This window comes from Limnohabitans sp. TEGF004 (assembly GCF_027924965.1).
Lineage (GTDB): Bacteria > Pseudomonadota > Gammaproteobacteria > Burkholderiales > Burkholderiaceae_C > Limnohabitans.
This window is the reverse complement of sequence record NZ_AP027056.1, coordinates 1-57,671: the sequence shown is the minus strand read 5'-3', so window position 1 is coordinate 57,671 and position 57,671 is coordinate 1. Positions and strand designations below refer to the sequence as shown.

Here is a 57,671-nt window from a genome sequence, read left to right as displayed (position 1 = left end):
TGTACACGCCGGCTTGCTTGTCCACATCGCCCAAAGTTTGTTGACTGGCAGCACTGGTGCGGAACAAGGTGGCGTGGCCACCTGCCTTCACCGCCGCTTCGCGCACTTGAGTCGCCGCCGAGGCGGGGGCCCACAGCCAGCGCTGTGCGCCGTGCCATTCAACGTATTGCGCGCACGCAGCGCCATTGACGCGCACGTCCAACTCGGGCGCGGTTTGCGGCACGCTGAGGCGCCACAAGCAATCTTGCTCGGTGGGCGCTTTGAAGAAATCTAGAGTTTGTTCGCCACTGGCTTGCCAGTCGGCTGCAGCTTGCGCTTGGTCCAAGATGCTCACGTGTGCGCCAAGTGCTTTCACCTCCGCACTCATCTTGACGATGGCTGCGTCTACCGCGGCCACTGCGCCGCGCAGGCGGACAAAGAAATAGTCTTGCGCGGGCGATGCCGTGGTGTCGTGCACCCATGCGCTCGCGTTCAAGGGCAGCGGCTGGCCGCCCCATTGGTTGATGAGTTTCAAAGCTTGTGCTTGCGACACACCCGCACACACCAACGTGGCTTCGCCTGGGGCGACAGGCAAGACTTTCAAAGACACTTCAGTGATCAGGCCCAGCTGACCCCAGCTACCGGCCAACAAACGTGACACGTCGTAGCCGGCCACGTTCTTCATCACTTGGCCGCCAAAGGTCAGGTGCTCGCCTTTACCGTTGATGACGCGTGCGCCCAGCACAAAGTCACGGACTGTGCCCACACTGGCTCGGGCGGGGCCGCTCAAACCTGCGGCCACCATGCCGCCAATCGTCGCGCCCGCGCCGAAGTGCGGCGGCTCAAAAGGAAAGCACTGTCCTTTTTGCGCCAAGGCGGCTTCTACGTCGGCCAACGGTGTACCGCAGCGCACGGTGATGACCAGCTCGCTCGGCTCATAGCTCAAGATGCCGCTGTAGGCCGTGGTGTCCAGCACCTCGCCTTGCAAGGATTGACCTAAAAAGTCTTTGGTGCCGCCGCCACGCAAGCGCAAAGGCTGGCCAGTTTTGGTCGCCTCAAGAATGCGGTCGGTGAAATGCTGAAGGGTGTGTTGCAAGGTATCTGGCATGGCTGTCATGGTAGCCGCTGGGCCTGACAGGGGTTTTGAATTTTTTGCACAGCCCCGTTTAAAAATAAAAAAGCCCGCCCTGATTTCTCAGGTGCGGGCTGTGAAGTCCAAGGAAAACTTGAAGTACTTGAAAAATTAACGGTGGTAGGCAGTTTCGCCGTGTGAGCTGATGTCGAGGCCTTCGCGCTCTTCTTCTTCCGTCACACGCAGACCCAGAACCATGTCAACCAGTTTGAAGGCGATGAATGAAACCACGCCAGACCAAACAATGGTGGTCACCACAGCTTCGAGCTGGATCAACACTTGACCGCCGATTGAGTAGTCAGCGCTTGCAGCGTTGGCCACGTAATCAAAGATGCCTGTGCCGCCCAATGAAGGAGCTGCAAACACGCCGGTCAACAACGCACCCACAATACCGCCCACGCCGTGCACACCAAACACATCGAGTGAGTCGTCAGCGCCCAACAGGCGTTTCAGACCGTTCACACCCCACAAGCAGAGGAAGCCGCCTGCAGCACCGATCACGATGGCACCCATAGGGCCCACGAAACCGCACGCTGGGGTAATCGCCACCAAGCCAGCCACTGCACCAGAGGCTGCGCCCAACATCGAGGCCTTGCCTTTGGCCAATGCTTCACCAGCAATCCAAGCCAGAGTCGCAGCAGCAGTCGCCACCAAAGTGTTCACGAAAGCGAGTGCAGCCACACCGTTGGCTTCGAGGTTAGAGCCGGCGTTGAAACCGAACCAACCCACCCACAACAAAGATGCGCCAACCATGGTCAATGTCAAGCTGTGAGGCGCCATTGACTCTTTGCCGTAGCCCGTACGCTTGCCGATCACATATGCGCCAACCAAACCAGCCACCGCAGCGTTGATGTGCACCACAGTACCACCAGCGAAGTCCAGAGCACCCTTGGCCCACAACCAGCCAGCAGCGGCAGTCACAGTTTCCAAAGTTGCAGCGTCGGTGATCGCGTCAGGGCCGTCCCAGTACCAAACCATGTGGGCCACTGGCAAGTAGCTGAACGTGAACCAAATGGCAGAGAACAACAACACGGCAGAGAAGCGCACACGCTCAGCAAACGCACCCACGATCAAGGCGCAAGTGATGGCCGCGAAGGTGGCTTGGAAAGCAGCGAAAGTGAACTCAGGAATCACAACGCCTTTGCTGAAGGTCGCGCCCACAGAGTCAGGTGTGATGCCTTGGAAGAACAACTTATCGAAGCCACCAAAGAATGGAGAGCCACCTGTGAATGCCACCGAGTAACCGTAGATGACCCACAACACATAAATGAGTGAGCTGACCACGAAGACTTGCATCAACACAGACAACATGTTTTTGCTACGCACCAAACCGCCGTAGAACAAAGCCAAACCTGGAATGGTCATCAAGATAACCAACACAGTCGCAATCGTCATAAAGGCGGTATCGCCTTTGTTAGGAACTGGCACAACCGCATCAGCGGCCATTGCCACAGCACCGCAGAGCAAAAGCCCCAACCCGAGTGTGAGAGAACTTAGGAATTTTTTCATGATGGTCTTCTTTCTTAAAGCGCTTCTGGACCGGTCTCGCCGGTGCGGATGCGGACGACTTGTTCGAGGTCGTAAACAAAAATCTTGCCGTCGCCGATTTTTCCGGTGCGTGCAGAACCTTCGATGGCTTCGATCGCGCGCTCGACGTGTTCAGCGTCAACCGCAGCTTCGATCTTGACCTTTGGCAAGAAGTCAACCACGTACTCAGCACCGCGATACAACTCGGTATGGCCTTTTTGACGGCCGAAGCCTTTGACTTCAGTGACAGTGATACCTTGCACCCCGATTTGGGAAAGGGCCTCGCGGACCTCGTCCAACTTAAAGGGTTTGATGATGGCGGTGATGAGTTTCATGGTTGCTCCTAGAGAAGACAGTGCGTTGGGTTAGAACGCGTACTTGACGCCAACAACGACAGCATCTTTGGCTACGTCGTAGCCAGAACCGTACGAGGCGAAGTCGTTTTTACCTTTGACGTTTGTGCTGATCGCTGAAAGACTAGCGGTGAGGCCATCACCCAAATCTTTGTTCAAAGTCAAAGAAACATCTGAGTAGCTAGTTGTGTTGTTCACAACTTTCTGATGTCCAGCATGGGGCACGAGTGAATAGCCGTTACCCAAATCAAAAGCAGCGCTCAGATCCCAATATGTGCTGCCCTTTGAGTTGTTAAAACCAAACAAATCTGAAAGTGCGTATGAGTATTTCAATGTTGCTACGCCGTAGGTTGCAGCACCATAAACTTCATCTGTATTGGCATTAACAAAGGTTGCGGCCGTGCTGTTCTTCAGTGTGTTGCCTTGGTACTGGTAACGCAAGTAACCAACATCAAACCCAACGCCCGCTGCTTCGAACTTGTAGCCACCATAGATGTCCAACTCAACTGGACCCTTTGTTTCGTTAGCGCCTGCAGTTGTCGAGTCTTTGATCCACTTGATGGTCGAACCCCAAGCACCCAAATAAAAGCCATTTGCATTGGCGTAATCCACACCACCTTGTAGGGCGGGATCACCCTTGGTTTGCGCAAGGCCGCGGTAACGGTATTCGCTCACCACGCCCACGTTGTAAGTCACTTCAGGCGCTACAGGTGCAGTTTGTGCAAACGCTGCAGAAGATGTGGCCAAGAGGGCCAACACGATTTTGGACTTGAGGTTCATAGTTTTCTCCGTTGAAAAATAAAGAGGGATACACCTACTTAGCAGGGTCCGTGCCAGCGTTGAAATCCACAAAAGTGATCCCTTTACTAGAACTAAGACCCAAAGTGATGCAGTAGTCTGGCTACCGAACCATTTTCACGCACACAGTTGGTGCATCACTTTGCCTTACACGCCCTGCAATGGGGCTAATCACTCAAAAAGAGAAGATTTATGACGCTTTCGTTAATTCACAGCCGCGCACTTTTGGGTTTGCAAGCACCCGCGGTGACCGTTGAGGTGCATTTAGCAAACGGTTTACCCAGTTTCACCTTGGTGGGCTTGGCAGATACCGAAGTCAAAGAAGCGCGCGAACGTGTGCGATGCGCCATTCAAAACGCAGGCCTAGACTTCCCTAGCAATAAGAGGATCACGGTCAACCTCGCGCCTGCCGATTTACCCAAAGACTCGGGCCGCTTTGATTTGCCCATTGCGCTGGGCATCTTGGCAGCCCATGGGCAATTGGATGAAGCAGCATTGGCGTCATACGAATTTGCAGGTGAGTTGTCGCTGTCTGGCGAGCTACGCCCCGTGCGTGGTGCGTTGGCCATGGGGCTGGCTTTGCGTGGTGCAGGGGTGCGCACACGTTTGGTGTTGCCGCCGGGCAGTGCCGAAGAAGCTGCGCTTGTCCCCACAGCCGAGGTCTACCGCGCCCAACACCTGAGCGATGTGGTCGCGCACTTTGCCAAACCCGAGTTGAAAGGCTCGCTGCCCGTACACACCACCGACGGCTGGTGTCGCATTGAAGCACCGGTGCTGAGTGCACCAGCCATCCCACACGGCCCTGACTTGGTCGATGTCAAAGGTCAAGCCGGCCCACGTCGGGCCCTAGAGATTGCAGCTGCTGGCGGACACTCTCTCTTATTAGTCGGCCCACCCGGCACAGGCAAGTCCATGTTGGCGCAACGCTTTGCGGCCTTGCTGCCCGACATGACACTGGACGACGCACTGGAGAGCGCCGCCGTCGCTAGCTTGGCGGGGCGCTTTGAATTGAACCAATGGATGCAGCGGCCCACGCGCAGCCCGCATCACACAGCAACGTCTGTGGCATTGGTGGGCGGTGGCACGCCACCGCGTCCAGGTGAGATTTCTTTGGCGCACAACGGTGTTCTGTTTCTGGACGAGCTTGCTGAAGTCAAGCGCAGCGCGCTGGAAGCTTTACGCGAGCCTTTGGAGAACGGTCACATCACCATCTCGCGTGCGGCTACTCAGGCCAAGTTTCCTGCGCGTTTTCAATTGATTGCAGCGATGAACCCCTGCCCCTGCGGCTACTTGGGTTTCAGCATGAAAGCTTGTCGTTGCACACCCGACCAAGTGTCGCGTTACCAAGGCAAGCTCAGCGGCCCTTTACTAGACCGCATCGACTTGCAAGTGGAAGTGCCCACACTGGCTACCGAGGTGTTGATGCACAGCGTGTCGGGTGAATCCACCGCCACCGTGCGTGCACGCTGCTTGGCGGCGTATGCCAAAGCACTCGCGCGACAAGGCACACCCAACCAAGGTTTGCAGGGCCAAGCTTTGGAAGCTCACCTGCAGCTCGATGCAGCAGCGGCCACGTTTTTACAAAACGCAGCGACCAAGCTGGGTTGGTCAAGCCGCAGCACACACCGCGCGCTGCGCGTGGCACGCACCATTGCAGACTTGGCCGACAGCACCTCGGTGCAAGTGGCGCATGTGGCCGAAGCGTTGCAATACCGGCGTGTGTTGGTCAGTCACTGACCACGCCTCACACGCGAGCACCCAACACAATGCCTTCGCGTTGCAGCTGCGCCATCACTTCTGCACCTTCACGCACAAAGGCTTCAGGTTCGGGGTGCGACAACCACATGGCCAACACCATGAAGGCTTGTTCACCGCTTTGCCCATCACGCAATAAGTCAATCAGCTGACCACGAAAGACGCTGCTTTCCAACACGTGCAGCGTGTCGTCCTTGTCGCGCAACATGGACACGTAGGTGCTTTGCATGTCATCTGGCTGGTGATCGGTGTCAATGCTGTGAACAGGCCACTCATACGCCGCCTCCACATGGGTGGGATTGAGCACCACGGCGTGGTGCATCACATTCGCATCGACGTCACACGCGGGCCAGCTTACTGGCGTGGTGTTGACGGCGTTTTGTAACCATTCGAAGTGTGCCAAGTCTTGCAGCCACGCGGGCAAGCGTTGCATGTCTGGGCTTTCACACACGTGGTCCACAAAAGCCCGCTGAGTGGTGCTAGCCCAAGGCGTATGCGGTTGTGCGTCTTTGAGGAAGAGGCGCACGGCATGCTCCCACATCTCATCACCCAACAACGCGCACGTCACGGGAAACGCAGGCGCCAAGACCTCGCTCACATGCGTCACCATGTCTTGCGTGCAGGCCGCTGCATCGGCAAAAGACACACCAGCAGGAGCCGATACGCCTAGGGGGTCGCGCAAATGGCGCGCCAGTGCGAATTGAAATTGTCGGAAATCGTTCAACATGTCAGGGCCTCTAAGTTCAGTTGCATCACATCGTCTACACAGCGCGCCACGCGCCGGTGGGTGCGCGCCAGCACATCACCCAGCAAGGGGTATTCGCGGCCCACACGCACATAGTCGATGTGGCTCAGTGGCAGGGCTTGCAAAAACGCATGCGGGTCAAAGCCAAAGTGCAACGCATTTGCAGCAAGCGCATGCAAGTCCAAATGCAAGCTGCAACCCGACGCTGACACCACAGCCGAAATGAACTCAGCCTCGTTCATGTCCACGTGTGCCGGCGTCATGCGATGCACCACGTTGCGAATGCCAATGCGCAAACCGAGTGCGTCTTGCACTTGGGCAATGCGCGCGGCCGTCCAAGCCACAGCAGCACGTGTGCTGGGAATGGGCAGGTTGATGAACAAGGGCGCATCGTCTGCGCTCCAAGCCAAGGCTTCGGAAAAAACCTGAACGCCGTGCTCGGCAATGAAGCTGCGCAAATCGCGCAACACATGTTTGTCTAACGCGCCGGGCCCGCCCAATGACAAGCTTTGGCTCAAACACACGCAAGGGTAGTGCTGGGTGAGTTGCTGCAAGTCTTTACAGATACGCGCCGACACGCCGATCCAATCGGGTGGGGTGAGTTCTAAAAATTGCAAATTGTCTGGCGCACGATTTTTCAGCGGCGCTAACAATGCGGGGCGCAGGGCCAAGCCCGTCCCATGCAAGGTGTGATGTTTCATAAAGTAAGCGTCCTATCAACGGGCCAACGCTTGGCCCTAGGCGACTACTTCGACACCTGCGCACAGAACATGATGAAACGAATTTGCAAATTAAAGTCTTTTTGATAGTTACCCCAAGACCTCACAAATCACGTAGGCGTCTCTCGATAAATTTCAGTCTTCGCATCATTGGCCACTGCTGTGTCTGCCAGCCTTGGTGTGCTGCAAGTGGTGGGCAACAGCATGCTCAGCTGACACAACGGCGACGCAACACGTCGTCCAGCGACAGTCGACCGGGGCCCATCCACAGCAGGGTCCACAACATGCCCATCAGCACCACGGGATACTTGAAGTTGCCAAAGCCTTTGTCGGTGAACACATAGCCTTGGGCCAACTCGCCCCATGTGTGCCACGCCTCTGGCCAGTGCACGCTGGCAATGGCGACCACACTCAGCACCAACAATGACACCGAGAAAAAGCGCGTGCCAAGCCCGATGACCAAAGCGATACCGCCGAGCAGCTCAAACCACGTGGCCATTTGCCAGCTGATGTTGGGAGGCACGAGGATGAAAGGAAACGGGAACTGGTCTTGAATATCTGCAAACCAGTTTTCGCCGTTGAATTTTTCTAATCCTGATTCAAAGAAATCCCAACCCAGAATCAAGCGCAGGCTGAACAGACCTACCCACAAACCCAACGCGTCGAACGTGCCTAGGCATTGATTGAGGCGTGTTTTCATGCACACGTGATGGATGTTTTGGCTCATGGTTGTGTTCCCAAAATAATGTCTTGTTCTTGTAGTTGCTTGAGCAAGGTGACCCCAAATGCCATCAGCAGTTCGGGCTGCGGATGTCGCATTTGTTCAGCGATGTGTTGCATCGCTTGCGTACCGCTCATGGGCTGCGCGTCTAGCAGCGCCAGCACATGTGCGGTGGCGGCATTCACCTCGGTGAAGTGCACCGCATCGTCTGCATCGCGGTACACCACCAGATGCGTCTCCAAAGATTTGCGTGGTTTGTGTTGCTCACCAATCCGATGCACGGCCCAGTCGTAGTGCAAGTCCATGCGTGCGGGGTTGAGCACCACGATCTCTGCCATCAGGTCGCCTTGTGCGTTGACCACTGGACGCATCACGTCCATCACATCTACCGCCAGCTCGGCCCATTCGTAATGCGTCAAGTCAGGTAGCCACCGTGGCAAAGGCTGCTTAGGTTGGCCCTCTTGGAGATAGCGCACAAACTCGCGCGGAATGTCGCGAAACCAAGGCGTGTGCAAAGGCCAGTCACGGTAGAAAGTGCGGCACAAACGTCGCCATGCGGTGTCACCCAGCAATTTACGGCTTAGCGGCATGCAGGTGTCGATGAAGCCGCACACGTTGTTAAACAGCATCTCGTTGTACACCGCCATGCGCCGTGCGGGCACGCCTGCGGGGCGCATGGTGTGATGCGGGTCGCGCAAGTGGCACGCCATGTCTTGCTGAAAGCTTCTGCGCAAAGTCGTCATCACGCCACTTTCTTCATGCGTGGCGCTTGCGCCTGCAACCGTGCAATTTGCATGACTTCAACCGTCAGCTCGCTCAAGCTGGGCAAATTGAAATCGCGCTCTAAGCAGGTGGGCACATCGCCACCCATGCGCTCATACGCGGCCAGCAACAAATGCCATACAGGATCGATCACCTCAGCGCCGTGTGTGTCGATCAGCAGGCCATCGGGCTCTACATAATGACCGGCCACATGCACATAGCACGTGCGCTCTAGCGGCAAGGTGTTGAGATAGTCCAAGGCGTCAAAGCCGAAGTTTTTGCTGTTGACGTAAATATTGTTCACATCCAAATGCAACAGGCAATCTGCCTCTTTGACCACCGCCGCCACAAATTCGGCTTCGCTCATTTCTGCGCCAGGTGGGGCAATGTAGGTGGATGCGTTTTCAATGCCAATGCGCATTTCCAAAATGTCTTGCGCTTGCTTGATGCGCTTGGCTGTCCACATCACCGCCTCTTGGGTACAGGGGATGGGCAGCAAGTCGTACAGGTGCGATTCATCAGAACACCAAGACAAATGCTCGGTGAACAGCTGCATGCCATGCGCCTTCATGAAGGCTTTGGTTTTGTGTAGCAGTTGTGTGTCCAACGGTGCAGGCCCACCCAATGAGAGGGACAAGCCGTGGCACACAAACGGGTAGCGTTCGGTGAAGTGACGCAAGTCTTTGGCCGACCGGCCTCCCAAGCCAGCCCAGTTTTCGGGCGCAACTTCAAAGAAGTCGATGACGTTTGGCACGCTGTGTTTCAGCGGCTCTATCAATTCGCGGCGAAAGCCAAGGCCTGCGCCTGAGAGGGGTCGGTTCATGATGGCGTCACTCCACGCAAGGTTGCTGAATTACTTCTTACCGCCGCAAGACGCATCTTTCTTTTTGTCGCCACCGCATGAGGCCTCTTTTTTCTTGTCAGCACCGCACTTGGCTTCGCCGCATTTGCCGTCTTTTTGCTTCATGTCGGCTTGGGCCAATTGGTAGCCGCTATCGAGCTTGCTTGCTTCAAATGGGTTGGCTGCGATAGCGGGGCTGATAGCGGCCACAGCGAATGCAGAGCCCAAAGCCAAAGAGAGAAGTTGTTGTTTTTTCATGATGAGAGTCCTTTGAAAGGTGAGTTGATAATCATGACCAGCGGTCTTTGGGTAATTCGCCGCCGCAAACAAATTGGTTACAAACATTTATAAAAAGTTTTCTGTAACTTTTTCTCCCCCGCCGACGAACTGATGTGACCGTGGATTTACAAACCTTAGAAACCTCACTGCACGCCACCTGGATGCAAGCGTTAGCCGGACACGCGCCCAGCTACGAAAAAGCGCTGTCAGCCATCAGTGGGCATTTGCGAGCGTTTTTGAAACGACGTTTGTATTCACGACCCCAAGACGTCGAGGACCTCGTGCAAGAAACCTTGTTTGCCATTCATCAAAAGCGACACACCTACCAAAGCGATCAACCGCTAACGGCTTGGGTGTATGCGATTGCACGCTACAAATTGATTGACCACTTGCGCGCCCATTCGCGCCGCGAAAGCAAGCACGACGACATCGACGACTGGGCAGAACAACTGTGGGTCGACAACGACAACGAGGCTCGCGATGCCTCGCGCGATGTGCACCAGCTGTTGTCTGAACTGCCCGACAAACAACGCCTGCCCATCGAGCACACCAAGCTGCAAGGCCTGTCGATTACTGAGTCTGCTCAGCTCACGGGGCAGAGCGAAGCCGCAGTCAAAGTCAACATCCACCGTGGGCTCAAAGCCTTGGCCCAAAAGTTTGGAGTCACACCATGAAAACCAACGATCTCATTGCCATGCTGGCGACTGAAGCTAGCGCCACACCCACTGTCTCGCCCTTGCGCCGCTGCGCAAAAGCCACCGCTGCTGGCGTAGCCATCAGCTTGGCACTGGTGCTGACACTGTGGGGCTTGAACCCCGAGCTGAATGCCCTCGCCCACACCCAAGCGTTTTGGGTGAAGGTGATGTGGCTGCTGCTCACCTGCACATTCGCAGTGCCTGTGGTGATGCACTTGGCTCGACCAGGCATTGCCGCTGGCCTAGGCGTGTGGGGCGTCGCTGCCGCACTGGTGGGCATGGCCCTGCTGGCCTTGATGCAAGTGGCGTCTGTGGATGCAGACACGGGTATGCAACTCATGCTGGGCAGCTCTTGGCAAGTGTGCAGCGCCAGCATTGCAGCGCTGTCCGTGCCGTTATTGGCGGCTTTGTTGTGGATGCTGCGCGGCATGGCCCCTACGCGCCCAGCATTGGCGGGCGCAAGTGCTGGCTTGATGGCGGGCGCGATCGCGGGCTTGGTGTACTCACTGCACTGCCCCGAAACTGCTTACGCGTTTTTGGCGGTTTGGTATGTGGCGGGTATGGCCGTGATGGCGGGTGTTGGCGCTTTGCTGGGCTTACGCTTGTTGCGCTGGTAAGGCGTGCGCTGAAGTGCCTCGCTAACCATTTGCGCACACGCTGCAACTTCACAAGCAACGCAAACAAAAAAGGCTCAGTGTCAACGGAGCCTTTTTACTTTTACAAGTTAGGCGCCAGCAAACGCTCTAAATCTTTCACCGCCACACCTTGGCGTTGCGCCAAGTCGTGCACTTGGTCTTCACCAATGCGGCCTACGTTGAAGTAGGTTGCCTCGGGATGGGCCAAGTAAAAACCACTCACGCTGGCTGCGGGAGTCATGGCCAAGCTGCTGGTCAGGCCCATGTCGATGTCGTCGCACTGCAGCAATGCAAACATGTCTTGCTTGGCGCTGTGGTCGGGGCAAGCTGGGTAGCCGGGCGCGGGGCGAATGCCTTGGTATTTTTCTTTGATCAAGTCTTCGTTACTTAGCGCTTCGTCTGCGACATAGCCCCACAAGTCGGTGCGCACGCGGTGGTGCATGCACTCGGCAAAGGCTTCGGCCAAGCGGTCGGCCAAGGCTTTGAACAAGATGGCGGAGTAGTCGTCATGCGCGGCTATGAAACGCTTTTCTTGCTTCTCTGCGCCTAGGCCTGCGGTCACCGCAAACAAGCCCACGTAGTCAGCGGCTTGGGTTTGGTCAGCCACAAAGTCGGCCAAGCAGCGGTTGGGGTTGCGCACATCATCGCGGGTGGGCTTTTCGGTTTGTTGGCGCAAGCCGTGCCACGTCATCACCTGTTGTTGGCGGGTTTCGTCGGCGTACAAAACAATGTCGTCACCCACGCGCTGCGCGGGGTACAAACCCACCACCGCGTTGGCAGTGAGCCAGCGGTTGGCAATGATTTTTTTCAGCATCGCTTGGCCATCGGCGTAGACCTTCTTGGCTTCCACGCCCACCACTGCGTCGTCGAGGATGGCGGGGAAGGGGCCAGCCAAATCCCACGTTTGGAAGAACGGGGCCCAGTCGATGTATTTTTCTAGCTCGGCGAGGTCAAAGTTTTTAAACACGCGGCGGCCAATGAACTTTGGCTTGGCGGGTTTGTAGTTCTCAAAGCTCACAGGCGTGGCGTTGGCACGCGCTTGCGCCAAGGTGACTAAGGGCGTTTGTTTTTTGTTGGCGTGCTGCTCGCGCACCTTGGCGTAGTCAGCATTCAACTCGGCAATGTATTTGGCGGCTTGGTCTGACAACAAACCTTGCGCCACGCTCACGCTGCGCGAGGCATCGGGCACGTAGACCACGGGGCCGCTGTAGTTGGGGGCGATCTTCACAGCGGTGTGCACGCGGCTGCAGGTGGCGCCACCAATCAGCAAAGGCATTTGACGGTCACGGAAATACGGGTCTTTTTCCATCTCGCTGGCCACGTATTGCATTTCTTCCAGCGACGGTGTGATGAGGCCCGACAAGCCAATGATGTCTGCGTTTTCTTCTTTGGCCTTGGCCAAAATTTCATGGCAAGGCACCATCACACCCATGTTGACCACTTCGTAGTTGTTGCACTGCAAGACCACGGTGACGATGTTTTTGCCAATGTCGTGCACGTCGCCCTTGACCGTGGCGATGACCATCTTGCCTTTGGCTTTGACGTCTTCTCCAGCGGCTTCTTGCGCCAATTTTTCGGCTTCGATATAGGGCAACAAATGCGCCACGGCTTGCTTCATCACGCGGGCGCTTTTAACCACCTGCGGCAAGAACATCTTGCCTTGGCCAAACAAATCACCCACCACGTTCATGCCGTCCATCAACGGGCCTTCAATGACGTGCAACGGGCGGCCCGCTTTGGCCAAAATCTCGCGGTAGGCCTCTTCGGTGTCGTCGTTGATGAAGTCGGTGATGCCGTGCACCAGCGAATGGCTCAAGCGCTGCGCCACGCTCACAGGCGCGTCAGGTGTGCCACGCCATGCCAGCTTTTGGCTGTCGTCTTTGGCTGCGCCCTTGGCGGTTTCGGCCACTTCAATCAGGCGCTCACCTGGGGTCAGGTGCGCTTCGCCTTCTTTGTATTTGGGAATTCGGTTGAGCACCACGTCTTCCACGCGCTCGCGCAGAACGGGCTCGAGGTCGTCATACACGCCGACCATGCCCGCGTTGACGATGCCCATGTCCATGCCAGCTTTGATGGCGTGGTACAGAAACACGGTGTGAATGGCTTCGCGCACAGGGTCGTTGCCGCGGAAACTAAACGACACGTTCGACACGCCGCCGCTCACCTTCGCGCCGGGCAGGTTTTGTTTGATCCAACGCGTGGCTTCGATGAAGTCCACCGCGTAGTTGTCGTGCTCTTCAATGCCGGTGGCAATGGCGAAGATGTTGGGGTCGAAGATGATGTCTTCGGGTGGGAAGCCCACCTCGTCCACCAACACGCGGTAGGCCCGTTCGCAAATTTCAATCTTGCGTGCGTAGGTGTCGGCTTGGCCTTTCTCGTCAAACGCCATCACCACCGCAGCTGCGCCATAGCGCTTGACCAAGGTGGCTTGACGCTTGAACTCGTCCAAGCCTTCTTTCATGCTGATCGAATTCACGATGCCCTTACCCTGAATGCAACGCAAGCCCGCTTCGATGACCGACCACTTGGACGAGTCCACCATCACCGGCACACGTGCAATGTCGGGCTCGCCCGCCATCAGATTGAGGAAGCGAACCATCGCGGCTTGGCTGTCGAGCATGGCTTCGTCCATATTGACGTCAATCACCTGCGCACCGTTTTCCACCTGCTGACGCGCCACAGCCAAAGCTTGCTCGTACTCGCCGTTCAAAATCATGCGCGCAAAGGCTTTGGAGCCAGTGACGTTGGTGCGCTCGCCAACGTTGACGAACAAACTGCCCTCGCCAATAGACACTGGCTCAAGGCCAGACAGCTTCATGGGGGGAACTGCAGTGGAATTCATGGGGGTACTCACCTGGGGGCTATCAATACAGGTGAGCGTCGTTGCAAAAGATTCGGCCCCAAGCCTGACTTCACGCGCGAGTCCTAGAGGACGGGTGAAGCTGCAACGCTCCTTGGGGAAGTCGATATTTTAACGGTAGTCCGACTGGCTACGCCTTGAAGGAAAAACTCACCTTCAAGTCGTTCAACCAACGCTGGTCTAGCAGTTGATCATGCTGCATACGTCCCACCACGATGCCCGGGTGTACGCCAATGTCGTTGGCAAAGTTTGCGACTGCAATTTTTGTCTTCGGCAATGTCTCTAACTGGGCTGCATCTTCGGGGGAAATCAAAAAATCTCGTGCCCAGGCATTGGCTTCTTTTTCTTCTTTCGATGATGCATCCGCTTTTGTTGGATCATCCAAAAAAACAGATTTCTTTTGCTTGCTATGCAACAAGATGTGTGCTGCTTCATGAAAAAAGCTGAACCAAAAACGGTCGTTTTGTTTGCCATAAAGAGAAAGCTGAATCAGGGGCCGATGTGCATTGAGCCACCGTGCCACGCCCGACACATGCGTGCGCGGCAAAGCGGGCACCACCACAAATGCCACACCAGCCTCGTGCAAGAGCTGACGCATGCGTGGTTCAAACGTTTGCGGAGCTTGGCAAGTAAGTGCCTTAATTTCTGTCAACACAGTTTTAAACTTGGCTTCGTTAAATGCAGGGCCATCCATCTTTTCAGCCGTGCGCTCGCCCATGCGCAACCATGTGGAGATAGCGGCAACGTCTGCTTGGTCTTCTCGGCTGCGTCGAAACGCCAATTCCATACAGCCGTATTCGCTTTGCCATTGGTCTGGTGCTGCAACACCAAAGAAGCTCAATAACTCACCCACCATAGTGGGCTTTGATTTCGCATCCACACGGCGCTTGGTTAGCACCCCCACATCCATCATGTCTTTGATGGGGAAGCGCTCTAGCCAAGGCACCATTGCTGCTTGCTGTTGCGCGGCTTCGGCAATGGCAAGACGTTCGCGGTATTGCGCCTCACGTGTGAGCCAAAAACCCACAGAAGCGCCCAGCACGTTTTGCAAACGCACAGCCGCGTCTTCTGTCAAAGGCACTTTGGCTTTGATCAGCTGGTTCACATGCTTCGGCGTGTAGCCCAAACGGTCGGCCAACTGCTGCTGCGTCCAGTCGCGCTCTTCCAACAGATCGAGAATCGTGTCGCCCGGAGGTGACACCCAATCTGGTGTGAACGGTGCATCTGTTTTGTGCGTTGCCATGTCAGTCATGGTAGTCCCCGATGTATTCAATACTCACGATGGTCACTGCCGACCAATCGATAGAAGCGTCATCCCGACGCGGCACAGGGTCGTTGGCAGGTGCGAACACCAATCGCCAGCCCCCTGTTAAGTTGAGGGCAAATTGCCCCTGCAGATCCCCACTGAGGGGGTGCGGGTTACCCGCCACCAAATCGGACACCCTAGAAGCTGCGGCCAAATCGGCCAAGCGTGTACGTAACTTGTGCGCGCAAGCGCTACCCAGCTTCTTGACAGCTACTTGCTGCTTTTCACAAAGCGTTTGTAGCTTTTTGTCCTTGAACTTAATTTCCAAGAACGGCTCCTTGGGTGAATTTGAATTCTATATTATCTTTACCTGATAGGTAAATAATTTAATTTCAACTTAAGCATTTTTTTGCTGAGATCAACTTTATTCATTCCAATGCAGGAACACAGTCTTCAACCTGTCCACCGTATGCCGCCATTTGGCTGCGCGAGGCTGGCAAACGGTATGTTGCAAGCCAAATAATCCGACTTCGTTGAAAGCGTGGGCTGCGTCCACGGTATCTAACCAATTCACACGAACAAAGTATTCGGCTTGCTCTGGATCGTCGGCAGTTTTGGCGAAAGCCGCAGCGTTCTCCAGCGCCTCTAAGGCTGGGCGGCTTCCATTGGGAGTGGGCACAGTGAAGTCTTTTATTGATTGCATGACCTCGGTCACTTCGCCCACACCCACATAGCCGGTTTGCGGAATACGGACCCATACACGGTCGCCGGGCGACAAAAGTTTGAGCGTCTGGCTATACCAAGTGCCACCGCCGCCGCTGATGAAGCCATATTTACGAGCATCCGCCCAGCTTCGATCAGCGCCATAAGAAACATAAAACTCACCATTCCAAGGCTCTTTGCCTTTGCTAGGTGTGGTATTCGCGAAAGATCTGGTCGTGAATGTTCCAGCCAGCGCGCGCTATGGCGGGGCTGATGAACTTTTCACAGATGTCGATTTCGGAGAGTTGTTTCTTATCCAAACGGGGTTCTCGCTGACTTATAGGCGGCAGTAGGCAACCGTTGTATTTTTAATCATTTTGTGCGCCTTTTTAGTTTGGCTTGCGTTATGTTCACTTGCCCCCTTTTAAAACGCTATTTATGTTGCCCCGCTTACTTCTCACCTCGTTGCTCTTCATCTCCGCCCAAGCACACGCCGGCATCTGCACCCGCGAATACGCGCCTGTTTGCGGGCAGTTGCCGCAAAAAACCCAAACGTTTTCCAACCGCTGCATGATGAAAGATGCAGGGGCAAGCTGGGTGTCTGACGGCGAATGTCCATCCCAACAAAACAACGCGCTCGCCAAAAACATCACCCTCACCGTGGCGGCGCACGATGTGGCGTGCATGGGGGTTGCGCCCATGCGCTGCTTGCAAGTGAAAGAGGGGAAGGCGCTGAAGTGGTCTAACTTTTACAGCCCGGTTGAGGGCTTCACATTCACGCCGGGTGTGCAATACAAGCTGCTGGTGCGCGCGACACCGATGGTCAATGCACCCGCTGATGCGGGCGACACGCACTACGCGCTGGTGCGTGTGTTGTGGCGCAAGCCTGCTCAGTGAACCTTGAACTTGCTGTGTGCTTTGTAGCCGTTTTTGAAGTTGTCCCACTCCAGCACGGGCGCGTGGGCGCTTAAGAACTCACGCAACAATTGACTGGACTGCAGCTTGCTCAACTCCAATTTTTCAGAGATGAGCGAACGGTTCACATGGCCGTGCTCTTTGTAGATGGCCATGACGGCATCCACGCGGCTTTTGAGGTGGCGGCCCGCAGGGGTTTGGATGAACGAGGTTTCAGGCATGACGTAACATTTCTATCAATTACGTCAATTTTCATAATTTCAGCCCGCGCTGTAAATCCGCCTGTTGGCGTATGCCGCCAGCCTGCCACTCACATTTCTTGTGAGTGGCAATTCAAAATCAATCAGGCAGCTTCGCGATAAAAAGGTCCCGCGCTCAATGCACGCGCCTTTTGGTCGGCCACCGCTTGGCCAATCGCCGCGATGTGGTCTGGCGTGGTGCCGCAGCAGCCACCCACGATGTTGACCAGACCTTCGGCCGCGAATTCGTGCAACAAACGGCTGGTCACATCCGGTGTTTCGTCAAAGCCGGTGTCGCTCATGGGGTTGGGCAAGCCAGCGTTGGGGTAGCAGCTGATAAAGGTGTCGCCCGCGACTTTGTTGAGCTCTTGGATGTAGGGGCGCATCAGCGTCGCACCCAAAGCGCAGTTCAAACCAATGGCCAGCGGCTGCGAGTGGCGCACGCTGTGCCAGAACGCAGTCACGGTTTGGCCGCTCAAGATGCGCCCCGAAGCATCGGTCACCGTGCCGCTGATGATGATGGGCAAACGCTCGCCAGAAGCTTCGAAGAATTCTTCAATCGCAAACAGCGCGGCCTTGGCGTTGAGTGTGTCAAAAATGGTTTCGACCAACAACACGTCTGAGCCACCTTCGACCAAGGCTTTGACTTGGTCGTAATAGGCGGCACGCAGTTCTTCAAAGTTCACGTTGCGCGCACCCGCGTCGTTCACATCGGGGCTGATACTGGCGGTTTTAGGTGTGGGGCCAACCGCGCCCGCCACAAAGCGGGGTTTGTCAGGTGTGCTGTATTTGTCGCAGGCTTCGCGGGCGATGCGGGCTGAGGCCAAGTTCATCTCGTAGGCCAAGTCGGCCATGTCGTAGTCGGCCTGCGCAATGGTGGTCGCGCCAAAGGTGTTGGTCTCGATCAGGTCAGCGCCAGCAGCCAAATAACGCTCGTGGATGTCGCGAATCACGTCAGGGCGGGTGAGGCTGAGCAACTCGTTGTTGCCTTTCACATCTTTATGAAAGTCTTTGAAGCGCTCGCCACGATATTGCTCTTCATTCAGCTTGAAACGCTGAATCATGGTGCCCATCGCGCCGTCGAGGATGGCGATGCGTTTGGCCAAGATGGCGGGTAATTCTTTTGCACGTGTGTAGGCTTGAGTCATCCTGCCATTGTAAGAAGCAGAGACAATAGCTGGCTCATGCACTCGTTCACACCCCTTTATCCACACGCCAGCTATGTCTGCGCAAGCCGGAAGCTGCTGTGCAAACACCTGTGAACCCGCAAGACATCCTGCGCGAAGTCTTTGGCTACAACGCGTTTCGCGGCCCCCAAGAAGCCATCGTCAACCACGTGTGCGGTGGCGGCGATGCGCTGGTGCTCATGCCCACGGGCGGCGGCAAATCGCTGTGTTACCAAATTCCAGCCATTGCCCGCCAGCGTGCGGGCCACGGCATCACCATCGTGGTGTCGCCGCTCATCGCGCTCATGCACGACCAAGTGGGCGCGCTGCACGAGGCGGGGGTTGAAGCCGCATTTTTAAACTCCAGCCTCAGCGGCGAAGAAGCCAACGCGGTAGAACAACGCCTGCGCCGTGGCGACATCACCCTGCTGTACGCCGCGCCCGAACGCATCACCACGCCGCGCTTTTTGGCGCAGCTCGACATGCTGCACGAGCAAGGCCAACTCAGCCTATTTGCCATTGACGAAGCGCATTGCGTGAGCCAGTGGGGCCACGACTTCCGCCCCGAATACCGCGCCCTCACCGTGCTGCACGAGCGCTACGCGGGCGTGCCGCGCATGGCGCTCACCGCCACGGCTGACGCTCTGACGCGCGCCGACATCGTCGAGCGCTTGCAGCTCGAAGACGCACAACAGTTTGTCAGCAGCTTTGACCGCCCCAACATCCGCTACACCATCGTCGAGAAAAAAGACGCCTCGCTGCAACTGCTTCGTTTCATCCAACGCGAGCACACGGGGCCAGACTGGCAAGACAGCGGTATCGTGTATTGCCAATCGCGCAAGCGTGTGGAAGAAGTGGCCAAGAACTTGTGCGATGCAGGCATTGCCGCGCTGCCGTATCACGCGGGGCTAGACAGCGCCATTCGCCAAAAGCACCAGAACCGCTTTTTGCGTGAAGAAGGTTTGGTGATGGTTGCCACCATCGCGTTTGGCATGGGTATCGACAAACCCGATGTGCGCTTTGTGGCGCACTTGGACATGCCTAAAAACATCGAAGGTTATTACCAAGAAACCGGCCGTGGCGGGCGCGATGGCCAAGCCGCCCACGCGTGGATGGCCTACGGCCTGAACGACGTGGTGAACCAACGCCGCATGATTGACGAAAGCCCGGCCGCCGAAGACTTCAAACAAGCCATGCGCGGCAAGTTGGATGCACTGCTGGCTTTGGCCGAGGCGACCGACTGCCGGCGCGTGCGGTTGCTGGGGTATTTCGATGAGACCTACAAATCCGCCGAAGACGGACAGGTAAGACTCACCTGTGGCAACTGCGACAACTGCCTGCAACCCCCAGACATTTGGGACGGCACAGAAGCCGCCCGCATGTTGCTGTCCACCATTTATCGCGTGAAGCAGCAAAGCGGCATGTCGTTTGGCGCGGGCCACATGATGGACATCTTGCGTGGCAAAGCCACCGAAAAAGTGAGCCAATACGGCCACGAGAAACTCAGCACCTTTGGCATTGGCGCACATTTCAGCGAAGTACAACTGCGCGGCGTACTGCGCCAGCTCATCGCGCTGGGCGCGTTGGGTGTGGACGCGCAAGCCTTCAACACTTTGTATTTGACCGAGGCCTCGCGGGCTGTGCTCAAGGGCGACGTCACGGTGCGCCTGCGCGCCTCGGTGTCGACGCCCGCCGACCGCAAAGCCAAACGAACCGCCAGCGGTGCCTCCAAGCCAGCACCCATCGCGCTGGACGATGCGGGCCAGCAACGCTACGACGCGCTCAAGGCTTGGCGTGCCGAAGTGGCGCGTTCGCACAACCTGCCCGCTTACGTCATCTTCCATGACGCCACGTTGGCCGCCATTGCGCAGGCAGAGCCGCACGATTTAGAAGCCCTGCAGGGCATTGCCGGCATCGGCGCCAAAAAGCTTGAAGCCTATGGCGATGAGGTCTTGCGCGTGGTGGCCCTGCCGGCTTAACCCAGCTGTAGAGACGGGTTTACCCTGTCTCTGCCAAGACAGCCCGATGGCATTCGTCCCCTAAAATTTCTGCAAGTAATTTTTATATTCAGGAGTCAAGACATGTCCGAACACCACCACGCACACGGCACCGAGCAAGACGTTGTTGAATCCATCGTGCCCATGATGCCGATCGTTTTGCCACTGGCGGGCGGTGTACTCATGTTTTTGATGATCTTCATCGCCATGTTCATGGCTTAACCGCTGGGACATTCACTCGGCTCAGCCGTTTGTGTCATTTTGAAAAAGCGCCTATCGGGCGCTTTTTTGCTTTTACGGCTTGTAACTTCCCCCTAGGGCCTTACCCTAAAAATTACATAAAAAGGGTTGGAAAGTAATACTTTCTACTGTTTTCTGGTAACTCATAAGGGTTTTGCAAGCTGCGAGAAGGGCAGAGTTTCATAAAATAGGCATCGCTTTGGCATAGGCCAACGGCAATGGATTGAGGTCAGAGCCTCGCGCAAAAGGCGGCAAGGCTCTGACCTCAATTTTTTGACTTAGGAGCTTTCCATGACTATCAACGCACCTGCGTATGTGAAGAACCCCAAGCTGATCGCTTGGGTTGGCGAAATGGCCGCTTTGTGCAAGCCAGACACCGTGTACTGGTGTGACGGCAGCGACGAAGAATACAACCGCCTCTGCCAACAACTGGTGGATGCCGGCACTTTCAAAAAGCTCAACCCCGCGAAGCGCCCCAACTCTTTTCTAGCCTGCTCTGACCCCTCAGACGTGGCCCGCGTGGAAGACCGCACCTACATCTGCTCCGAGAAAAAAGAAAACGCCGGCCCCACCAACAACTGGATGGCCCCCGCCGAGATGCGCGCCACCTTGAACCCTTTGTTCGACGGCTGCATGAAAGGCCGCACCATGTATGTGGTGCCGTTCAGCATGGGCCCCATGGGTTCGCACATTGCGCACGTGGGCATTGAGTTGTCTGACAGCGCCTACGTGGCAGTGAACCAAAAAATCATGACCCGCATGGGCAAAGCCGTGTACGACGTGATCGGTACCGACGGCCCCTTCGTGCCTTGCGTGCACACCGTGGGTGCACCTTTGGCAGCCGGTCAAGCCGACGTGAAGTGGCCTTGCAGCAAAACCAAGTACATCGTGCATTTCCCAGAGACCCGCGAAATTTGGTCTTACGGCTCGGGCTACGGCGGCAACGCTTTGCTGGGCAAGAAGTGCTTTGCCTTGCGCATTGCTTCCAACATGGGCCGTGACCAAGGATGGCTCGCCGAACACATGCTCATCTTGGGCGTGACCAACCCACAAGGCAAGAAATACCATGTGGCAGCCGCGTTCCCCAGCGCTTGTGGCAAAACCAACTTCTCCATGCTCGTGCCACCCGAAGGTTTCGACGGCTGGAAAGTCACCACCATCGGTGACGACATCGCTTGGATCAAGCCGCACTCAGACGGCAAGTTGTACGCCATCAACCCAGAGGCTGGCTACTTTGGCGTGGCCCCCGGCACCAACTTCCACACCAACCCCAACTGCATGGCCAGCTTGGACAAGAACGTCATCTTCACCAACGTGGCGCTGACCGACGATGGCGATGTGTGGTGGGAAGGCATGGAAAAAGACACCGGCAGCATGCCCGACCACTTGATCGACTGGCAAGGCAAAGACTGGACACCAGCCATCGCTAAAGAGACTGGCGCCAAAGCCGCTCACCCCAACGCCCGCTTCACTGTGGCAGCCACCAACAACCCCGCCTTGGACCACCAATGGGACGACGCCGATGGCGTAGCCATTGACGCGTTCATCTTCGGCGGCCGCCGCTCCACCACCGTGCCTTTGGTCACCGAAGCACGCAACTGGACAGAAGGCGTTTACATGGCTGCGACCATGGGCTCTGAGACCACCGCTGCGGCCGCTGGCCAACAAGGCGTGGTGCGCCGCGACCCCTTCGCCATGTTGCCGTTCATGGGCTACAACATGAGCGACTACTTTCAGCACTGGCTCAACATGGGCGACAAGCTCAAGGCCAGTGGCGCCAAAGTGCCATCCATTTACTGCGTCAACTGGTTCCGCAAGGGCGACGACGGCAAATTTGTGTGGCCTGGCTACGGCGAAAACATGCGCGTTTTGAAGTGGATGATTGACCGCATCGAAGGCCAAGTCAAAGGCAAAGAAAACGTGTTCGGCGTGAGCCCCACATATGAAGAAATCAACTGGACTGGTTTGAACTTCACCGCTGACCAATTCAAAACTGTCACCAGCATCGACAAAGCTGCTTGGGTGGACGAGTTGAAACTGCATGAGGAATTGTTCACCCAGTTGGCTTACCACTTGCCCGCTGAAATGACCGCGACCAAGGCCGCTTTGGCTGCGCGTTTGGAGGCCTAACAGCCCCATCAGCATGCCACGCTTGGGCCATGTGCCGAACACGTTGGCGGCTCAATCCAAGAGCCCCGCAAGCTGCGAAGTTTGCGGGGCTTTTTGATGCAGTTCGTATGCAAAGGGCTTTGCCTTTTACAAGACAATCCAGTCTTCACTGTTTTTCACGCTGGCTCTCAAAGCCCGCGACCGCTTTCAAAGGCCACTTTCGTGAACACCACTCTTTGCTCCGCCCTGCGCACCGCAGCCCTCGCCTTGAGCGTTGCCGCATTACCTGCCTACGCCCAAAACGTCATCAAGATTGGCGAGATCAACAGCTACAAAGCCCAGCCGGCTTTTCTCGACCCCTATAAAAAGGGCATGGAATTGGCGGTGGAAGAAATCAACGCCGCCGGTGGCGTGAACGGCAAGCAGCTGCAACTCATCACCCGTGACGACAACGCTTCGCCCGGCGACGCTGTGCGTGCCGCCGAAGAACTGCTGAGCCGCGAGAAGGTAGATGTGCTGTCTGGTGCTTTCCTGTCGCACATTGGTTTGGCATTGGGCGACTTTGCCAAGCAACGTAAAGTGTTCTTCCTCGCGGGCGAGCCGCTGACCGACAAAATGGTTTGGCAAAACGGCAACCGCTACACCTACCGCCTGCGCGCGAGCACCTACATGCAAGTGGCCATGCTCGTACCCGAAGCCGCCAAGCTCAAGAAAAAGCGCTGGGCCGTGGTGTACCCCAACTACGAATACGGCCAGTCGGCTGCTGCCACCTTCAAACAATTGCTGAAGGCTGCACAGCCTGATGTGGAGTTTGTCGCCGAGCAAGCACCTGCGCTGGGCAAGATCGACGCAGGCTCTGTGACGCAAGCGATTGCAGATGCCAAACCCGATGCCATCTTCAACGTGTTGTTTGCCACCGACCTGGCCAAGTTTGTGCGCGAAGGCAACACACGCGGTGTGTTCCAAGGCCGTGAGGTGGTGAGCCTCTTGACCGGCGAGCCTGAGTATTTAGAGCCGCTCAAAGACGAAACACCCAATGGCTGGATCGTCACGGGCTACCCTTGGTACGGCGTGCAAACGCCTGAGCACAAAGCCTTCTACTTGGCCTACCACCGCAAGTTCAACGACCATCCCCGCTTGGGCTCGGTCGTGGGCTACAGCATGATTCACGCTTTGGCCGCAGGCATCAGCAAGGCCAAAAGCACCGACAGCGAGAAGCTGGTCACGGCGTTCAGTGGTTTGAAATTCAGCACGCCTTATGGCCCCGTGATGTTCCGCAAGCAAGACAACCAGTCCACCATGGGCGCGTTCTTGGGTCGCACCAAAAACGACAATGGCAAAGGCGTGTTGGTAGACTACCGCTACATCGACGGAGCCAGCGTGCAACCCAGCGATGACGTTGTGAAAAAACTCAGACCGAGCAACTAAACGCCACTCGAACCCAAACACAACGCCCGCCTCTTGCGGGCGTTTTAATTTCAAAGCCACACACCTTGATAGACGCCGCCAGCCTCTTCGTACAAGCCCTCAACGGGCTGGCCGCTGCCTCGTCTTTGTTCTTGGTGGCGGCGGGTTTGTCGCTCATCTTTGGCGTGACGCGCATTGTTAACTTTGCGCATGGCTCGTTCTTCATGCTGGGTGTGTATGTGGCGTACTCACTCGTGTCGCATGCTGCGCCGTCTGTGTCAGCCGCTTTGAGCGTGGTGCTGGGTGACGCTGCCAGCCAAACCGCCGCGTACTTTTTGTTGTTGCTGTGCGCAGCGCTCGTCACCGGCGTGTTGGGTGCGTTGGTAGAAGTGCTGTTGCTGCGCCGCATTTACAAAGCGCCTGAGTTGTTTCAGTTACTCGCCACCTTTGCCTTGGTGCTGGTCATTCAAGACGGCACGCTGTGGCTGTGGGGCGCTGAAGATTTGCTGGGGCCGCGCGCACCGGGCCTGAGCGGCGCAGTTGATATTTTGGGCCGCCGCTTTCCCACCTATGACTTGTTTTTGATCGCCATTGGCCCACTGGTGTTGGCCGTGTTGTGGTGGTGCTTGCAACGCACACGCTTTGGTGTGTTGGTACGCGCAGCCACGCAAGACCGCGAAATGTTGGGTGCTTTGGGTGTGAACCCACGCCACTTGTTCACTGCTGTGTTTGCGCTGGGTTGCGCATTGGCTGGCTTGGGCGGCGCACTCCAACTGCCTCGCGAGCCAGCGCACTTGGGGCTAGACATGGCCACCATTGGCGATGCGTTTGTGGTCGTCGTCGTGGGCGGCATGGGTTCTATCCCCGGCGCATTTGTGGCGGCTTTGTTGATTGCTGAAATCAAAGCGCTGTGCATCGCTGTGGGCACGGTAGATATTTTGGGCGTGTCGTTTGCGTTTTCCAAACTCACGCTCGTGGCCGAATTTTTGGTGATGGCTGCGGTGTTGATGGTGAGGCCTTGGGGCTTGCTGGGCAAGCCACAGAGTGCGCCGCGCATCAGCACCGAGCAAGAAGCGCCGTTTGTATTGGGCAATGTTCGCTCGCAGTGGGTGTGGCTGTGCATGGGCGCTGCGCTACTTGCACTGCCGTTGTTCACCACTGAATCTCCCTACACCTTGGTGTTGGGCATTGATTTGTTAAGCGCCGCATTGTTTGCAGCCAGCTTGCACTTCATCATGGGGCCTGCGGGCATGCATTCGTTTGGTCATGCGGCTTACTTTGGCGTGGGTGCGTATGCAGCCGCGCTGCTGGTGTTGCGTGCGGGTATGTCTAGCGAAGCGGCGTTGTTGTTGGCCCCACTCGTCAGCGCCTTGGTGGCTGCGCCTATTGCTTGGTTTGCGGTGCGCTTGTCGGGCGTGTACTTGGCCATGCTCACGTTGGCGTTTGCACAAATTGTGTGGTCCATCTGTTTTCAGTGGGACGACTTCACGGGTGGCAGCAACGGCATCACGGGTGTGTGGCCTAGCGATTGGTTGCAAGACAAATCTTCTTACTACTGGCTCACGCTTGCGCTCGTCGCATTCAGCGTGATGGCGTTGCGTCGCGTGTTGATGTCGCCCCTCGGCTACGCACTGCGTGCCAGCCGCGACTCGGTGGGCCGTGCTGAAGCCATGGGCCTGAACGTGGCGCGTGTGCAATGGCTGGGCTTTGTGCTGGCCGCTGGCTTTGCGGGTTTGGCGGGGGCGTTGTTTGCATTCTCTAAAGGCAGCATCTCACCCGATGTGTTGGGCGTGAGCAAGTCGGTCGATGGTTTGGTCATGGTCATGCTGGGTGGTGTGCACACGCTCGTCGGGCCACTGGTGGGCGCAGTCACGTTTACGGCACTGCAAGACAGTTTGGCCCGCAGCACAGACTATTGGCGTGCAGTGCTGGGTGCGAGCATGTTGCTGTTGGTGCTGGTGTTTCCGCAGGGCATTGCGGGGTCGGTGCAGGCGCTGTGGCTGCGTGTGCGCACATCTCATGTGAGAGGTGAGGCATGAGCACACACACGCATCAGGCAAACGCAGAGGCAACAGCACACCCCATCACACAAAGTGGTAGCGCATTGCTAGACGTTCAACACTTGCACAAAGCCTTCGGCGGCAACCAAGCTGTGAACGATGTGTCGTTCAATTTGCAAGCCGGCGAACTGCTGGCCCTCATCGGCCCCAACGGTGCAGGCAAATCCACTACCTTCAATTTGGTCAACGGCCAGCTCGCACCTGACAGCGGCAGCATCACCTTAGATGGTGTGTCGCTGCTGGGGCGCAAGCCACACGCGTTGTGGCGCATGGGCGTGAGCCGCACATTTCAAATGGCACAAACTTTTGGCTCGCTCACCGTGGCTGAGAACGTGCAAATGGCTTTGCTATCTGCTGATGGAAAATCTCTCTCGCCTTGGCAACGCGCCACACACTATCGCCGTGCAGATGCGCTGCAACTTCTTGAGCAAGTGCAGCTAGACACACAGGCCGACCGCCCATGCAGCGCACTCGCCTACGGTGATGTGAAGCGCCTTGAGCTGGCCATGGCTTTGGCCAACGAACCGCGTTTGCTGCTGATGGACGAACCCACGGCAGGCATGGCCCCCGATGAACGACACGCCTTGATGGCACTCACGCGTAGCTTGGTCAACCAACGCGGCGTGGCCGTGCTGTTTACCGAGCACAGCATGGACGTGGTGTTTGAACACGCCGATCGTGTGCTGGTGATGGCGCGTGGCGCGCTCATCGCACAAGGCACGCCTGAGCAGGTGCAAACAGACGCACAGGTGCAGTCGGTGTACTTTGGCAGTGGCAAGACGTTTGGTACTTCGCGCACCGCGCAGGCAATGCCAGCAGACACACCCATTCACGCCACTGCGAATGATGGTTCATCAACACCCCTGACTACTAACGGCGCGACAGCTCTGCTTTCAGTGCAAGGCTTGAACGCTTGGTACGGTGCAGCACAAGTGGTGTTCAATGCGGATTTACATGTGCAACGCGGCGAAGTTGTAGCGCTCATTGGGCGCAACGGTGCTGGCAAATCGAGCACGCTCAAAGCCATCATGGGACTCATGCCTCAACGCACGGGCAGCGTGGTGTTTGCGGGCCACGACATTTCGCATGCTGAGCCCTACCAAGCCGCACGCTTAGGTCTAGGCTATGTGCCCGAAGACCGTCGCATTTTCACTGACCTGACCGTGCTGGAAAATTTGCAACTGGGCGTACAAGCGGCTCGCCATTTGCCAAGTCAATCGACCCTCATGTCGGCTGATGCTGCGCATCAACAGCAGATGCCGCAGTCATGGTCTCTCGAACAAATATTTGCACTGTTCCCCAACCTGGCCGACATGCAGCAACGCCCCGCCAGCCACATGAGTGGGGGTGAGCAACAAATGCTCACCGTCGCGCGCACCCTCATGGGCAACCCGTTGATGGTGTTGCTGGATGAACCATCCGAGGGCGTAGCCCCCGTCATCGTGGAACAAATGGGCGAGATGATTTTGGCGCTCAAACGCCAAGGTATGAGCGTCTTGCTGTCTGAGCAAAACACGCACTTCGCACAGTGGGTGAGTGACCGCAGTTACACACTGGACCGTGGTGTGCTCACAGCTTAAACATCAAATCGCTTGCGGCCCCGCCTTGCCGTTTTTCACCACATATGTCGCCTGCGTTTTCAACCCCGCTTCGCTGCCTGCCGGAAACTTGGTGGTCCTGAAATCGCAGCGCACTTCTTGGGGCGTGACAGTGATCAAGCTGTAACCGCGCTCGTCTGAGCGGTAGTGCAACAAGTCGACGTTGCTGTCGCGAATCAGCGCAGCAGGTTTGTCGCCCAAGCCACGCGAGGTGATGGAGGTGGTCACAAACTCGCTGGCCACGATAGGTGACTGAGGGTTGTTGGGGTCGAGTCGCAAGTTGGCAGCTACGTTGCAATGCACATCGCCACCAAGGGTGACCACGTTGCTGAGCTTGGCGTCCACTACTGTTTGCAACAAACGCTTGCGTGCTTCGGGGTAACCATCCCATGCGTCGTTCCAATAGCTGCGGCCTACTGGCGTAGGCACGCTGGTGGAGCTGATTTGCGTAGCCTGTGCCACCAATTTCCATTGGCGTTTGGAGTGGCTTAAACCTTCGGTGAACCAACGCGCTTGCTCGGCCCCCAACATGCTGCGTGCGGGGTCTGCCAGCTCATCACACTGCACCACCATGCGGCCGCCGCCTCGCACAGGGTCACGACAAGCTTGTGCGCTGCGGTATTGGCGGCAATCAAGCGTCCACACATCAGCCAATTTGCCCCAGCTGAGGTGGTCGTACAAACGCATGTTGGCGGGATTGTCTTTGTCTGGTCCCAACAACACAGGTTGATGCTCAAAGTACGCTTGGTACGCCGCTGCACGACGCAGCAACACTTGCTTGGGGTCTGTGTGCTGGCGGTCTTGGTCGTTGGCGTAATCGTTGACCACCTCGTGGTCATCCCACATCAACACCCATGGGTGGGCTGCGTGCGCGGCTTGCAACATAGGGTCACGTTTGTATTGCTCGTAACGCTCGCGGTATTGCGCCAGTGTTTTAGGCTCTTCGCCGTTGTGTTTGCGAATGGCGTATTGCGGGTTGCTGCTCTCGTAGATGTAGTCACCCATGAACAGCACAAAGTCGAGTTTTTCTTTGGCAATCTCGGCATGCGCAATGTATTGGCCTTGCTCGTAGTGTTGGCACGATGACAGCGCCACGCGTAATTCGCGCACATCCGCATTCAATGCAGGTGCGGTGCGTGTGTGGCCCACGGTGCTGTATGCATTGCCTTGGGTGAAGCGATACCAGTAGTCTGTGCTGGGTTGCAAGTTTTGCAAATGCACATGCACGCTGTGCGCGCGTGCTTCGTTGGTCACCACCTCGGCTTTTTGCACGCGACGTTTGAGTGCGGCATCGGCAAACACTTCCACAGTCACGCGCAGCGCATCTGCGCCTGCAGCGGGGTCTTCGTCGCTGAACAACAAACGCGTCCACAACACCATCGAATCTGCACGTGGTCGACCACTGGCCACACCCAACGCAAATGGGTTGGTGTGCCAAACGCGAGGTTTGTCTGCGGGTGCAGCAACAGCGCTCAGCCAAGGTGCCAGCGCCATAGCAATGGCGCTGCGTTGCAGGTGTTGGTTGAATTCGCGTCGTTGCATGTGTCGGCTCTGTGAGTGAGCCGCCATGTTAAAGCGTTTAACGTTCGCGCAAAGCTTGCGACACGTTTTGCAAAGGACGGAACAGGTATTCAAGCACCGTCTTTTGGCCTGTGCGAATTTCCACACTGGCGGTCATGCCGGGCGTGGGCTCGAGCTTCATGCCCTTGCGTACCAAGTTGGCATCTTTGATGCGCACCAAGATGCGGTAGTAGCCCTCTTCCATGTCGGCTGGTGTGCCGCCTGGCTTGCGTTGTTGGCGCTCGTCCTTCATGGTATCGGGGCTCAGGTGCTCCAACTCGCCATCTAAACCGCCATACTTGTTGAAGTCATACGAGGTGAGCTTGACCACCGCTTTTTGACCCACTTTCAAGAAAGCAACTTCTGATGGTTTGACATAGGCCTCAACCATCATTTCATCTTCAGTAGGGACGATTTCCAAAATCGGTTGGCCCGCCTGAATCACACCACCCACGGTGGTGACTTGCACGTTTTTCACCACGCCCTTCATGGGCGATTTGATGGTGGTGTGCAAGTAGGCGTCTTCACGTGCCGACGCGTTTTCTTTGGTTTGCGACAGGTCAGATGACACGCGTGTCAACTCATTGTTCGCATCGGTGAGGTAGCGGTTTTTACGCTCTGCGCGTTGGCCCATGAGGTCGGCTTGTTGACGTTTCAAACGTAGCAACTCCACCTCCGACATCACCCCACCTTTGACCAAAGGCTCTGTCAACGTGATTTCTCGGGTGATGGCGGACAACGATGCATCCACCGCTTGCAGCGATTCCATCAACGCTTGCTTGCGCGCTTTGTAGGCTTGTGTTTCTTGCATCACCAAAGCTTGTTCATCTTTGAGCTCGGGTGGAAACACCAGAGCTGTGTTGTTGGCCTCGGCACGCAAACGCGCAGCAATGGCTAACAAAGACAAATATTTTTCATTCGCTTCACGGTAGCCTGCGCCAGAACGCGCATCGTCCATTTGCAACAGCACTTGGTCTTTTTCAACCATGTCACCTTCGCGCACCAACATTTCGCGCAGCACGCCCGAGTCCAAACTTTGAATCACCTGTTCGCGGCTGGAAGGAATGATTTTTCCTTGACCACGTGTGATTTCGTCCAAGCTGAAAAATCCGGCCCATAGCAAACCCATCAACAACGTGCCTGCGGTGACCCACACCAACAAACGGCTGGCCTCACGCTCGTCATCTTCCACGGTGCGAATGCCAAAGCCTGCGGCTTGTTTGTCGTCTTGCCACAGCTCTTTGAGCTTGGCCCACAGAGTTTGCACTTGCGCCCAATGCGCCATTAATTTTTCTTTCATGCCGATGCTCCTGCCGCTTTCACGTCAATGCCACGCGACAGCTTTTCAATCATTTCTTGTTTGGGCCCCACCATCACGCACTGACCACCTTCGATGACAGCCACCACATCGGCCCACTCCAAGAGTTGAGGGCGATGTGTGGACATCAACAAGGTGCGACCTTTGAGCCACGCCTTGAGCACCGTAATCACATGTGCTTCGGTGTTGCCATCCATGTTGGCTGTGGGCTCAGGAATTTATAGGGCTTGAATTGGCTTTGTAAAAATTTCAATAGCTCTAGAACCCTAGTCACGCTTGGCCTATACCTGAGGTTCGCCAGTTTGATTTTTCGTTGATTCGCAGGAAAGCGTCTGGTTTTGTTGTCTGTATGTGGTAATTATTTTTCGACAACAAGGCTTCAAAATGCGTAAATCAACTCACTGGCGGACCCTAAACAATCTAACGTCACCGACGCGCTATTCCATTCCCGAAATGCGTGGTTTACATCTTTGGGTACGCGCGGACGTTAAAAAATATTGGATATTTCGCTTCACATATTCAGGAAAGCGCTTCGATATGAGTCTAGGCAGTTTTCCAGCTGTCAGCCTGTCCGATGCTAAGTCTAGGACCCTGAAACTTCGTGGAATGCTTTTCAATGGTGAAAATCCTGCTTTAGCGCGGCGATTAGAAAAAGCTGAGAACTTAGCGTCTTCTAAAAGCATAAGTTTCAAGCAATTCGCAGAAGACTACATCCGTCGGATGTCTCCTAAATGGACCTCTGCAAAAAACGAATACCACTGGCTAACGACAGTTAACAATTTTGCAAGTCCTGTTATCGGGCACCTAGATTTTGAATCAGTTACAACAAAGCATATCCTTGAAATACTTAATCCCATCTGGACTTCAAAGTATGTAACAGCGTCACGGCTTAGAGGGCGACTCGAAAAAATCTTTTCAGCTGCGATTACTTCTGGCTACAGGTCATCGCCTAATCCAGCCATTTGGAAAGGGCACTTAGAAAATCTCTTACCTAACTTGAACGTTCAACCTACACATCTTGAAGCGCTACCTTATCAGGATGTTCCAGAATTCTTCGCCCACCTAGAAAGTCTCGACACACTTGTTTCTCTTGCTCTTAGATTTACTATCTTGAATGCATGTCGAGCCGGTGAAGTTGTCCAAGCTGAAAAATCTCAAATTAAAGAAGAAATCTGGACTATTCCCGCAGAACGTATGAAGGCACGTCGTGAGCATCAAATTCCTTTGACAAAAAAGTCACTATGGATTGTTGAACGAGCATCTGAGTTCACGGCAGAATCACCCCTTATTTTTTGTGCCGTTGGTAAAAGTTTTCACTCTGTGTATATGCTTAATCTGGCTAATAAGATTAGGACCGGCATCACCACGCATGGATTTAGGAGCGCATTTAGGGATTGGGTTTCAGAAGAAACGAATCACAGCCCAGAAGTCGCTGAAATGGCACTTGCTCATGCAATCACGAATAAAGTGGAAGCGGCGTATCGCAGAGGTAAATTGCTTGAAAGACGAAAAATCCTTATGACCGACTGGGAAAACTATTGTTTATCTGTAGTTAGACAACAAAACCAGACGCTTTCCTGCGAATCAACGAAAAATCAAACTGGCGAACCTCAGGTATAGGCCAAGCGTGACTAGGGTTCTAGAGCTATTGAAATTTTTACAAAGCCAATTCAAGCCCTATAAATTCCTGAGCCTACCGATGAACCCACAGCGCACTAGCAGTAAGCTCCAAGGGATAGATGTGAATTGTCTGTACATCTTGAGTGATTTTACCGTTTTAATTCCCACGAGCAAACACTGCTGATAGCCACTACCTCTATTAACAACCGCGTCTTTTACTGACTTCCAAAGGGTTTCAGCGTTGGTTCCCACATCAGTTACCACACTGGTATCGGCTTCATGGACTCATTTCAAATGTTTCTTAGTCTGACTTAGGTTGGTTCTGTGTTTTTTTTGGTTTGTACTTCCCACAGCACAGACTAACAGTTCACAGCGACCTAACTAATTACCTAAGGTGCATAGTCAACTGCATTACAGCCGCTTCTAGGTGCCCTACAACAGCCACAAAGCCACCGAACTAGGAGAGCGGTACAGCTGGCATTGATATTTTGAAATCTTGCACATACAGGCTCAGCTGGTATCACAGGCTCTCAAGCACATAAGACACACAGACCAGCTAGGACCATAGTTACAGACGTATCTGCTGGCGCTTTAAACGGCCCATAGAGCACATCAATTGTTAGTGGTGGTCTTGGCACCAAAACCTATGTTGAAACGTTCTGTGAGGTTTTCGACGCTGGTTACTCTATGTTGGTTTCAGCACATCAAATCAATCAAATAATTCTTTAACAATCCGCTTTATGTCCGTACTAACCACCGTCTGGCTGAAGTGCCCTTAGGCGACGTAGGACAGACACATACCTTCATAAATAACTATGTTTAGTACTATCAGTAGGTACTTTTTGACTTGATTACTTAATCGATTTAATTTGATAGCTCTAAATACAAAAATAGTATCAAAGTGCTATTACTATTCATTCAAACGGTTCAGCTGGTCATATTTGTTAGTTTTAGGGTCTAGCTAACAGGCTTACTGCTGTATGAAATAATCAAACGAACGAATAAAATGAATCTTTTACTCCTCGTTTATGGTGCTAATTTGGAGTAAATTAATACCAAACCCAATACTGGCGCGGGTTTCCAGAGTAGTGCCTTATAAGTAATAGACGTAGATATCCAGCGTCGAAAACTACATAAATGAATTAATAGTGTTTCAGAAAATCATCCAGTAAAGCTCTGGTGTCCGCTGGAATGATGCACAAGTTCATGGGTTGCTTCTCTCTGATGCTTCCTCGGTAGATGAACTGCAACAGGTTGTTGAGCTTGAACGTTGCATTAATTTTCTTTGCACTAATTCCAGATGTTTTCACCAACAGATTGAGCACTAACGGTGGAGGATTCAGACTGAAGGCATACAAGCAGTTGGTGATGTGTCCAAAGTCATTCCTAGCTTTGATGTTGCAAGGTAACCAAGAGCTATGAGTTTTGCCTTTTTCTTCGTCCGATTCAGCAATATCGTCGTCTTCAATGAAATCCTCGTTGACATCAGCAATTTCGAGAGGTTTTTGGAGTGTTACTTTGCCTCTTAGCTTTGGAACAAGCCTCTCTACTTCTGTTCTATGCCCCTTAGGACATGTCCAGAAAATGTTGGAGGTGTCAGCACACAGTTTTTCCTTCACTATGTGGTTAAGTGAAGCTTTAAGGTCCTCGATTTCTTTGCTGTCGACAAGTAGGTCCCAGTGACTCTTAGTGAAACTTTCATAATTACGAGTTTCAGCCAAATCATTTAGCTTCTTTGTTAGCTCAATGAGCTTGAGATTTGATTTCAATTCCTGTTTAAGCGTAACTTCAGGCACAAGACCAAGTTTTTCATTGTCAATGTAATGGTGTTCTACCTTGTGAATCTTTAACCAGCAATGCATGAAGCTGTTCTCGAAGCCATGTGTCATGACAATCACCCGCTTGGCTTTTGTTAGAAGCTCAATAGGCAACATACAGAACCATTTGCCTTTGCTGTACCTGTAAAGTTGATTGTGTGCTGCTATCTGACACAGCTTGAACATGAAGTCCTTCTTAGGAGATTTAGATTTACTGGTTGTGCTTACTGTCTCGAAAAACTGCTTGTCGACTTTGTGAAGTTCATCAAACCAGTCTTGGTCGTTCAGTTGATAGTGCTTGCTATCTTCAGAAAATCCACCACGTCCAAGAAGCATGTATTCGGTGTAGAGACCGACATCATCAAGTTGTCTAATTACATCAAGCGTCTCATCGATGACGAGTGTGTAGTGTCCAAGTTGGTCAAAGGATTCTGAGGTTAAGCGTGTAAATGCTGAGTGAGTGCACGTGATTCTGTGAAGCTGATTACCTGAGGATTTATCACCCTCAGCCATTAGTTCTTTGAGCTGTGTAACTTTGCCACCCTTACCTGAACGAGGGTGTACATAGTGCAAGCCTTTTAGCTTTCGCTTCGGTAGCTCCTGCTCAACTTCAGACTTGAACGGTGATACAAAAATCACATGGTTGAGCTCAGTTTTTCTCAAGTAATCTGTGATGGCTGTGGTCTTACCCGAACCAGGCATTGAGTCCAACACCGCAATCTTTCCCTTGGTCCATGCATCTTCGATTGCTTGATAGTTGTAGCTGCGTGCTTGTGTTGGTGCGGTCATAGTTATTAGGTGCAGTAAGGGGTGGCTAGAGCGTCAGATATCAAGCAACCAGCTACCAAGTTAAACAGTCATGACGCTTAATGGTTAGCTATTCAACGTGCTTGTTTGGATGTGATTGTTTATGCCATTATTACCAAGCACAGACACCACAGAACGTTTCAACATAGGTTTTGGTGCCAAGACCACCACTAACAATTGATGTGCTCTATGGGCCGTTTAAAGCGCCAGCAGATACGTCTGTAACTATGGTCCTAGCTGGTCTGTGTGTCTTATGTGCTTGAGAGCCTGTGATACCAGCTGAGCCTGTATGTGCAAGATTTCAAAATATCAATGCCAGCTGTACCGCTCTCCTAGTTCGGTGGCTTTGTGGCTGTTGTAGGGCACCTAGAAGCGGCTGTAATGCAGTTGACTATGCACCTTAGGTAATTAGTTAGGTCGCTGTGAACTGTTAGTCTGTGCTGTGGGAAGTACAAACCAAAAAAAACACAGAACCAACCTAAGTCAGACTAAGAAACATTTGAAATGAGTCCATGAAGCCGATACCAGTGTGGTAACTGATGTGGGAACCAACGCTGAAACCCTTTGGAAGTCAGTAAAAGACGCGGTTGTTAATAGAGGTAGTGGCCGTTGACTTCGAGGTGGGCCACGCCTGGCGCAAAGCCTTGGGCTGGACGGTACAGGGTGACGCGGGCGAGTTTTGGGTTGAGTTTTTGTGGCGCCACATAGCCTTCGCCCTGAGGCTCGGTGACGCTGCCTGCGGTTTCAGGGTCAGCGTAGGCGCTGGTGGGGGCGACTTGTGCGTGAGCCGCACACACGCCCAACAGCGCAAAGGCTGCTGCAAGGGCGGCAGCGCGGCAGCTGCTGAATAAGCGGGCAATAATCGAATTCATAAGTACTCTTTTGAAGTTGCTGTTGCAAAAATATGAGGCTATTTTGCACTACATTTTTTTGCTAATTACGGAAATGGGTTAACAGTTCCGGTATTTTTGCAACTTAATGAGACTCAAAGTATTAAATCTTGTTAATGAATGTCGACTGCCACTTCAACTTCGACGCGGCGAGGAGAGAGCCCAAAGAGCTGGGCTTTTTGCTTGTCGTCGGAGCCACGGCCCTCAAAAGTGAGGGCCGTCGTGCGCAGGCCTTGGGCCTTAAAGAAGGCGCGGACGGTTTTGGCGCGGTCTTGTGAAATGCGGCGGTTGAGGGTTTCGTCAGACTCGTCATCGGCAAATCCCACGACGTGCACTTTGACATCAGCAAAGGTTTTGTACTTGACGTTGATTTTTTGAATGATGTTTTTGAGCTCTTGTCGGCCTTCTACGCTGATGGCGTGAATTTCAGTTTTCTTGAGGTCAAAGATGGCGTCAGAGCCAAAGGTGATGACGTTGGGATCAAACACGATGCGGGTGTCTTCGGCTTCGCGGCAGGGCTGCACGCCGGGCACGCGGCTGAGGGTGTGCATTTGTTGTTTGGCATTGGCCAGCTCAGCAGCGGCGGTTTGAGGGGTGACGACGTCGATGCGGCTTTTTTGACCGGCCATTTCCGCCACGCGCAAGTACACGGACTGGCCGCCTTTCATGGCCACGGTGTGACGGGTGTCAAGCTCAGGGTTGATGTCGGCTGTGACGTCAGGCAGAAAGCGGGTGCGGACCTCGGCCTTTTTACCGACGAGGCAAACCACGGAGAAGGCTTCTTTTTGCAAAGAGGCGTGGTAGCGGTCGTTCAGGTACACCGAGACAACGCCCACTTGGTCGGCGGGTTTGTCTGTGGCTTTGCGGGTGTCTAAGGGGGCGCGGTAGAGAACGAGGCGGGTTTGTTCGCCAGCAACGCTGTTGACAGCGGCGTAGGTTTCGCCCAAGGGTTTGTTAACGCCGTATTTGGGTTTGCTGGGCGCTTTGTCTTTGTCGGTTTGCGCGTGGGCTTGCAGGCACACCGCCGCTGTTGCAAACGCCAAAATTACCAAGTGCCAACTCACAGGGCGTTGGTTGAGAATTGAAACCATCGAAAACCACCAAAATTGAATTCGGCAGTTGCGCTTACCACAAGCGTAAAAACCGGAAGAACCACAGAAACTGGCGCTTAAACGCCAAAATAGACAAAAATGATTGTCTGGGGTTTTCCCGATTTCGTACATACGCCAATTGGCGTATTAAGCCTGATTTAATTGGGGTTTTTGGAGGTTTTGACCGGTGCTTTCAATGAAAGTGAGTGCGACTTTTTAAGCGTCGTTGCGCTTCATTCGTTCGCTTTTCCAATACACGTCGTCACCGCCATTCATGCGGTTGAGCACGCGGGCCAAAACAAACATGAGATCGCTCAAGCGGTTGAGGTATTGGCGAGGAGCTTCGCGAATGGCTTCTTCGTTGCCGAGGGCCACGACCGCACGCTCGGCACGACGTGCCACGGTGCGACACACATGGGCCAATGAGGCGCCGCGTGTGCCTGCGGGCAAGATGAATTCTTCGAGCTTGGGGAGTTTGGCGTTGTAGGTTTCGAGCGCGGTGTCCAGGGCCTGCACGGCTTCTTCTTTGAGCAACTCAAAACCAGGAATGGACAGCTCGCCACCGAGGTTGAACAGCTGGTGCTGGATCTCAACCAGCACGTGGCGCACGTCTTGCGGCATGTCTTCACACAACAAAACGCCGATGTTGGAATTGAGTTCATCCACCTCGCCCATGGCGTGCACGCGCAAGCTGTTTTTAGAGACGCGTTGGTTGTTGCCCAGGCCGGTGGTGCCAGCGTCGCCAGTGCGGGTGGCGATTTGTGAGAGTCGGTTGCCCATGTGGTTTGCCTCTGTTGTTTGGTTTTTGGCTTATTTTGCCTGTCACACGGGTGCTCTGGCTGACAGGAACATCATTCTTAGAATGAGGCATTGCTTAGGAGACACCTCATGAACGCCCCCATCGACCACCAACACCTCACGCCCGCCGTGGCACAACGCGAGGTGCCCGCTGAAATGATTGCCGCTTTGCAGGCGCGTTTCGGGGCGAACTGCTCAACCGCGTTGGTGGTGCGTGAGCAGCACGGGCGCGATGAGTCGCCCTTCACGCACGTGCCGCCGCCTGCTGCGGTGGTGTTTGCCGAAAGCACGCAAGATGTGGCCGACGCGGTGAAGATAGCTGCGCAATACAAAGTGCCAGTGATTCCGTTTGGTGTGGGCTCGTCGCTGGAAGGCCATTTGCTGGCGGTGCAAGGCGGCATCAGCGTGGATGTGAGCCGCATGAACCAGGTGCTGAGCATCAACGCCGAAGACCTGACGGTGACGGTGCAACCGGGCGTGACGCGCAAGCAGTTGAACGAAGAAATCAAGAGCACAGGTTTGTTCTTTCCGATCGACCCCGGTGCGGATGCGTCGATTGGCGGCATGTGCGCCACGCGTGCGAGCGGGACGAACGCTGTGCGCTACGGCACGATGCGCGAGAACGTGTTGACACTGGAAGTCGTGACCGCCAGTGGCGAGGTGATTCGCACAGGCACGCGCGCCAAGAAGTCGGCCGCGGGCTACGACTTGACGCGCTTGTTTGTGGGCAGCGAAGGCACGCTGGGTGTGATGACCGAAATGACGCTACGCATTTACCCACTGCCCGAGGCGGTGTCGGCGGCGGTGTGCTCGTTCCCCAGCATTGAGGCTGCCGTGCACACGACGATCACCACCATTCAAATGGGTGTGCCCATCGCGCGTGTGGAGTTGTTAGATGGTGGTTCTGTGAAGATCGTGAACCAGTACGCCAAGTTGAATTTGGCTGAGACACCGTTGTTGCTGATGGAGTTTCACGGCTCACCCGCCGGTGTGAAAGAGCAAGCCGAGACGGTGCAAGAGATTGCTGCCGAACATGGCGGTGTGGCGTTTGAATGGGCCACCACGCCCGAAGAGCGCACGCGCTTGTGGACGGCGCGACACAACGCCTACTTTGCTGCAATTCAAAGCCGCCCTGGTTGCCGCGCGGTGACCACCGACACGTGTGTGCCGATCAGCCGCTTGGCCGATGCCATGTTGGATTCGTTGGCCGAGGCCGATGCGTCCGGCCTGCCCTACTTCTTGGTGGGCCACGTGGGCGATGGCAACTTCCATGTGGGGTATTTGATTGACCCGAACAACCCCGATGAACACGCGCTGGCAGAAAGCCTGAACCACAAGTTGGTGGCGCGCGCGTTGAGCTTGGGCGGCACTTGCACCGGGGAACACGGCATTGGCTTGCACAAGATGGATTTCTTGCGTGCCGAAACAGGCGAAGGCGCGGTGGACATGATGCGCACCATCAAGCGGGCCTTAGACCCAGACAACATCATGAACCCAGGGAAGATTTTTTCTCTGTGAGCATCTGCGCCACTTGGGCGCAGACTTTGACGGCATCGAAGGGTTTGAGCACCACGGCGTTCACGCCCGCCGCAGAAAAGCGCTCTAGGTCTTGTGGGTTGACGTTGGCGGTGAGGCCCAAGACGGGGGTGTCGCACGCAGGCGCGCTCAAGGTTTGACGCAAGGCCGTGGTGGCTTCGATGCCATCCATCTCAGGCATGACCATGTCCATGAGGACCACATCGAAGGGGTGTTGACGCAGCGCTTCTAGTGCTTTGAGGCCGTTGTCGGCTTCAACAATCTCACAGTTTTTCCAATTGTTTTTGAGAATTTGGCGCACAAGCAAGCGGTTAATCGGATGGTCGTCGACCACTAAAAACCGCTGCGCTGCTTCGCTAGACGTGGCAGGGGTTTTGACCTTGGGCACTTCGACCTGTGGCGCAGCCACCTCGACCAACGGCAAGGTAAACCAAAACAAAGAGCCCGCACTCGGTTTGCTTTCAAAGCCGATGTGGCCCCCCATCAACTCGACCAAGCGTTGGGTGATGGACAAGCCCAAACCGTTGCCACCATAGCGCGACTGAATGTCGTCTTCAGCCTGCACAAAGCGTTGGAAAATTTTGGGCTGCTGCGCTTCAGGAATGCCAATGCCACTGTCGCGCACCGAGAAGCGCACACACAAAGGCTCTTGGCGCACGTGCAAGGTGACGTGACCTTGGTGGGTGAACTTGATGGCGTTGCCCAAGAGGTTGACCAAAATTTGCATCAAGCGATGGCGATCGGCGCGCACCCAGTGCGGCACGTTGGCGTCGATGGTGCAGGTGTATTGCAGGTGCATGCTCTCGACGCGTTGGGCAAACAAATCAAACGCGGTGTGCACGGTGTCGCGCAGCGCAAAGGTTTCGTATTGCACGTTGATCTTGCCCGCTTGCAGCTGCGAGTAGTCGAGCACGTCGTTGATGACGGTGAGCAAGTGGTCAGCAGACTGGCGTGTGTGGTTCAAAATTTTGAGCGCTTGCGGGTTGCCAGACACGCGGGCGAGCAGCATGTTGTTGAAGCCCAAAATCGCGTTCATGGGTGTGCGCAATTCGTGGCTGACGGTGGCGATGAACTGCTCGCGCAAGGCAGCGGTGCGCAGCAGCTCTTTGCGCTTTTCTTCAAGTTCCAAATTGCGCTGCAAGCTGGCCGCGTAGGCGCGACGAAACAAGCTGTCATACAAAAATGGAACGGTGATGACGATCAGCGTGACCACGGTGTACGTGGCGAACGAGGACATGACTTGCGCAATGCCCAGCGTGGGGTTGTCGGGCAACCATGCTTGCCAGGTGACGTAGGTCATGGCCGCTTCATCAAGCAACACAATGATCAACCACACCAACCCCGAGAAACGGCTGACGGCGTAGAACGGCACCAACGGAATGGCGGTCATCCACGCCATGCGCGGCGAGAAGATGCCCCCTGACATCCACGCGGCATAGCTGACTTGCAACAAAGCAGCAAGTAGGCCGATGTTGACCGCCCATTGCAAAGGTAGACCCACGGTGAATAAAACCACCAACACAAACACCACCGCCGCAAACACAAGGGGCACAGGCACGCCATTGGGATAGGGGGTGATGATGGCCAAGATGACCATGACAAAGATCAACAACCAAGCGACAAAGAAGAGGTACGGCAAGCGCCCTTCCCGAAAGCGCTGGGGCAAACGCGGAACAGCCCATGCGGTGAATTGATCGAACATGCTGGGCTTCATGTGAGCGCTCTCGCGGCATGCACAGCCAATGCGTTTGAAATTTTAGAAATCAGCTGCTGCTCATCCAAAGGTTTGTGCAACACATCGTTCATCCCAGAAGCGAGGCAACGGTCTTGATCGACGGGGTTGGCACTGGCGGTGAGGGCCAGGACTGGCATGTGGCACACCGGCGCAGGGAAGTTATGGCGCAAGGCTTGGGTGGCTTGCATGCCATCCATGTCGGGCATGACCATGTCCATCAAGACCAGATCAAAGGATTGGGTGCGTAGTTTTTCGAGTGCGATGGGGCCGCTGCTAGCTTCCACAATGTCGGCTTTGGGAAAACATTTTTTCAGCATCATGCGCGCGACCAACAGGTTCACCGCGTTGTCATCGACGAGCAAAATTTGCAACGCTTTGTCGACCAGCATGCGGGCCATTTCTGCGGCCGCTTTGGCCTCCCGAACTGCCACGCTACGCAAGGGCAGCTGAAACCAAAAACGTGCGCCCTGCCCTTGCACGCTGCTCACGCCAATGGTGCCGCCTTGCAAGCTGACTAAGCGTTCACAGATGGACAAGCCCAAACCTGTGCCGCCGTATTGGCGGTTGGTTTGCACGTCGGCGTGTTCAAAGCCGTTGAAGATTTGTTTTTGTCGATCGGCGGCAATGCCAATGCCCGAGTCTTGCACCTCAAACAACACGCCACCACCCACGCCCTGGGCGCGCACATGGATGTCTCCCGTGGATGTGAACTTGAAGGCGTTGTCGAGCAAGTAGCGCAGCACCTGAATCAGGCGACGACGGTCACCCTTGACCCACATGTTGTGCACGGCACTGGCCTCTAACTTCAGCGTCAGACCTTTGACTTGTGCTTTGGCCTCGTAAGAGACCAGTAGCTCGGCCAAGGTTTCGCGCAAACCAAACTCTTCTTCGTGCAAGGCCAGTCGACCGGCTTGGAGTTGTGAAAAATCCAAAATGTCGTTGACGACTTGCAGCAGTTGCTCGGTGGAGCGGCGAATGTGGTCCACCACTTCAGCGTCTTCCGTGCGCGCCGCCAACTCGGTACGCAAGATGCCGTTGAGACCCAAAATGGCATTCATGGGGGTGCGCAATTCGTGGCCCACAGAGGCAATGAATTCATCTTTGTGCGCTTGGGCGCGGAGGAGGGCTTGGTGTGTTTGCTCTAGCTCGGCATTGCTTTGGTCCATGTCGGCCACTTGGCTTCGGTGCATGCGGTCGGTGACAAACACCACAAACATCGCTAAGCCCAAGACCAAAAATTTGCTGGCCACCGTCCAAGCCATGACGTCGTTGGCCATGTTGATGTCGCTGTTGACCACGCCATGCTGGCTGATGAGCAACAACAACAAATTGGCAACAAAAACGCTGACGACCCAAAACAAAGCGGCCGTTCGGTCAAGCAACAAAATGGCGGGCAACACAGCAGCCGTCATCCACACCATGACTGGCGAGTTGATGCCGCCGGTCATGGCCGCGAGATAGGCCACATAACCGATAGACCACAACAAGGTGCCGTGGGCGATCCACAAATAAGGCAAGCCCACCAAGAGCAACGCCAGCAAACCCCAGTAACCAACCGTGCCCACCAAGTTGGCGACATGGTCGTAATCGGGTTGGTAAATGAAGTAAAACGGCAGTGAGCAAGCGCCCACCAAGAGCAACATATACGTCAACAAGCTGCGACGGCGTTCGAGCGGAGAGCCTTTTAAAAAGGCTTTTGGCAAGAAGAGGTTGTGCAGCGTTTGAAGCATCCGTTTTAAGGTTTGCGAAGTTTGTCGATGAGGCCGTTGAGTTCGTCGATGGAGCCGAATTGAATTGCCAACTCACCCATTTCTTCCACTCTGCCATGACGCTTGACGCGTTTTTTGACGCGCACTTCAACTTGTGCGGTGAGCAGATCAGAAAGTTCTTCTTCGACGCGTTTGATGTCGCGTGATTTTTCACTCTTGGGTTTTTGCGGCACGAGGTTGAATTCGGCACTGAGTTTTTTGACCAAGCTTTCGGCTTCGCGCACCGACATTTTTTTGGCGCTGATTTGATTGGCCGCGGTGATTTGCGTGCCACGGTCCAAGGCCAACAACGCACGGGCGTGACCCATATCGATGTCGCCCGCCATGAGCATGGACTGCACGGGCTCGGCCAAGTTGAGTAAGCGCAACAAGTTGCTGGCGGCGCTGCGTGAGCGGCCCACCGCTTGCGCTGCCAGTTCGTGCGTGAGGCCAAACTCTTTGATGAGGCGTTGCAAGCCTTGTGCTTCTTCGAGCGGGTTGAGGTCTTCGCGCTGGATGTTTTCGATCAGCGCCATGGCGGCGGCAGCTTCGTTGGGCACGTTGCGCACGAGCACGGGCACGGTGTCTAGGCCTGCTAACTTGGCCGCACGGCTGCGGCGTTCACCCGCGATGATTTCGTATTTGCCTGCGTTGGGACCATCGTTCAACTGCCGCACAAGGATGGGCTGCATGATGCCTTGAGCTTTGATGCTTTCAGCCAGCTCATACAAAGCGCCCTCGTCCATGCGCGTGCGTGGCTGGTACATGCCGGGCACCATTTGGCTCAAGGGCAAGGTATTGGGCAAGCCGTCGGCGGCGGCGATTTGTGCGGCAACGCTGTCGTCGACTTTGGGGCCGAGCAAGGCTTCGAGGCCGCGGCCTAAGCCTTTGGTTTTTTTAGTGACCATGGGGTACTTCTTCTTTCAGTAAATCTTGCAACAGGGCAAAGCCTTCGGGCCAATCGCCCAGGTTAGATTCGGCATTGATGTGACCGCTCATGCCGCAATCGACCAAACGCGAACCCCACGCATGGGCCAAGGCACTGGCGCGCATGAAGCTGCAATACGGGTCGTTGCGACTGGTCGCCACGACCGATGGAAACGGCATGCGCTCGCGCACGATGGGGCTCCAACTGTGCAGCATTTGTTGCATCTCGGGACGCTCAGTATCAGCGGGCGCAACCAACAACGCGCCTTTGACTTGGTGGGCAATCAACGAGTGTGACGCCCACGCCGCCACCAACACGCAGCCCAGGCTGTGGGCCACCAACACGGCGTTGGGGTTGGCCAGCACGGCTTCTTCGAGCTGAATCATCCAGTCGCCACGCAAGGGCCAATCCCAGCTGTGTTGTTCGACACGGATGTAGCCGTGCGCGTTTTGCCACAGACTTTGCCAATGGCTAGGGCCGCTGTTGTGCCAGCCGGGCAGGATGAGTACGGGGGTTGTCACGCGGGGCTTAAAACGATTTGACGCGTTCGACCATCTCTTGCGCAAAGTCGACAAACGCGTGGCTGCCTTTGGCCGACGGGTCAAACACCACGCCAGGCAAACCGTAACTGGGCGCCTCGGCCAAGCGCACATTGCGCGGGATGACGGCGCTGAACACTTTGTCACCAAAGTGGTCTTTGAGTTGGTCACTCACCTGCTGTTGCAAGGTGATGCGTGGGTCAAACATGACGCGCAAGAGGCCAATGATTTTGAGGTCGCGGTTGAGGTTGGCGTGCACCTGTTTGATGGTGTTGACCAAGTCGGTCAGCCCTTCCAGAGCGAAGTATTCGCACTGCATGGGCACGATGACACCGTGCGCAGAGCACAAGCCATTGAGTGTCAGCATGGACAACGAGGGCGGGCAGTCGATAAGAATAAAGTCGTATTCAGAATCCACAGCGGCCAAGGCTTGTTTGAGGCGGTTCTCGCGACGCTCCAACGACACCAGCTCAACTTCGGCACCCGCCAAGTCACGGTTAGCGCCCAGGACATCGTAGGTTGGGATTTTGCTGCGCACGCCATCGGTGCCCCAGTTGCTGCGAATGCGGGCTTCGGCCACGCTGGCTTCTTCCAACAACACGTCGTACACCGACAACTCCATCTCCCGCTTATCCACGCCGGAGCTCATGGTGGCATTGCCCTGTGGGTCGAGGTCAACCATCAACACGCGCTGCCCGACGAATGCCAAGCCTGCCGCCAAATTGACGGTGGTGGTGGTCTTGCCAACGCCACCTTTTTGATTGGCAACGCAAAAGATTTTGGCCATACAGAGCTTTCGAAAGAGACAGAAAAATTATTGAAACAACGCCAGCTTCAGGCCAAAAGCCATGAGCAAAGTACCCGCCACTTTGTTGAGCATCACACTCACCATCGGATTGGCGCGCACGCGCTCAGCCAAATGATGGGCCAACAAGACAACCACCAAGCCATACAAGAAAGTCAGCGCAGCAATCGTGACAGCCATGAAGCCAAAGGTCAGCAAACCTTGATGGACCGCAGGGTCCACGAACAACGGAAAGAAGGCCATGTAAAACACAATCGCTTTGGGGTTGAGCACGGTGATGAACAGCCCTTGGCGAAAGTAGTGATCGGACTTCATATTCAGCACCGGCGCATCACCCGGCTTGCTGTTGAACAAGGAATAACCCAAGCCCAACAAGTAAGCAGCACCCGCCCATTTGACCGAGCTGTACAAGCCTGGGTAATTGATGAGCACCGCTGACAAACCCGCCACCGCCAGCCACAGCAACACCTGGTCACCCGCGATCACGCCCAGCGTGGCAGCCAAACCCGAACGCACCCCGCCCTTGCCAGTTGCGGTGAGCAAAGCCAAGTTACCGGGGCCGGGAATGGCTAAAAAGACAATGATGGCCACGACAAAAGCGCCGTAGTCCGCGATACCGAACATAGAAGACTCAGGTTTAAAACTGAGAGAAGTTTAACCGCGCATCCAGATGATGCAGCGCTCGGCATCCAGACCGGGAACTTGGAGCTGTTCCACGTGAAACACTTTGACGCTTTCTGGCAACACGGCCAGCTCTTGGTCAGGGTGTTTGCCCTTCATGGCCATCCACACGCCATGGCTGGCCAAGGCTGACTTGGACCAAGCGGTGAAGTCCACCAACGAGGCAAAGGCACGGGAGCAAACCACGTCATAGGGCCGAGTCAAGCTTTCGACACGGGCGTGCAGACCTTTGAGGTTGGGCAATTTCAGAGTGGCCGCCACCTGCTGGATGAAGGCAGCTTTTTTGGCCACCGTATCCACGCAGGTCACCAAGATTTCAGGGCACGTGATGGCGATGACGATGCCGGGCAAACCAGCGCCCGCCCCCACATCCAACAAACTGAGCTGGGTTTGACCTTCTGGCAAAACCAGCTTGGCCAATTCGCGACGCAGAGGCGCAACCACCGCCAAGCTATCCAGCAAATGATGCGTGAGCATTTCGTTGGCATCACGCACAGCCGTCAGGTTGTAAACCTTGGTCCATTTGCCAATCAAATCCATGTAGGCCAAGAGTTGGGCTTGTTGCGCACCGGACAAAGACAAGCTCAATTCATCAAGGCCTTTTTGCAGGGCTGGCGACAAAGGATGCATCAGTTCACCTCGCTCGCATCGGCCGCCGACGCTTGGGCAAAGCCTTTGACGCGCGAGCGCTTCAAGTGAATGAGTAACAACGAAATGGCCGCAGGCGTGATGCCCGACATGCGCGAGGCTTGGCCCAAAGTTTCTGGGCGCTGGCGGCTCAGGCGCTGACGCACCTCGATCGATAAAGCGGTGACTTGGTTGTAGTCCAAGTCTTCGGGCAATTTGAGGTTTTCGTAATGGGCAGCACGACCCACCTCTTCGCGCTGTCGGTCGATATAGCCCGAGTATTTGGCTGCGATTTCAATCTGCTCGATGATGGCTCGGGTGGATTCACGTGAAACATCGTCGCCGGCAAAGCCATCGGTGATGTCTTGGTTTTGGTACTTGGCGCTATCCAAAGACATCAAGCCCTGGTAGCTCACATCGGGGCGACGGAGCAAATCGGCCAAGTTGTATTCGCGGTCAATGGCCTTGCCCATGACGCGCTCGGCCTCGGTAGCGGGCAAGTTGCGGGGGTTCACCCAAATGGATTTGAGGCGTTCTGTTTCACGTGAAACAGCTTCTTGTTTGCGACTGAAGGCTTCCCAGCGTGCGTCATCGACCAGGCCCATTTGTCGGCCGACTTCGGTCAGGCGCACATCGGCGTTGTCTTCGCGCAGCTGCAGACGAAACTCAGCGCGGCTGGTGAACATGCGGTAGGGCTCGGTGACGCCCTTGGTGGTGAGGTCATCGACCAATACACCCAAGTAGGCCTGGTCACGACCAGGCGTCCATGCGCCGCCGAAGTCATTGGGCGCGCCGGCCAAGCTACGGCATTGCAAGGCGGCATTGATACCAGCGAACAAACCTTGGGCTGCCGCTTCTTCGTAACCGGTGGTGCCATTGATTTGTCCGGCAAAGAACAAACCGCCAATGGCGCGGGTTTCGAAACTGCGCTTGAGCTGGCGCGGGTCAAAGTAGTCGTACTCGATGGCGTAACCGGGGCGAATGATGTGGGCGTTTTCTAAACCCTTCATGGAGCGGACCAAGTCATACTGGATGTCAAACGGCAAGCTGGTGCTGATGCCGTTGGGGTAGTACTCGTGGGTGGTCAGGCCTTCGGGCTCTAAGAAAATTTGGTGACTGTCTTTGTCGGCGAAGCGGTTGATCTTGTCTTCCACGCTCGGGCAATAGCGCGGACCGACGCCCTCAATCTTGCCCGTGAACATAGGGCTGCGATCAAAGCCAGATCGGATGATGTCGTGGGTACGCTGGTTGGTATGGGTAATCCAGCACGGCATGTGTTGCGGGTGCATAGACGCACGGCCCATGAAACTGAACACAGGTACTTCACCCAACACGCCCGCGGAGCGTGCGCCGTTTTCGGTTTGGTTGGCCACGCCATCGCCGGGTTGCTCGATGCATTGGCTGAAGTCAATCGTGCGACCATCAATGCGCGGGGGGGTGCCAGTTTTCAAACGACCCTGCGGCAACTTGAGTTCTTTGAGTCGGGCTGACAAGCTGAGTGCAGGCGGGTCACCGGCACGGCCACCTGCGTAGTTGTTCAGGCCAACGTGAATCTTGCCATCCAAGAAAGTGCCAGCGGTCAACACCACAGTGCGGCTACGGAATCGAATGCCCGCTTGGGTGCAGGCGCCCACCACGCGATCGCCCTCCACCATCAGGTCGTCCACCGCTTGTTGGAACAGCCACAAATTGGGCTGGTTTTCCAACATGCGGCGAATGGCGGCTTTGTACAAAATGCGGTCAGCTTGCGCGCGGGTGGCACGCACGGCAGGACCTTTGGAGCTGTTGAGAATACGGAACTGAATGCCTGACTCGTCGGTGGCCAAGGCCATGGCACCGCCCAAAGCATCCACCTCTTTGACCAAGTGACCTTTGCCAATGCCACCAATGGACGGGTTGCAACTCATCTGGCCCAAGGTTTCGATGTTGTGACTTAAGAGTAAAGTTTTAGCCCCCATGCGTGCCGCGGCCAACGCGGCCTCGGTGCCGGCGTGTCCACCGCCAACCACGATGACATCAAACTCTTGGGGGTACAACATAAAACCAACCTTTGGGTGTGCACAGGCACAGATGCGCAGGGGCTGTGCGCCGCCCTGCTTAGCAGCGGGCGATTTTACTAGGCTGTGTTGGCCGACAGAGAATGTATGGTCTCTACGCGAAAACCAAAGCGCATACCAACAAGCAAAGCCGCGTCCGAAAGCGAATCAAGGCTTCCAGCGCTTGAGCAACAAGGCGTTGGTCATCACGCTCACCGAGCTCAGCGCCATGGCCGCACCCGCCACGACGGGGCTTAAGTAACCCATGGCGGCGAGCGGAATGCCTGCCGCGTTGTAGGCAAATGCCCAAAACAAGTTTTGGCGAATCTTGGCCACGGTGCGGGCCGAGATATCCAACGCACCCGCCACCAACGCCACATCCCCACGCATGAGCGTGATGCCAGCGGCTTGCATGGCGACATCGGTACCTCCGCGTTGACCATCGGCATTGAGGTTAGCCATGGCAAGGCCCACATCGGCGGCGGCCAAGGCCGGTGCGTCGTTGATGCCGTCACCCACAAATGCCACCACATGGGCTGCACCGTTGGAGTTGTGTTGCAAGCTTTTCACCAAAGCAGCTTTGTCGCCGGGCATGACCTCGGCATGCACTTCGTCTGCACGCAAACCCAAACGCGCGGCCATGGCTTGGGCGGCACCCACGTTGTCGCCCGAAATCATGACCAAACGCAAACCGCGTGCGCGTAACTTGGCCAACGCACCTTGCACGCCCGGCTTAGGCTCATCCCCAAAAGCCAACACGGCGAGCGCAACGACCCCTTGCGGCGTGCGTTCAGCCAAGACCGACACCGTGGCACCCTGCGCTTGCAAAGCGGCTGCACGGGCTTGCCATTCACCAGCGGGCACAGACAAAGCATCCATCCATCGCAAACTGCCCAACAGCAAGTGGCGCCCTTGCACCACGCCTTCGCTGCCAAAGCCAGCGACCGCCTTCACGCCTTCGGGCGTGGCATAGCTCAAGCCATTTGTTTTGGCTGCTTGCACCACCGCATGGGCCAAAGGATGCTCGCTGCCGCTTTGCAAACAAGCCGCCAGCGCGAGCAAGGTTTGTGCGTGAGCCGTCATTTGTGCGGGAGCATCTGGTGAATCGACAGCATCGACGTCTTGCAGCGCCAACAAAGACAGCAAGCGTGGTTGCCCAACGGTGAGCGTGCCTGTTTTATCAAACGCCACCGTATCCGCTTTGTGCGCCACTTCTAATGCTTGCGCATCTTTGATGAGGATGCCGTGCTTCGCCGCCACACCCGTGCCCGCCATGATGGCTGCGGGCGTCGCCAACCCGAGCGCACACGGGCAAGCAATGACCAATACCGCCACGCAATGGATGAGCGACACCTCCAGGCTGTGGCCTGTGAACCACCAAACCAACAACGTGACCAACGCCAGCACTAAGACCACAGGCACAAACACCGCAGACACTTGGTCCACCAGGCGTTGAATTGGCGCTTTGGCCGCTTGCGCGTCTTCCACCAAACGGATGATGTTGGCCAACACAGTGGTGGTACCTGTGGCGCTGACGCGCACTACCACGCGACCTTCGCCGTTGATGCTGCCTCCGGTCACGCGTGAATCGATGGCTTTGTGCACAGGCAAAGGCTCACCCGTGAGCATGGCTTCATCCACTTGGGTTTGGCCTTCAAGCACCACACCATCAGCCGCAAAACGTTCACCGGGCAAGACGACCAAGCTGTCGCCCACCAACAATTCTTCGATGGGAATTTCCACCTCGCCATCCAAGGTGATGACGCGCGCGCGCGCAGGGCGCAAGGCATGCAAGGCGCGAATGGCATCGGTGGTTTGGCGCTTGGCACGCGCCTCTAACCACTTGCCCAACAACACCAAAGAGATGACCACCGCCGAACCTTCGAAGTACAAATGCACCATCGCACCCGCAGGCGCTGTAAGCCACAGCCACACCGACAAGGCCCAACCCGCCGTGGTGCCCAAAGCCACCAACAAATCCATGTTGCCGCTGCCCGCCAACAAGGCATGCCAACCCGCTTTGTAAAAACGTGCGCCCAGCACGAACTGCACAGGCGTCGCCAACACAAACTGCCACAACGCCGACAACATCCAGTGCTGACCCAAGGCATCGCCCACCATCGGTAAGACCAACGGCGCACTGAGCAACAAACCCATGGCGACGGGCATGAAACCTGTCCACGCACCTTCTGGTGCTTGTTCCAAATGTTCGGCCGCCAAAGGCTCGTAACCCGCATCACGCACCGCGCGTCGCAGGCGAGCTTGTTGGGTTTGCTCGTCTTCTGAGGCTTGGGAAGCGGCCCAATTGACCCTCGCCGATTCGGTCGCCAAGTTGACGCTGACCGATTCAACACCAGGCAATTTGGCAATCGTGCGCTCCACACGGGCCACGCACGATGCACAGGTCATTCCACCAATACCAATATCGCAGGACAATTCAGACATAGGTTAAGGTTACATCTTTATAAGGAGCCCATGATGGATAACACGTTTCAAGTCCAAGGCATGACCTGTGGCCATTGCGAAATGGCCGTTAAAAAAGCGATTGCACGCCTAGACCCAGACGCCAAGGTGGAGATTGACCGCAGCACCGGCAAAGTCGATGTGCACAGCAGCAAGCCACGCGAGGACATTGCGCACGCCATTGCTGACGAAGGCTACCAAGTCGCATGAGCACCGTGCGTGAAGCTCGTGGCGTCGAGCGCTTGGTGCAAGGCCAAGACACCCAAGACGGCGCAGGTGTACGTCTGACACGCGTGCTGAGCCATGACTTGCAAGAGCGTCTTGACCCGTTCTTAATGCTCGATGCGTTTGGCAGCGACAACCCCGGTGACTACATTGCGGGCTTTCCCAACCACCCACACCGAGGTTTCGAAACGGTGACCTACATGATTGCCGGTCGCATGCGCCACAAAGACAGCGGTGGACACAAAGGTTTGCTGCAAAACGGCGGCGTGCAATGGATGACCGCCGGTCGCGGTCTGACGCACAGCGAAATGCCAGAGCAAGAAGAGGGTGTGATGGAAGGCTTTCAGCTGTGGCTGAATCTGCCCGCTAAAAACAAACTCTGCGAGCCTTGGTACCGTGACATTCAAAGCGAAGAAATTCCTGAAGTCACCACGGCTGAAGGTGTGTTGGTACGCGTGATTGCTGGGCAATCACACGGCGCAGAGGGGGCCATAAAACGCGAATACACCGAACCTTTGTATTTGGACCTACACTTCCCTGCCACTGACGGCACGGTGTTCGAGCAACCCTTGCCCGCCACACACAATGCGTTTGTGTATGTGTACCGTGGTGGACTAGACGTGGTGCAAGGCGACCAAGCCACCGCTGTGCCTATCAAACGCATGGCCGTGCTAGCCAACGGCGGTGATGGCATGGTGCTGCGTGCCCAAGCCAACACACGCGCCATTGTCATTGCCGGCAGACCGTTGAACGAACCCATCGCGCAATACGGCCCGTTTGTGATGAACACCCGCGAGGAGCTGGTGCAAGCCGTGGACGACTTTCGTGCAGGCTTAATGGGATAGGGCCAGCTACAAAACTTTACGTAACTTGTGCTGCAGCGCACAGACGCGTTACACAGACGGTTCACAGTACGAACTTGACAGAGGCATCTCGCCTCTGACTTCAAGGAACTTCTATGACACGTTTGAACAGCACACGTTTTGCACTCTCTGTTTTGTTAGCGGGCTCTGCGATTGCCGCTATCGTCCCTGCACACGCCCAACCCATGATGGGTGAAATGGGTGTGCATCACGACGAGGGTCGTATGCACGAGCGCATGACCAAGCATTGGGACAAGCGTCAAACCGAATTAAAAGCCAAGCTTCATTTGGCCCCCTCGCAAGAGCCTGCATGGAACACTTTTGTGCAAGGCATGAAAGTCCCTGCAAAGCCATTGGCTCAATCAGTAGACCGTGATGCCTTGGCCAAGTTGAATACACCTGAGCGCATGGAAAAGATGAATGCTGCACATGAAGCCAATTTGGCCGCCATGCAAGCCCACATCAAACAACGCACAGAAACAACGCGTACGTTCTATAACCAATTGAGCGTGGAACAGCAAAAAGTATTTGACGCGGAAACCCTCCCAGAGCATTCACGCTGGAAGGGCAAGCGCGATTAAATATCGATGTTGGCAGCGCGCAGTGCGTTATTTTCGATGAAGTTGCGGCGAGGCTCAACCTCGTCGCCCATCAACATAGTGAACACACGATCGGCTTCGATGGCATCGTCAATTTGCACGCGCAGCAAGCGGCGCACTGTGGGGTCCATCGTAGTTTCCCAGAGCTGCGCTGGGTTCATTTCGCCCAAGCCCTTGTAACGTTGACGGGCTGTGGCGTTTTCGGCTTGGCCAATCAACCACTTCATGGCTTGACGGAAGTCAGAAACTTTTTCTTCTTTAGCTTTCTCGCCTTCGCCGCGGTGCACCTTCGAGCCCTCACACACTAAGTCGCGGAAGGTTTGTGCGGCTTCAGCCAAAGCGCCGTAATCAGCACCGTGCACGAAGTCTTGGGTAATCACGCTGCTCTTGACGTTGCCGTGGTGGCGACGGCTAATACGCAAGATAGGTTTGTCGGTACGCACATCGAACTCGCCCGAAGCTTCTGAGCCGCTGCCGAGTTCGCGCAATTTTTCTTGCATGGCCACAGCCGATTTTTCAGCATCGGCCACAGTGTCGAGGTTGATAGACACACCATCCGCAATTGCGCGCAAGGCTTCAGCGTCCATAAAGCCACTCAAGCGAGCAATGACAGATTCAGCCACTTGGTGTTTACGCGCCAATTCGCCCAAGGTGTCGCCACTCAAAACTTGAGAGTTGGCACCGCCTGTGGTGATGCTTGCGTCTTTCAACGCAATACGCAGCAAGAAACCATCCAAAGCAGAGGCGTCTTTAAGGTACAGCTCTTCTTTGCCCGCCTTCACTTTGTACAGAGGTGGTTGTGCAATGTAGATGTGGCCACGCTCGACGAGCTCTGGCATTTGACGGTAGAAGAAGGTCAACAACAGCGTACGAATGTGCGCACCGTCCACGTCAGCGTCAGTCATGATGATGATGCGGTGGTAACGCAGCTTGTCGACATTGAAGTCATCCGTGGCCGACTTGCCAGACTCAGCACTGGCTTTACCAATACCGGTGCCCAATGCCGTGATGAGCGTCAAGATTTCATTGCTGGTCAGCAGCTTTTCGTAACGTGCTTTTTCAACGTTCAAAATCTTGCCGCGCAAAGGCAGAATGGCTTGGAATTTACGGTCACGACCCTGTTTGGCTGAACCTCCAGCGGAGTCACCCTCCACGATGTAGATTTCGCACAGCGATGGGTCTTTTTCTTGGCAATCGGCCAACTTGCCTGGCAAGCCCATACCGTCCAACACACCTTTGCGGCGTGTCATCTCGCGCGCTTTGCGGGCAGCTTCGCGTGCACGGGCGGCTTCCACAATCTTGCCGCAAATGATTTTGGCGTCGTTGGGGCGCTCTTGCAAATAGTCTGTCAGTGTTTTGGCGACGATGTCTTCCACAGGCGCACGCACTTCGCTAGACACAAGTTTGTCTTTGGTTTGGCTGCTGAACTTCGGCTCAGGGACTTTGACAGACAGCACACAGCACAAGCCTTCGCGCATGTCGTCACCCGTCACTTCAACTTTGGCCTTCTTGGCAAATTCGTTTTCTTCGATGTACTTGTTGATGACGCGAGTCATCGCAGCGCGTAAACCCGTCAGGTGGGTACCGCCATCGCGTTGTGGAATGTTGTTGGTGAAACACAAAACGTTTTCGTTATAACCATCGTTCCACTGCATGGACACTTCCACACCAATGTTGGTACCTGGAATGCCACCATAGGTCTCGGCGGGACGATCACCTTCAGCGTAAAACGCATTGGGGTGCAATACCTTCTTGCCTGAGTTGATGAAGTCCACAAAGCCCTTCACACCACCTGCACCAGAAAAGTCGTCTTCTTTGCCCGTACGTTCGTCCAACAAGCGGATACGCACACCATTGTTCAAAAAGCTGAGTTCGCGCAAACGCTTGCTCAAAATCTCGTAATGAAAGTCAGTGTTTTGCGTGAAGATTTCTGTGTCAGGCAAGAAGTGAACTTCTGTTCCGCGCTTTTCGGTATCACCGGTGATGCGCATGGGGGACACTTCAACACCATTCACCACTTCAATCAAACGGTTTTGCACGAAACCTTTGGAAAACTCTAAGGTGTGAACCTTACCTTCGCGACGGACCACCAAACGCAACGATTTGGACAGCGCGTTCACACAAGACACACCCACGCCGTGCAAACCACCCGATACCTTGTAGCTGTTTTGGTTGAACTTACCTCCGGCATGCAATTCGGTCAAAGCGATTTCAGCGGCACTGCGCTTAGGCTCGTGCTTGTCATCCATCTTCACACCGGTAGGAATACCACGGCCGTTGTCTGTGACGCTGATGGAGTTATCGCTATGAATGGTGACCACGATGTCATCACAATGACCCGCTAACGCTTCGTCAATTGAGTTGTCAACCACCTCAAACACCAAGTGGTGCAAGCCTGAACCATCAGATGTATCACCGATGTACATGCCAGGACGCTTACGAACCGCCTCAAGGCCTTCCAAAATTTGAATTGACCCCTCACCATAGCCTTCACCGGCTGGAGGCGTCACTGGGGTTTCAGGAGTTTGAGTGGGTTCGGTCATAGCAAGTCTTCGTGCGTGAGGCACAAGCACCTCACGGGTTCAATCGTAAAAAGGAAAACAACGATGCGTTAGATACGCATTGGCATCACCACATATTTAAAGGTGGTGTTTTCAGGAATGGTGATAAGTGCTGAGCTGTTGGAATCAGCCAAATCAACCTGCACCATGTCTTGGTCCATATTGGTCAAAGCATCGATCAAGTACGTGACGTTGAAGCCAATTTCAATGGCGTCGCCGTTGTAATCAATTTCAAGTTCGTCCACTGCTTCTTCTTGCTCAGCGTTACTAGATGCCACGCGCAACACACCTGGCTCCAAGTTCAAGCGAACGCCTTTGAACTTCTCGCTGGTCAGGATTGCTGTGCGTTGCAAAGTAGCCAACAAAGCTGTACGACCCATGGTGATGGTGTTCTTGTGATTCTTTGGAATCACGCGGTTGTAATCTGGAAACTTGCCTTCCACCAGCTTGGTCACAAATTCCATGCCGTCGAATGTGAACTTGGCTTGGTTACCAGCAAATTGCATTTCGATGGCACCTTCTTTGTCGCTCAACAAGCGCTGCATTTCGAGAACTGTTTTACGAGGCAAGATGACTTCTTGGCGTGGTACTTCCACATCCAAAGTTGCAGAAGAGAAAGCCAAGCGATGACCATCTGTGGCAACCAAGCTAAGTTGTTTACCTTCCGCCACAAACAAAATGCCGTTCAAATAATAACGGATGTCATGCACAGCCATGGCGAATGACACTTGGTGCAACAACTCTTTGAGTGTCTTTTGTGGCACGCTGAAAGAAGGACCAAAGTTGGCAGCTTCTTGCACCAATGGGAAATCTTCAGCAGGCAAGCTTTGCAAAGTAAAGCGGCTTTTACCACCTTTCAAAATCAATTTGTTTTGATTTGATTCCAAACTGACGGTTTGGTCAGAAGGCATGGTGCGCAAGATGTCAATCAACTTGCGTGCACCAACGGTAGTCGTAAAGTTACCTGCATCACCATCAAGTTCTGCAGTGGTGCGAATTTGAATTTCTAAATCGCTGGTGGTCAGTTGTAGCGAACTACCTGTTTTGCGAATCAACACATTTGCCAAGATTGGCAATGTGTGACGACGTTCAACGATACCTGCAACAGATTGCAGAACAGCTAAAACCTTGTCTTGTGTTGCTTTCAGTACGATCATCTCTTCCTCTTGTTTTCTTTATTTAAATTAGTAGTAGTAGATAAGCAAAGCATCTTTCTGTGGACAACAGCATTTTCCTCTTTTTTTTCAAGCACTTGGACACAGCGTGAAGGTGTTGGCAAGCTTGCTTTTCTGCTGTCGTTCAAAAGGGGATAACTTTTAAATTCCTACTTTTCTGTGGATAACTCTGGTGTTGTCCAGAAACTATCCACAAGGTTGTTGTTCTAGCTGTTTAGCCCTTGAGTGTTTGTTCGAGAACATGCAGCTGTTGATTTAAATCAGCCATTTGCTGCCGTTCTGCAGTGATTTTGCGTACTGCATGCAGCACAGTGGTGTGATCACGTCCGCCAAACAGCTCACCAATCTCAGGAAGGCTTTTTTGCGTGAGCTCTTTCGCTAGATACATCGCTATCTGGCGTGGCCTTGCAATTGATGCAGGGCGCTTCTTAGAGTACATGTCAGCCACTTTGATCTTGTAATAGTCGGCAACTGTTTTTTGGATGTTCTCTACGGAAATCTGGCGGTTCTGAATAGAAAGTAAATCGCGCAGGGCATCGCGTGCCAGCTGAATCGAAATTTCTTTCTGATTGAAACGTGAATAAGCCAAGATTTTGCGCAGTGCGCCTTCAAGCTCACGCACGTTAGAACGCACGTTTTTGGCCACGAAGAAGGCTACTTCCTCAGGCATTTCAGAGCCTTCAACGCGTGACTTACTGATCAGAATTGCAACACGCATTTCTAATTCGGGCGGCTCGATAGCAACAGTTAAGCCCGCATCAAAGCGCGACACCAAGCGCTCGTGAATGTCTGTCAAGCCTTTTGGATATGTGTCACTCGTCATAATGATGTGAGACTTCTTGGCCAGCAGAGCTTCAAATGCGTTGAAAAATTCTTCTTGGGTACGTTCTTTGTTGGCAAAAAACTGCACATCGTCGATCAAAAGCAAATCTAGCGAGTGATAACGCTCTTTGAATTCATCAAAAGTTTTGCGCTGATAGGCTTTAACCACATCCGAAACAAACTGTTCTGCATGGATGTAGAGAACTTTGGCATCTGGGCGCTCAGACAGCAGCTTGTTACCTACCGCGTGCATCAAATGTGTCTTGCCCAAACCTACCCCACCGTAAATGAACAAGGGGTTATATAACTGACCGGGCATGGTTGCCACATGCATGGCAGCAGCACGGGCCATGCGGTTGGCTGTACCCTCGACCAAGGTATCAAAGGTCAGCGCTGTGTTGAGGCGTGTGCGTGGCCCGCTGGGAACACCTTCTTCCAGTCCTACAAAGCTTTCAGGAAGCGACTCAAGCTCTTGAGAGAATGAAACAGGTTTAATCCTGACAGGGGTTTCTTTGGGAGTGATCGCTAACTCAACTTGAATGGGCTGACCGTACATTTGTTGCAACAAACCAGCAATTCGGTTGGCATATTGGGCACGAATCCAGTCTAATTTGAAGCGGTTACCCACCAAAATAACCACTTTGCTAAAGTCTTCAGCGACGTTGGCAACCAATGGTTTGATCCACGTATTGAACTGTTGTTCTGGTAGTTCTTGCGCCAGTTGATCGACGCAGGCCTGCCACAAACCTTCACCAGATCCTGGTGGTAGGCCATCGGCGGCAGAAGATAGAAGACCTGAGTTCATGAGATATTTTTCTGTGGACAGCTGCCCTAAAAAGGCAGGCAACCAAGCACTTTATCAAAAAATTATCCACAGGGTGAGTAAATCTGAAAGACTTTAAAAAAGCAAAGCTAAAAAGAGTGTGGATAAAATTCTGCAAATGCCC

The 57,671-nt window shown here is 54.9% G+C and carries 50 protein-coding genes and 1 riboswitch (1 of these 51 running past the window's edge); of the genes, 15 read left to right on the top strand and 35 right to left on the bottom strand.

Annotation, left to right across the window (positions count from 1 at the left end):
* The 4 genes from glcE to LINBF2_RS00235 all read right to left on the bottom strand — a co-directional run.
* On the bottom strand, positions 1-1,087 hold the 5' portion of the coding sequence (gene glcE, locus LINBF2_RS00250) for a glycolate oxidase subunit GlcE (RefSeq protein WP_104797150.1). The gene continues 89 nt to the left of window position 1, outside the view; 1,087 of the gene's 1,176 nt are visible here — the first part of the coding sequence; it begins with the start codon at positions 1,085-1,087; its stop codon lies beyond the left edge, outside the window.
* A gap of 135 nt (positions 1,088-1,222) precedes the next feature.
* Positions 1,223-2,620, bottom strand: a complete 1,398-nt coding sequence (gene amt / locus LINBF2_RS00245; RefSeq protein WP_104796867.1) for an ammonium transporter — start codon at positions 2,618-2,620, stop codon at positions 1,223-1,225.
* 14 nt (positions 2,621-2,634) lie between these two features.
* Positions 2,635-2,973, bottom strand: coding sequence for a P-II family nitrogen regulator (locus LINBF2_RS00240; RefSeq protein WP_104796868.1), 339 nt, complete (start codon positions 2,971-2,973; stop codon positions 2,635-2,637).
* Positions 2,974-3,003: 30 nt separating this feature from the next.
* Positions 3,004-3,771 (bottom strand): TorF family putative porin, encoded by a 768-nt coding sequence (locus tag LINBF2_RS00235; protein ID WP_281889510.1) that lies wholly within the window; start codon positions 3,769-3,771, stop codon positions 3,004-3,006.
* A 210-nt stretch (positions 3,772-3,981) separates the two neighbouring features.
* On the opposite strand from LINBF2_RS00235, the gene LINBF2_RS00230 reads away from it, so the two are divergent.
* Positions 3,982-5,526 (top strand): YifB family Mg chelatase-like AAA ATPase, encoded by a 1,545-nt coding sequence (locus LINBF2_RS00230; RefSeq protein ID WP_281889509.1) that lies wholly within the window; start codon positions 3,982-3,984, stop codon positions 5,524-5,526.
* A 7-nt stretch (positions 5,527-5,533) separates the two neighbouring features.
* Here LINBF2_RS00230 and LINBF2_RS00225 read toward each other — a convergent pair whose 3' ends face one another.
* The 6 genes from LINBF2_RS00225 to LINBF2_RS00200 form a co-directional block, all read right to left on the bottom strand.
* Positions 5,534-6,271, bottom strand: coding sequence for a putative DNA-binding domain-containing protein (locus LINBF2_RS00225; RefSeq protein ID WP_281889508.1), 738 nt, complete (start codon positions 6,269-6,271; stop codon positions 5,534-5,536).
* A complete protein-coding gene (locus tag LINBF2_RS00220) occupies positions 6,265-6,990 on the bottom strand; it encodes a DUF692 family multinuclear iron-containing protein (RefSeq protein WP_104796872.1) in 726 nt (241 codons plus the stop codon). The genes LINBF2_RS00225 and LINBF2_RS00220 overlap by 7 nt, the downstream gene beginning before the upstream one ends.
* A gap of 226 nt (positions 6,991-7,216) precedes the next feature.
* The gene (locus LINBF2_RS00215; RefSeq protein ID WP_281889505.1) at positions 7,217-7,735 is read right to left on the bottom strand and encodes a DoxX family protein; all 519 of its coding nucleotides are present in this window, start codon (positions 7,733-7,735) and stop codon (positions 7,217-7,219) included.
* Positions 7,732-8,472, bottom strand: a complete 741-nt coding sequence (locus LINBF2_RS00210) for a putative DNA-binding domain-containing protein (RefSeq protein WP_281889503.1) — start codon at positions 8,470-8,472, stop codon at positions 7,732-7,734. The genes LINBF2_RS00215 and LINBF2_RS00210 overlap by 4 nt, the downstream gene beginning before the upstream one ends.
* The gene (locus LINBF2_RS00205) at positions 8,472-9,314 is read right to left on the bottom strand and encodes a DUF692 domain-containing protein (protein ID WP_281889501.1); all 843 of its coding nucleotides are present in this window, start codon (positions 9,312-9,314) and stop codon (positions 8,472-8,474) included. Before LINBF2_RS00205 ends, LINBF2_RS00210 begins: the two co-directional genes overlap by 1 nt.
* 30 nt (positions 9,315-9,344) lie before the next feature.
* On the bottom strand, positions 9,345-9,590 hold the full coding sequence (locus LINBF2_RS00200) for a hypothetical protein (RefSeq protein ID WP_104796875.1): 246 nt from the start codon (positions 9,588-9,590) through the stop codon (positions 9,345-9,347).
* 140 nt (positions 9,591-9,730) lie between these two features.
* Between LINBF2_RS00200 and LINBF2_RS00195 the strand changes: the two genes are divergently transcribed.
* Both LINBF2_RS00195 and LINBF2_RS00190 read left to right on the top strand, forming a co-directional pair.
* Positions 9,731-10,285, top strand: coding sequence for a sigma-70 family RNA polymerase sigma factor (locus LINBF2_RS00195; RefSeq protein WP_281889498.1), 555 nt, complete (start codon positions 9,731-9,733; stop codon positions 10,283-10,285).
* Positions 10,282-10,923 carry a DUF1109 domain-containing protein gene (locus tag LINBF2_RS00190; protein WP_281889496.1) on the top strand — a complete coding sequence of 214 codons (642 nt, stop codon included), beginning with the start codon at positions 10,282-10,284 and terminating at the stop codon, positions 10,921-10,923. The genes LINBF2_RS00195 and LINBF2_RS00190 overlap by 4 nt, the downstream gene beginning before the upstream one ends.
* 100 nt (positions 10,924-11,023) lie before the next feature.
* Here the strand turns inward: LINBF2_RS00190 and metH are convergent, their stop codons facing one another.
* The 4 genes from metH to LINBF2_RS00170 all read right to left on the bottom strand — a co-directional run bounded on the left by metH (position 11,024) and on the right by LINBF2_RS00170 (position 15,825).
* Positions 11,024-13,783 (bottom strand): methionine synthase, encoded by a 2,760-nt coding sequence (gene metH, locus LINBF2_RS00185; RefSeq protein ID WP_281889494.1) that lies wholly within the window; start codon positions 13,781-13,783, stop codon positions 11,024-11,026.
* A 26-nt stretch (positions 13,784-13,809) separates the two neighbouring features.
* A riboswitch (S-adenosyl-L-homocysteine riboswitch) is annotated at positions 13,810-13,903 on the bottom strand.
* A 28-nt stretch (positions 13,904-13,931) separates the two neighbouring features.
* A complete protein-coding gene (locus LINBF2_RS00180; protein WP_281889492.1) occupies positions 13,932-15,053 on the bottom strand; it encodes an ImmA/IrrE family metallo-endopeptidase in 1,122 nt (373 codons plus the stop codon).
* Positions 15,046-15,375 (bottom strand): type II toxin-antitoxin system RelE/ParE family toxin, encoded by a 330-nt coding sequence (locus LINBF2_RS00175; protein WP_281889490.1) that lies wholly within the window; start codon positions 15,373-15,375, stop codon positions 15,046-15,048. The genes LINBF2_RS00180 and LINBF2_RS00175 overlap by 8 nt, the downstream gene beginning before the upstream one ends.
* Positions 15,376-15,471: 96 nt before the next feature.
* Positions 15,472-15,825, bottom strand: a complete 354-nt coding sequence (locus tag LINBF2_RS00170; protein ID WP_281889488.1) for a hypothetical protein — start codon at positions 15,823-15,825, stop codon at positions 15,472-15,474.
* Positions 15,826-16,187: 362 nt separating this feature from the next.
* Here LINBF2_RS00170 and LINBF2_RS00165 point away from each other — a divergent pair, with 362 nt between their 5' ends.
* A complete protein-coding gene (locus LINBF2_RS00165; RefSeq protein WP_281889486.1) occupies positions 16,188-16,646 on the top strand; it encodes a DUF4377 domain-containing protein in 459 nt (152 codons plus the stop codon).
* Here LINBF2_RS00165 and LINBF2_RS00160 read toward each other — a convergent pair.
* Entirely contained in the window at positions 16,640-16,885 is a 246-nt protein-coding gene (locus tag LINBF2_RS00160; RefSeq protein ID WP_281889484.1) for a hypothetical protein, read from the bottom strand. The two genes, LINBF2_RS00165 and LINBF2_RS00160, sit on opposite strands and share 7 nt — an antisense overlap.
* 122 nt (positions 16,886-17,007) lie before the next feature.
* Positions 17,008-18,051, bottom strand: coding sequence for a homocysteine S-methyltransferase family protein (locus LINBF2_RS00155; protein WP_281889482.1), 1,044 nt, complete (start codon positions 18,049-18,051; stop codon positions 17,008-17,010).
* Positions 18,052-18,149: 98 nt separating this feature from the next.
* On the opposite strand from LINBF2_RS00155, the gene recQ reads away from it, so the two are divergent.
* The 6 genes from recQ to LINBF2_RS00125 all read left to right on the top strand — a co-directional run bounded on the left by recQ (position 18,150) and on the right by LINBF2_RS00125 (position 27,462).
* Positions 18,150-20,048 carry a DNA helicase RecQ gene (gene recQ, locus LINBF2_RS00150; protein ID WP_281889480.1) on the top strand — a complete coding sequence of 633 codons (1,899 nt, stop codon included), beginning with the start codon at positions 18,150-18,152 and terminating at the stop codon, positions 20,046-20,048.
* 102 nt (positions 20,049-20,150) lie between these two features.
* Positions 20,151-20,288 (top strand): hypothetical protein, encoded by a 138-nt coding sequence (locus LINBF2_RS00145; RefSeq protein WP_281889478.1) that lies wholly within the window; start codon positions 20,151-20,153, stop codon positions 20,286-20,288.
* A 309-nt stretch (positions 20,289-20,597) separates the two neighbouring features.
* Positions 20,598-22,436, top strand: coding sequence for a phosphoenolpyruvate carboxykinase (GTP) (locus LINBF2_RS00140; protein WP_281889476.1), 1,839 nt, complete (start codon positions 20,598-20,600; stop codon positions 22,434-22,436).
* A gap of 225 nt (positions 22,437-22,661) precedes the next feature.
* On the top strand, positions 22,662-23,843 hold the full coding sequence (locus tag LINBF2_RS00135; protein ID WP_281891347.1) for an ABC transporter substrate-binding protein: 1,182 nt from the start codon (positions 22,662-22,664) through the stop codon (positions 23,841-23,843).
* A 68-nt stretch (positions 23,844-23,911) separates the two neighbouring features.
* Entirely contained in the window at positions 23,912-25,861 is a 1,950-nt protein-coding gene (locus tag LINBF2_RS00130; RefSeq protein ID WP_281891346.1) for an ABC transporter permease, read from the top strand.
* Entirely contained in the window at positions 25,858-27,462 is a 1,605-nt protein-coding gene (locus tag LINBF2_RS00125; RefSeq protein ID WP_104796891.1) for an ATP-binding cassette domain-containing protein, read from the top strand. Before LINBF2_RS00130 ends, LINBF2_RS00125 begins: the two co-directional genes overlap by 4 nt.
* Before the next feature lie 3 nt (positions 27,463-27,465).
* Here LINBF2_RS00125 and LINBF2_RS00120 read toward each other — a convergent pair whose 3' ends face one another.
* From LINBF2_RS00120 to LINBF2_RS00110, 3 genes are read right to left on the bottom strand one after another with little or no spacing between them, the layout of a single operon-like run.
* Positions 27,466-29,022 carry an alkaline phosphatase D family protein gene (locus LINBF2_RS00120; RefSeq protein WP_281889473.1) on the bottom strand — a complete coding sequence of 519 codons (1,557 nt, stop codon included), beginning with the start codon at positions 29,020-29,022 and terminating at the stop codon, positions 27,466-27,468.
* 37 nt (positions 29,023-29,059) lie between these two features.
* Positions 29,060-30,340: an HlyD family type I secretion periplasmic adaptor subunit gene (locus LINBF2_RS00115; RefSeq protein WP_281889471.1), complete on the bottom strand. Its 1,281-nt coding sequence runs from the start codon at positions 30,338-30,340 to the stop codon at positions 29,060-29,062.
* Positions 30,337-30,555, bottom strand: coding sequence for a hypothetical protein (locus tag LINBF2_RS00110; protein WP_281889469.1), 219 nt, complete (start codon positions 30,553-30,555; stop codon positions 30,337-30,339). The genes LINBF2_RS00115 and LINBF2_RS00110 overlap by 4 nt, the downstream gene beginning before the upstream one ends.
* A gap of 187 nt (positions 30,556-30,742) precedes the next feature.
* Between LINBF2_RS00110 and LINBF2_RS00105 the strand changes: the two genes are divergently transcribed.
* Positions 30,743-31,978 carry a site-specific integrase gene (locus LINBF2_RS00105; protein WP_281889467.1) on the top strand — a complete coding sequence of 412 codons (1,236 nt, stop codon included), beginning with the start codon at positions 30,743-30,745 and terminating at the stop codon, positions 31,976-31,978.
* A 1,142-nt stretch (positions 31,979-33,120) separates the two neighbouring features.
* Here LINBF2_RS00105 and LINBF2_RS00100 read toward each other — a convergent pair.
* From LINBF2_RS00100 to LINBF2_RS00085, 4 genes are all read right to left on the bottom strand, one after another.
* Positions 33,121-34,584 carry a DEAD/DEAH box helicase family protein gene (locus LINBF2_RS00100; RefSeq protein ID WP_281889465.1) on the bottom strand — a complete coding sequence of 488 codons (1,464 nt, stop codon included), beginning with the start codon at positions 34,582-34,584 and terminating at the stop codon, positions 33,121-33,123.
* Between the two features lie 608 nt (positions 34,585-35,192).
* Positions 35,193-35,474: a hypothetical protein gene (locus LINBF2_RS00095; protein WP_281889464.1), complete on the bottom strand. Its 282-nt coding sequence runs from the start codon at positions 35,472-35,474 to the stop codon at positions 35,193-35,195.
* A gap of 131 nt (positions 35,475-35,605) precedes the next feature.
* Positions 35,606-36,583, bottom strand: a complete 978-nt coding sequence (locus LINBF2_RS00090) for an OmpA family protein (RefSeq protein ID WP_281889462.1) — start codon at positions 36,581-36,583, stop codon at positions 35,606-35,608.
* 216 nt (positions 36,584-36,799) lie between these two features.
* On the bottom strand, positions 36,800-37,363 hold the full coding sequence (locus LINBF2_RS00085; protein WP_281889461.1) for a cob(I)yrinic acid a,c-diamide adenosyltransferase: 564 nt from the start codon (positions 37,361-37,363) through the stop codon (positions 36,800-36,802).
* A gap of 108 nt (positions 37,364-37,471) precedes the next feature.
* Between LINBF2_RS00085 and LINBF2_RS00080 the strand changes: the two genes are divergently transcribed.
* Positions 37,472-38,899, top strand: coding sequence for an FAD-linked oxidase C-terminal domain-containing protein (locus LINBF2_RS00080; protein ID WP_281889459.1), 1,428 nt, complete (start codon positions 37,472-37,474; stop codon positions 38,897-38,899).
* On the opposite strand, the gene LINBF2_RS00075 is transcribed toward LINBF2_RS00080, so the two are convergent.
* The 9 genes from LINBF2_RS00075 to LINBF2_RS00035 all read right to left on the bottom strand — a co-directional run bounded on the left by LINBF2_RS00075 (position 38,868) and on the right by LINBF2_RS00035 (position 50,461).
* Positions 38,868-40,619, bottom strand: a complete 1,752-nt coding sequence (locus LINBF2_RS00075; protein WP_281889457.1) for an ATP-binding protein — start codon at positions 40,617-40,619, stop codon at positions 38,868-38,870. The two genes, LINBF2_RS00080 and LINBF2_RS00075, sit on opposite strands and share 32 nt — an antisense overlap.
* Positions 40,620-40,627: 8 nt before the next feature.
* Complete coding sequence (locus tag LINBF2_RS00070) at positions 40,628-42,382, bottom strand: ATP-binding protein (protein WP_281889455.1); 1,755 nt, start codon at positions 42,380-42,382, stop codon at positions 40,628-40,630.
* A 5-nt stretch (positions 42,383-42,387) separates the two neighbouring features.
* Positions 42,388-43,308: a ParB/RepB/Spo0J family partition protein gene (locus tag LINBF2_RS00065; protein WP_281889454.1), complete on the bottom strand. Its 921-nt coding sequence runs from the start codon at positions 43,306-43,308 to the stop codon at positions 42,388-42,390.
* On the bottom strand, positions 43,298-43,849 hold the full coding sequence (locus LINBF2_RS00060; RefSeq protein ID WP_281889452.1) for an alpha/beta fold hydrolase: 552 nt from the start codon (positions 43,847-43,849) through the stop codon (positions 43,298-43,300). The genes LINBF2_RS00065 and LINBF2_RS00060 overlap by 11 nt, the downstream gene beginning before the upstream one ends.
* A gap of 7 nt (positions 43,850-43,856) precedes the next feature.
* On the bottom strand, positions 43,857-44,654 hold the full coding sequence (locus tag LINBF2_RS00055) for an AAA family ATPase (RefSeq protein WP_281889450.1): 798 nt from the start codon (positions 44,652-44,654) through the stop codon (positions 43,857-43,859).
* Between the two features lie 27 nt (positions 44,655-44,681).
* Complete coding sequence (locus tag LINBF2_RS00050) at positions 44,682-45,296, bottom strand: LysE family transporter (protein WP_104796913.1); 615 nt, start codon at positions 45,294-45,296, stop codon at positions 44,682-44,684.
* Positions 45,297-45,326: 30 nt separating this feature from the next.
* Positions 45,327-45,983 carry a 16S rRNA (guanine(527)-N(7))-methyltransferase RsmG gene (gene rsmG / locus LINBF2_RS00045; RefSeq protein WP_281889447.1) on the bottom strand — a complete coding sequence of 219 codons (657 nt, stop codon included), beginning with the start codon at positions 45,981-45,983 and terminating at the stop codon, positions 45,327-45,329.
* Positions 45,983-48,019, bottom strand: coding sequence for a tRNA uridine-5-carboxymethylaminomethyl(34) synthesis enzyme MnmG (mnmG, locus tag LINBF2_RS00040; RefSeq protein ID WP_281889445.1), 2,037 nt, complete (start codon positions 48,017-48,019; stop codon positions 45,983-45,985). The genes rsmG and mnmG overlap by 1 nt, the downstream gene beginning before the upstream one ends.
* A gap of 165 nt (positions 48,020-48,184) precedes the next feature.
* Complete coding sequence (locus tag LINBF2_RS00035; RefSeq protein WP_281889443.1) at positions 48,185-50,461, bottom strand: heavy metal translocating P-type ATPase; 2,277 nt, start codon at positions 50,459-50,461, stop codon at positions 48,185-48,187.
* 33 nt (positions 50,462-50,494) lie between these two features.
* On the opposite strand from LINBF2_RS00035, the gene LINBF2_RS00030 reads away from it, so the two are divergent.
* From LINBF2_RS00030 to LINBF2_RS00020, 3 genes are all read left to right on the top strand, one after another.
* Complete coding sequence (locus LINBF2_RS00030; protein ID WP_104797154.1) at positions 50,495-50,689, top strand: cation transporter; 195 nt, start codon at positions 50,495-50,497, stop codon at positions 50,687-50,689.
* A complete protein-coding gene (locus LINBF2_RS00025; protein ID WP_281889440.1) occupies positions 50,686-51,549 on the top strand; it encodes a pirin family protein in 864 nt (287 codons plus the stop codon). The genes LINBF2_RS00030 and LINBF2_RS00025 overlap by 4 nt, the downstream gene beginning before the upstream one ends.
* A gap of 113 nt (positions 51,550-51,662) precedes the next feature.
* Positions 51,663-52,148 carry a Spy/CpxP family protein refolding chaperone gene (locus LINBF2_RS00020; protein ID WP_104796918.1) on the top strand — a complete coding sequence of 162 codons (486 nt, stop codon included), beginning with the start codon at positions 51,663-51,665 and terminating at the stop codon, positions 52,146-52,148.
* Here LINBF2_RS00020 and gyrB read toward each other — a convergent pair.
* From gyrB to dnaA, 3 genes are all read right to left on the bottom strand, one after another.
* Complete coding sequence (gyrB, locus tag LINBF2_RS00015) at positions 52,145-54,709, bottom strand: DNA topoisomerase (ATP-hydrolyzing) subunit B (protein ID WP_281889438.1); 2,565 nt, start codon at positions 54,707-54,709, stop codon at positions 52,145-52,147. The two genes, LINBF2_RS00020 and gyrB, sit on opposite strands and share 4 nt — an antisense overlap.
* A gap of 68 nt (positions 54,710-54,777) precedes the next feature.
* Positions 54,778-55,884 (bottom strand): DNA polymerase III subunit beta, encoded by a 1,107-nt coding sequence (gene dnaN / locus LINBF2_RS00010; RefSeq protein ID WP_104796920.1) that lies wholly within the window; start codon positions 55,882-55,884, stop codon positions 54,778-54,780.
* Between the two features lie 232 nt (positions 55,885-56,116).
* Entirely contained in the window at positions 56,117-57,529 is a 1,413-nt protein-coding gene (dnaA, locus tag LINBF2_RS00005; protein ID WP_281891345.1) for a chromosomal replication initiator protein DnaA, read from the bottom strand.
* Positions 57,530-57,671: the final 142 nt, after the last annotated feature.

Coding starts and splice junctions, on each gene's coding strand:
- LINBF2_RS00220 (WP_104796872.1), bottom strand. CDS start 6,990: ATGAAACATCACACCTTGCATGGGACGGGCTTGGCCCTGCGCCCCGCA.
- LINBF2_RS00070 (WP_281889455.1), bottom strand. CDS start 42,382: ATGCTTCAAACGCTGCACAACCTCTTCTTGCCAAAAGCCTTTTTAAAA.
- LINBF2_RS00090 (WP_281889462.1), bottom strand. CDS start 36,583: ATGGTTTCAATTCTCAACCAACGCCCTGTGAGTTGGCACTTGGTAATT.
- LINBF2_RS00125 (WP_104796891.1), top strand. CDS start 25,858: ATGAGCACACACACGCATCAGGCAAACGCAGAGGCAACAGCACACCCC.
- rsmG (WP_281889447.1), bottom strand. CDS start 45,983: ATGCATCCTTTGTCGCCAGCCCTGCAAAAAGGCCTTGATGAATTGAGC.
- LINBF2_RS00165 (WP_281889486.1), top strand. CDS start 16,188: ATGTTGCCCCGCTTACTTCTCACCTCGTTGCTCTTCATCTCCGCCCAA.
- LINBF2_RS00075 (WP_281889457.1), bottom strand. CDS start 40,619: ATGTTCGATCAATTCACCGCATGGGCTGTTCCGCGTTTGCCCCAGCGC.
- LINBF2_RS00145 (WP_281889478.1), top strand. CDS start 20,151: ATGTCCGAACACCACCACGCACACGGCACCGAGCAAGACGTTGTTGAA.
- LINBF2_RS00115 (WP_281889471.1), bottom strand. CDS start 30,340: ATGAAAGAAAAATTAATGGCGCATTGGGCGCAAGTGCAAACTCTGTGG.
- LINBF2_RS00240 (WP_104796868.1), bottom strand. CDS start 2,973: ATGAAACTCATCACCGCCATCATCAAACCCTTTAAGTTGGACGAGGTC.
- LINBF2_RS00160 (WP_281889484.1), bottom strand. CDS start 16,885: ATGCCTGAAACCTCGTTCATCCAAACCCCTGCGGGCCGCCACCTCAAA.
- LINBF2_RS00215 (WP_281889505.1), bottom strand. CDS start 7,735: ATGAGCCAAAACATCCATCACGTGTGCATGAAAACACGCCTCAATCAA.
- LINBF2_RS00020 (WP_104796918.1), top strand. CDS start 51,663: ATGACACGTTTGAACAGCACACGTTTTGCACTCTCTGTTTTGTTAGCG.
- LINBF2_RS00225 (WP_281889508.1), bottom strand. CDS start 6,271: ATGTTGAACGATTTCCGACAATTTCAATTCGCACTGGCGCGCCATTTG.
- LINBF2_RS00030 (WP_104797154.1), top strand. CDS start 50,495: ATGGATAACACGTTTCAAGTCCAAGGCATGACCTGTGGCCATTGCGAA.
- LINBF2_RS00085 (WP_281889461.1), bottom strand. CDS start 37,363: ATGGGCAACCGACTCTCACAAATCGCCACCCGCACTGGCGACGCTGGC.
- LINBF2_RS00105 (WP_281889467.1), top strand. CDS start 30,743: ATGCGTAAATCAACTCACTGGCGGACCCTAAACAATCTAACGTCACCG.
- LINBF2_RS00205 (WP_281889501.1), bottom strand. CDS start 9,314: ATGAACCGACCCCTCTCAGGCGCAGGCCTTGGCTTTCGCCGCGAATTG.
- LINBF2_RS00055 (WP_281889450.1), bottom strand. CDS start 44,654: ATGGCCAAAATCTTTTGCGTTGCCAATCAAAAAGGTGGCGTTGGCAAG.
- LINBF2_RS00155 (WP_281889482.1), bottom strand. CDS start 18,051: ATGACTCAAGCCTACACACGTGCAAAAGAATTACCCGCCATCTTGGCC.
- LINBF2_RS00180 (WP_281889492.1), bottom strand. CDS start 15,053: ATGACTGACATGGCAACGCACAAAACAGATGCACCGTTCACACCAGAT.
- LINBF2_RS00050 (WP_104796913.1), bottom strand. CDS start 45,296: ATGTTCGGTATCGCGGACTACGGCGCTTTTGTCGTGGCCATCATTGTC.
- LINBF2_RS00065 (WP_281889454.1), bottom strand. CDS start 43,308: ATGGTCACTAAAAAAACCAAAGGCTTAGGCCGCGGCCTCGAAGCCTTG.
- amt (WP_104796867.1), bottom strand. CDS start 2,620: ATGAAAAAATTCCTAAGTTCTCTCACACTCGGGTTGGGGCTTTTGCTC.
- LINBF2_RS00120 (WP_281889473.1), bottom strand. CDS start 29,022: ATGCAACGACGCGAATTCAACCAACACCTGCAACGCAGCGCCATTGCT.
- dnaA (WP_281891345.1), bottom strand. CDS start 57,529: ATGAACTCAGGTCTTCTATCTTCTGCCGCCGATGGCCTACCACCAGGA.
- LINBF2_RS00025 (WP_281889440.1), top strand. CDS start 50,686: ATGAGCACCGTGCGTGAAGCTCGTGGCGTCGAGCGCTTGGTGCAAGGC.
- LINBF2_RS00230 (WP_281889509.1), top strand. CDS start 3,982: ATGACGCTTTCGTTAATTCACAGCCGCGCACTTTTGGGTTTGCAAGCA.
- LINBF2_RS00210 (WP_281889503.1), bottom strand. CDS start 8,472: ATGACGACTTTGCGCAGAAGCTTTCAGCAAGACATGGCGTGCCACTTG.
- LINBF2_RS00100 (WP_281889465.1), bottom strand. CDS start 34,584: ATGACCGCACCAACACAAGCACGCAGCTACAACTATCAAGCAATCGAA.
- LINBF2_RS00190 (WP_281889496.1), top strand. CDS start 10,282: ATGAAAACCAACGATCTCATTGCCATGCTGGCGACTGAAGCTAGCGCC.
- LINBF2_RS00035 (WP_281889443.1), bottom strand. CDS start 50,461: ATGTCTGAATTGTCCTGCGATATTGGTATTGGTGGAATGACCTGTGCA.
- LINBF2_RS00235 (WP_281889510.1), bottom strand. CDS start 3,771: ATGAACCTCAAGTCCAAAATCGTGTTGGCCCTCTTGGCCACATCTTCT.
- mnmG (WP_281889445.1), bottom strand. CDS start 48,019: ATGTTGTACCCCCAAGAGTTTGATGTCATCGTGGTTGGCGGTGGACAC.
- dnaN (WP_104796920.1), bottom strand. CDS start 55,884: ATGATCGTACTGAAAGCAACACAAGACAAGGTTTTAGCTGTTCTGCAA.
- LINBF2_RS00080 (WP_281889459.1), top strand. CDS start 37,472: ATGAACGCCCCCATCGACCACCAACACCTCACGCCCGCCGTGGCACAA.
- metH (WP_281889494.1), bottom strand. CDS start 13,783: ATGAATTCCACTGCAGTTCCCCCCATGAAGCTGTCTGGCCTTGAGCCA.
- gyrB (WP_281889438.1), bottom strand. CDS start 54,709: ATGACCGAACCCACTCAAACTCCTGAAACCCCAGTGACGCCTCCAGCC.
- LINBF2_RS00095 (WP_281889464.1), bottom strand. CDS start 35,474: ATGAATTCGATTATTGCCCGCTTATTCAGCAGCTGCCGCGCTGCCGCC.
- LINBF2_RS00110 (WP_281889469.1), bottom strand. CDS start 30,555: ATGGATGGCAACACCGAAGCACATGTGATTACGGTGCTCAAGGCGTGG.
- LINBF2_RS00140 (WP_281889476.1), top strand. CDS start 20,598: ATGACTATCAACGCACCTGCGTATGTGAAGAACCCCAAGCTGATCGCT.
- LINBF2_RS00200 (WP_104796875.1), bottom strand. CDS start 9,590: ATGAAAAAACAACAACTTCTCTCTTTGGCTTTGGGCTCTGCATTCGCT.